This window comes from Sphingobium trunci, assembly GCF_022664535.1.
Lineage (GTDB): Bacteria > Pseudomonadota > Alphaproteobacteria > Sphingomonadales > Sphingomonadaceae > Sphingobium.
This window is the reverse complement of the sequence record NZ_JAKUJY010000016.1, coordinates 53898-107538: the sequence shown is the minus strand read 5'-3', so window position 1 is coordinate 107538 and position 53641 is coordinate 53898. Positions and strand designations below refer to the sequence as shown.

Here is a 53641-nt window from a genome sequence, read left to right as displayed (position 1 = left end):
CTGCGGAGGCGATTCGCTGTCTCATACCGGCCCCGCACTTCCACCTTACGCAGGACCTCCAGCAGTTCTGGCGCTGCAAGATCCGCGATCGGCCGGTTGCCGATCAGCGGGTACGCCAGTTCAAGCAGCCACCGCATCTTCTGGAGGGTCTTGGGTGCCCGGCCTTCAAGCTCCAACCGACCGAACCATTCATCGGCGATGGCCTGAAAGGTCTCCTCCGCCTTGGCCCGCTGCTCGCGGATCTTCTCCTTGCGCACTTCGGTAGGGTCTCGGCCATCGGCCAGCGCCTCCCGAGCCTCCGCTCGCTTCTCCCGCGCCCTTGCGAGAGACACGTCGGGGTAGTTTCCGAAGGAGAGGGTCTTCTGTCGACCAAGGAAGCGATAGTTCATGCGCCACAGCCGGCCGCCAGAGGGAGCAACCAGCAGATACAGCCCCAGACTATCGGCAAGTTTGTAGGCCTTATCCCTTGGTTTTGCAGCATTTATTGCCGTGACGGTGAGCGCCATGATGGTATCTCCGTGATGGTATTTTACCGGATACCATCAAAATACCATCACCGAGGGCTGGCTGCCAGTGTACCCCCGGGGACGTACGGGGACGATGGGCTATTGAAAAACCCACATTTTCCGCCATTTTCTGGACGGCTCTGGATGCTGCTGGATGAAGAAAAAAGAACAAATGGTGCCCGGGGACGGAGTCGAACCGCCGACACTGCGATTTTCAGTCGCATGCTCTACCAACTGAGCTACCCGGGCACGGTTGCGGGTGAGGACCACCGGCGCGTCGTGAGGCGTGCCTATAGGCATCAGTCCGGGGTGCTGTCCACCCCATAATCGTCACTTTTTTTCATCTCCTCCCCGGCCGGGCGGCCGGGCACGCGATAGCCCTCGCCCAGCCATTGCAAAAGGTCGCGGTCGCGGCAGGCCCTTCCGCAAAAGGGACGGGTTTCGGGGTGGGAGGGCTGGCCGCAGATCGGGCAGGAGGAGGAGGCTTTAGGCGACATGGCCCGCCGATATGGCAAGCGCCGCGTCCGCCTTCAAGCCGATCGCGCCGCCCCGGCGGCGGGCAAGCTGTTCGATCCAGTCCGGCGCCTTGTGCAGCCGGTCGATGATCGCGGGCGCAGCCGTGATCGTCGCCGGGCCGCCATGGCCGTGGCGTTCGGCGCGGCGGAGGAGCGCCAGCGCCGCCGTCTCGACCGGGTCGGTACGGAGCAGTTCCATGAGGTTCATGCGTTCGCGGCGGCGGATGATCTGGATGAAGCCGAAGCCGTTGACCGCCGTGCGCTCGAAGGGAAGCGGCAGATATTTGTCGATCTGGGCCGAAGCGACCGCGCGCTCGTCCTTGTTGTTCATCGTCGGCAGGTCGATGCCGATCGATCCGGTCAGGCCCATGCGGCGGATCGCCTGCGCGGCCAGTTTCGCGCCCTTGGGGCCGAGCTTGGCCGGCGGCATCGAGCCGTCCACGTCGATCAGGATCATCGCCGGAGTAGGAAAGATGCGCAGGGCCGCTTCCTCGGTGCCGATGTCGCCGGACATCGCCTCTTCCATGAGTTCGCTCCAGCCATGGGCTTCGAGCCGGTCTTCCTCATGCGCCGGGCAGGGCACGACCGGGATGCCGGTGGCCCGGATGCGCTGGAGCAGGCTGGGGGCCGGATGCGCCTTCGAACCCGGCTGGGCGATGCGCGCCTTGGCCAGCTTGGCGCGGCCTTCCTCCGGAATGGCCTCCCGCAATATTTCGAGCAGCACGGTGGCGCCCTCCGCGATTTTCGGCGGGATGGGTTCGACCAGCACCTCCTCGCCGGAGAGCAGCCGGGCGATGCCGCGCCGCTTCGGGATGACGGTGTGCGTGAGCTTGCCCTGCATGATCGCACCCGCGCGGGCGGCTTCACTCTCGCGCTCGATCTGCGCTTCGACCAGCCGGCCCTTCTCGATCAGCGCCGCGCGGGCCTCGCCAATTCCTTCTTCATAAAGCCATTCGGCCATCTCGATATTCCTGTCGGTCGTGATTGCCGAGCCGGGAAATGTGCCATTTCCCCTCGAAATCACTTTAGTCCAGTGGATAGCCCGCTGCCTTGAGCAGCGCGCGGGTTTCGTAGAGGGGCAGGCCCATGATCGCGCTGTGGCTGCCCTGGATGGCGCGGATCAGGCCCGCGGCACGGCCCTGGATCGCGTAGCCACCCGCCTTGCCGTGCCATTCTCCGCTGGCGATATAGGCGTCGATCTCGGCCCGCTCCAGCCGCTTGAAGGTGACGATGTTGGTCGAGAGGCGATGGCGCGGCTTTCCTTCCGCATCGATCAGCGTGATGGCGCTCAACACGCGGTGGCGGCGGCCGGAGAGGAGCTTCAGGCACGCGCGCGCCTCCGCCTCGCTCTCGGCCTTGGGCAGGATGCGGCGGCCCGCGGCGACCACCGTATCGCCCGACAGCACCAGCGCGCCGGGATGGCGGGCGGCCACCAGCGCGCCCTTGCCGGCGGCGACGCGGGCGGCATAGGCGGCGGGAAGTTCGCCCTTGAGCGGGGTTTCGTCGATATCGGCGGGGTCCACCGCATCGGGACGCACGCCGATCTGGCCCAGAAGGTCACGCCGTCTGGGGGAAGCCGAAGCAAGAATCAGCCGCATCTGGGCTTATTTGAAGCGGTAGGTGATCCGACCCTTGGTCAGGTCGTAGGGGGTCAGCTCGACCAGCACTTCGTCGCCCACCAGCACGCGGATGCGGTTCTTGCGCATCTTGCCAGCGGTGTGGCCGAGGATCTCGTGATCATTTTCAAGCCGCACGCGGAACATGGCGTTGGGGAGAAGCTCCACAACCTGTCCGCGCATTTCCAGTAGTTCTTCTTTTGCCATAATATCCTGGGGAAACCGAAAAATCGCGCCGCCATAGCGCCAAAATGCCGAAAAAGAAAGTCAGGCTGCTGCCCCGAATGTTTCACCGGCTTTTTGAAGCACCGCGAAGACGTGATCGAGCTGATCCGCGTCCAGGCAATAGGGCGGCATCAGATAGATGGTGTTCCCCAGGGGCCGCAGCAAGACGCCATTTTCCTGCGCAAAGGCGCGCAGGCGCGGGGCGAGGCCGGAAAGATAGCCCGCGTCCGGCGCGATCAGGTCGATCGCGGCAATGGCGCCCAATTGGCGCGGGTTGGCGAAGGCGGGGTGCCGGGCCAGTCGCTCGAGTCGTTCCGCCATGCCCCGCGACAGGGCCGCGATGCGGCCCGGCACATCCTCCTCGCGCCAGATGGCGAGATTGGCGACGGCGGCGGCGCAGGCGATGGCGTTCGCGGTGTAGCTGCTCGAATGGTAGAACAGGCGCGCCCGGTCGGTCGATTTGTGCGCGTCGAAGATGCGCGGCGTCGCCAGCGTCGCGGCCAGCGGGATCGCCCCGCCGGTAATGCCCTTGGCCACCGCCATGATGTCGGGCACGACGCCCGCCTGCTCGCAGGCGAAGAGCGTGCCGGTGCGGCCCCAGCCGGTCATCACCTCGTCCGCGATGAACAGCACGTCATACCGTGCGCAGATCGCCGCCATCTCGCGCAGAACCGGCGCGGGATAGATCAGCATCCCGCCTGCCCCCAATATCAGCGGCTCGACGATGAAGGCGGCGGGCCTTTGCGCGCAGGCAGCCCGCAGCGCGTCGAGCGTCGCCTGTTCCTGCCCTTCATAGGGGAAGGGAATGGTGTCCACATCGAACAGCAGCGGCGACCAGGCGGCATTATAGACGCCGCGTTCGCCCACCGACATCGTGCCGATGGTATCGCCATGATAGCTGTGCTGGAGCACCAGGATGCGATGCCGTGCCTCGGCCAGTCCATCCAGCGCCAGATTATGCCAATAGCCGAGCGCCATCTTGAGCGCGACCTCGACCGCCGTGGAGCCGCTGTCGGAGAAGAAGACATGCGCCAGCGGATCGCGGTCCGCCGCCCTGGGCGCGAGATCGACAAGTCCCCGCGCCACGTCCTCCGCCGGTCCATGGGTGTAACCGGCGAAGATGAGCTGGTCGAGCCTGCCCGCCTGGTCCGCGATGGCCGCCGCGATCCGGGGATGGCAATGGCCGTGGGTCGTCACCCACCAGCTCGATATGCCGTCGATCAGCGTGCGGCCGTCCGCCAGATATAGCAAAGCCCCCTCTGCCCGTTCGACATGGGGGATCGGCTCATTCAGGCCGTGCTGGAAAAAGGGGTGCCAGACAGGGGAGGTCATGACGGCTGCTTAGGCCCATGACCTCCCCTTCTGCAATGCCGCTTAGCGCGGCGGGCCCTTCTGCAATGCCGCTGTTATTGGGCAGGCGTTGCCGGGGTTGCCGGTTCGGCCGGAGCAGCGCCCGGTGCCGCAGGCGCGGCCGGGGAAGTCGGCGCGGCGGCCTGGATCTTCTGCTGGAGCGCCGGATCAGCGGCGGCCGCCTGGCCGATCTGGTTGAATTTTTCCGGCGGAATGCCCGACGCCTGGAGCGCCGCCAGCATCTTGGGCTGCTTGTCCGCGGCAGCGATCGTCGTATCCTGCTGGATTTTCGTCACCTCGACCGCGGCGGCGGCGAACTGCTTGATTTCAGCATCGCTGAAATTGCTGGCGCCCGCAGCCGGAGCCGCAGGGGCGGCCGGAGCGGCAGCGCCCTGTGCCAGGGCCGGGCCCGCCACCGCCAGCGCGATCGATGCCATACCGCTTTTCAGAAAGATGGAGTTCATACCCGTCAAAATGCTTCTCCTCGAACGTGACCATGGTTTGAACGCAAAGCTGTGGAAGAGGTTGACCGGAGAAAAGGCCGATCCGACAAACTGTTGCATTTAAGAGACGGTCAACAAATAAATCGCAGTTAATCCCTCCTAGCCCACGATTCATCGTCCGGGGAAATCATTGCGAAGACACAATAAAAGGGCCGGTCTTGTACCGGCCCCTTCCTGATTCTTACCAGATCTTCACCCGATCCTGCGGCGCGAGATAGATTTTGCCGCCCGGCTCCGGCTTGAAGGCCGAATACCATTGGTCGAAATTGCGCACCGTGTCGGTACGATATTGCGAAGGCGAATGCGGATCGGTCACCAACCGCTGGCGCAGATTGGGCTCGCGATAATTGCGCCGCCACACCTGCGCCCAGCCGAGGAAGAAGCGCTCATCGCCCGTGGTGCCGTCGATCACCGGCGCGGGCTTGCCGCCCAGCGAGGCATGATAGGCGTCCAGCGCCACCGCCACGCCGGCCAGATCGCCGATATTCTCGCCCAGGGTGAAGGCGCCCTTCACATGCGCGCCGGGAAAAGGCTCATAGGCATCATATTGCTTGACCAGCCTGTCGGTCAGCGCCTTGAAATTGGCGACGTCCTGGTCGCTCCACCACTGGTTGAGCTTGCCCGTCTCGTCATATTTCGCGCCCTGATCGTCGAAATGATGGCTGAGTTCATGGCCGATCACCGCGCCGATGCCGCCATAATTGACCGCCGGATCGGCATGCGGGTCGAAGAAGGGCGGTTGCAGGATGGCGGCGGGGAAGACGATCTCCACCATGCCAAAATTGGCATAGGCGTTGATCTCCATCGGGGTCATGCCCCATTCCCAGCGATAGATGGGCTTGCCGAGCTTGCCCATCTGATAGTCGAATTCGAACTGGTTGGAGCGCAGCGCATTGCCGAACAGGTCGTCGCGCTTGATGTCGAGACCGGTATAATCCCGCCACTTGTCGGGATAGCCGATCTTCGGCGTGAAGGCGGCCAGCTTCTTGTGGGCGCGGGCCTTGGCGGCGTCGCTCATCCAGGTGAGGCCGTCGATGCGGCGGCCCATGGCGGCGATCACATTCTTGACCAGCTGGTCCATCGCCGCCTTGGTTTCCGGCGGGAAATATTGGGCGACATAGACCTTGCCGACTTCCTCACCCATCGAGCCTTTCAGGAAATCCACCGCCCGTTTCCAGCGCGCCTCGCGTTCCGGGGTACCCGACAGGGTGGTGCCGTAGAAGGCGAAATTGGCGTTGGCGATGCTGTCGGGCAGCTGATCGGCATAGCTGTGCAACGTGCGCAGTAGCAGCGCGTCCTTGAGCACGCCGATCGGGGCCTTGGCGATCAGCGCGGCTTCGCCGGTGACGGCACTGGGCTGCGACACCAGGAGATCCTTGGGCGCGAGCCTGTTGGCGGCGAAATAGGCTGTAAAGTCGAAGCCCGGCGCGGCCTTCTGCAAATCGGCCAGCGTCATTCTGTTATAGGTCTTGTCGGCGTCGCGGCTATCGACCCGGGTCCAATGGATTTTGGCGATTTCCGTCTCGAACGCCATCAACGCGGCGGCGCGGGCCTTGGCATCGGCTTCTCCGGCAAGCGTCAGCATCTTTTCCAGATGCGCGACATAGGCGGTGCGGATCGCCGCCATCTTCGCATCGGGCTCAAGGTAGAAGTCGCGATCGGGCAGGCCCAGCCCATCCTGGTGCAGCACGAGGATGTAGGTTTCGGGGTCCTTGTCGTCCTGATTGACGGAAAAGCCGAAAGGTCCGTCAATGCCTGCGCGCGCGGCTTCGGCGGCAAGCTTCGCATAGCTCGCCTTGTCCTTCACGCCCTTGATCTTCGCGATCCAGGGCTTGACCGGGACCAGGCCCTTTGTCTCGACCAGGACGGCGTCGAGATAGCTGGCATAGGCATTGCCGATCTTGCTGTTCGGATCGGCCTGCGCGGCGTCGAGAATGGCCTTGGTCCGCTCGCGCGACAGGTCGTCCAGCGTGTTGAAGGCACCGTAATTGGACTTGTCTGCCGGGATCGGCGTGTTCTTCGCCCATGTGCCGTTGGCATAGTCATAGAAATCGTCGCCGGGTTTCACCGACTTGTCCATGCCCGCGCTGTCGAAGCCGTAGCTGCCATAAGTGGGTTTGGCGGCCGGATCGGACCCGACCGGGCTTGGGCTTGGGCTTGTCTGGGCGACGGACGCGCCCGCGGCCAGCGCAACGGCCGCTGCGCCGAGGAGGAGATATTTCATCAAAGCTTCCCTTGCTTCTTGGTCAGGGCGCGCTCAAGCGCCCATGATGGCAAGGAGTTGAGCGCCCCGAAGCCACGATGTCCATGTCGTTGGTCGAAAAATCCCGGAAGCCGGCGGCTTTTGAAAGCGGCGGATCATTCCGCCCGTCAAGGCAGGGCGATTGCCGCGGCGAACGCCGTGCGCAGCGTCTGCGCATCCAGCGGATCGAGCTTCGGCAGGCGGCCGAGGCACCGCACCTTTCCCAGAAGCGGGATGATCCGTTCATTCTCCTGATGCGGTTCCCCGATGAACACCATGCCCGCGATCGGGATATTCCGCGCCCGCAGGGCTTCGATACTGAGCAGGCTGTGGTTGATCGTGCCCAGCCCGGTCCGCGCGCACAGGATCACCGCTTCGCCCCAATGCGCGAACAGATCGATCATCAGCAGGCTTTCGCTGACCGGCACCATCAGCCCGCCCGCGCCTTCCACCACCAAAGGCCCGTCGACCGGCGGCAGGGCCAGGCGGCCGAGGTCGATCTCCACGCCGTCGATCCTGGCCGCCAGATGGGGCGAGGCGGGCGTGGTCAGCCGATAGGCTTCGGGCAGGATATGCGAAGCGGGCAGGCCGGAAAGGGCGGCGACCCTTTCCTTGTCGCCCTCCGGATCGACGCCCGCCTGGACCGGCTTCCAATAATGCGCGCCCAAAGCGCCCGCCAGGCCCGCAGCGAAGACGGTCTTGCCGATATCGGTGTCGGTTCCGGTGACGATGAAGATGCTCATGCCACGATCCGCCGCAGTTCCTCGCCCAGCGCGGCAATGTCTGCGCGCCCAACGTTGAGCGTCAGCGAAATGCGCAGGCGGCTGGTGCCCGGCGGCACCGTCGGCGGGCGGATGCCGCGCACGTCGAAGCCCGCCTCCTGCAGGGCGGCAGCGGCCGCCATGGCGCGGCGGTCCTCGCCCAGCACCACGGGCACGATCTGGCTGCGGGGCGCGGGCAGGCCGAGCGGCGCACAGATGACCTCCGCGGCGTCGATCATCAGCGTCTTCAATCGCTCGCGCAGGTCGCCCGCCTGCTCGATCCGGTCGAGCGCGGCCGAGGCCGCCACCGCCATCAGCGGCGAAGGCGCGGTCGAGAAGATGAAGGCACGGGCCCGGTTGATCAGATAGTCGATCAGGATGCGCGGCCCGCAGATCAGCGCGCCCTCCACGCCCATCGCCTTGCCGCAGGTGTGCAGCGTCACGACATTGTGCAGCCCGTCAAGGCCGGACGACAGGCCCCGCCCGGACGGCCCGAACACACCGGTGCCATGGGCTTCGTCCAGGATCAGCATGGCGTCATGCTTCGCCGCCAGCGTGGCGAGGTCGGCCAGCGGCGCCATGTCGCCGTCCATCGAATAGAGCGTCTCGACCGCGATCCACACCCGCCCCTTGCCTCCTTCGGCGCGCCAGGCGGCGATCAGGTCGGCAAAGCTCTGAACCTCATTATGGCGGGCGAAGACGGTCGCCGCCTTCGACATGCGGATGCCGTCATGGACACTGGCATGGATCAGTTCGTCCGCGACGATCAGGTCGCCCCGCTGGGACAGGGTGGAAAACAGCGCGAGATTGGCGGCAAAGCCGTTCGCCAGGAACAGCGCGCCCTGCGTCTTGAAGAAGGCGGCGGCCTTCGCCTCCAGCCCTTCATGTTCGGGCGCATTTCCGCGCAGCAGGCGCGATCCGCCCGATCCCACCGGCACGCCGCGCGCCACGGCATCGGCCACGGCCTGACCGATGATCGGGTCGGATGCGAGGCCGAGATAGTCGTTGGAGGCAAAGTCGCGCCCCGCACGCGGCATCAGGCTGCGCAGGCGGCCGCGCTTTTCAAGCGCCGCCAGTTGCGAGCGGAAGGGTTCGCTGGTCATGGCGCGCGCTATAGGCGCGCATGCCATGGCGGGGCAAGCATGTCCGCCCCACGACCGTCATGCCGACGGATGGATTGGGGAAAGGCGGGCGTGACTTCCCCCCCTCCCGCTTGCGGGAGGGGAATTCCGGAATCGGGTCGAATCCAGCCGCCGGTTCAGAAATTGAAGTTCAGCGAGAAGGACGCGACATTGTCATTGGGATCGTCGGCATGGGGGCGGAAGCCATGCTGGTGGAGATAGCCGATCTCCGCATTGATGTTCTTCGCGACCGGCGTGGTGATGGCGATCAGATTGCGCATCCGCTCCTCGCCCTCGACGCGCTGGAAATTGGTGGTGTTGAGATCGATGAAGCTCTCATGGCTGAGGAGCAGCGCGGTCTTGCCGCCTTCCCTGAAAGGGAGCACATATTTGACAAAGGGCCGCAAGCGCCAGGCGGTGCCGTCAATCCCTTCACGCCAGCGCTCCTCCAGCCGCAGGCGGGCACTGAGCTGGCCGGGGCCGATTTTGACGATGTTGTCGAAGGTCACCTGCTGGCGGCCACGATGCTCCATCACCGCGAAATCGCCGGCATTATAATTGGGATCATGGGTATAGCCCGCCCAGACCGTGACCTTCTTGCTGAGCTTGTAGCCGAGCAGCGAGTTCATCTCGACCTCGTACAGCCCGTCGCGGTCATTGCTGAACCGGGCGATGACCTCTTGCGAGAAACGCCAATGGTCGCTCAACTTCACCATGGCGCTGGCCGTGGTCCAAAGCTGTTCGTCTTCGCTGGCATGGGCCATGGCGGGAAAGGCAAGCGCAACGAGCGCAGGCAATAATCTGGTAGTCAATCGCATCATTCATCTCCCCCGCCCTTGCTGGCGCGATGGGGCCAATATGACCGATAGATGACTCTTTTGTGACTATCGCATTGCCATTTTGTTTCAGACGCGCACTGCCCGCCCCTGATGCGGGGCGGGCAGGCCGCCGGACGCGGCAGGGCGCCCTCGTCAGGCCGGATTATGCTCCTTCAGAAAGGCATCCATGCGCTGGAGGAATTCCAGCCGGTCGGCCTGGCGCGAGAAGAAATGGTCGGCCAGCGGCTGTTCGACATAGATATAGTCGCGACCCACGACCTTGCCCGCGGCCTTCAGCTTCTCCGCCATTTCGCGGGACTGGCCGACCTGGACGCGGCGGTCCTTCTTGCCATGCATCAGCAGGATCGGCGTGGAAAATTGCGCGGCGAAGTTGATCGGAGAGACGGCGAAGAAATCGGGCGCCTGCTCCTTCATCCAGTCCTTGCGCGTGCCATGGTTGAGGAACCGCGAATCATAGCGCATCATCGCCGCCAGGTCGGAAACCCCGGCATAGGAAATGGCGCAGCGATATCTGGAACCATCGCGCTGCGCCGCCCGCATCGCCGCATAGCCGCCATAGGAGGCCCCGGCGATGCAGACCCGCTTCGCGTCGGCAATCCCCTGCTGCACGGCCCAGTCGACCGCGTCGTTCAGGTCGTCCTGCATGGCGAGGCCCCATTGCCCCTCGCCCTTGTTGGCAAAGGCCGTGCCATAGCCCGACGACCCCCGATAATTGGGCTGGAGCACGGCATAGCCGCGATAGGCGAGGAACTGCACCCACCAGTCCCATTGCTCGCTGTCGCGCGCAAAGGGTCCGCCATGGGGCAGCAGGATGAGCGGCAGATTCTTCGCATCCCTGCCCGCGGGCAAGGTCAGGACGGCCGCGATCTCCAGCCCGTCGCGCGCCTTGTAGCGGATCGTCTTGACCGGGGAGAGATGGACGCCGGGGCCGAAGCTGGCGCTGACCTTCGACAGGAGGCTCATCGCCCCGGCCGAAGTGTCGTAATAATAATAGCTGCCCGGCTGGTCCGGGCTGCCGACATGCACGATCATGCGGCTGTGATCGCGGCTGGTGGACATGATGCGCGCGCGGCGACCGGCGCCCACCGCCTTGTCGATATCGGCCTGGATCTGCACCAACCCCGGATCGAACCAGTGCACCCCTGGCCCATCGGCGGTGTAATAGACCCCGGTCAGCCCCGTTCCGGCAACGTCACGCTCTATCCCGTCAATGTCGAAGCCGGGCGCGGCGAAGATCTTCTTCCCCAGTTCCAGCCTGGCGAGGTCATATTCGTACAGGGCGTCCGTGCCCTCATGATCGTCGCTGGCGATCGCCTTGCCCGGCTCGGCGGTGAACAGCATCGGCACCACCATCGATTCGTCGCGGCGGCGATTGGCGCGATCGATCACCCGGAAGCCGGACCGGTCATCGGCCCGGTAGAGCAGTTTCGACGTGCGCGCCGCATCGTCATAGCCCACCCCCATGCGCACCGTCCCGGCGGCGTCGGCATACCAGGACATGACATTCTGGCGCGGCGGCACGAGCTGGCGCATCCTGCCGGTGGAGACATCCACCGAGTCCACCTGCGGCCAGAAACCGGGAAGATTGCTGTAGATCGACGTCTGATAGGCCAGCAGGATGCGCGGGCTGCCGTCGCGGGCGACCCAGATCACATCGTCGGCATTCTGCGCCGCCGCATTCTTGCCCAATATGATGATCTTCGACCCGTCGCTCTTGATGCTGGCGACACGGCCGATCGACCAGGGCATGCCCTCTACGCTGGTCTCGGCGCGAATACCGGCGATCAGCCATTCGTCATTGACCCAGCTCCACCAGTTGAGATCATTTTCGCCCAATTGCAGGGCACGGACGCGATGGGGTCCGTCGGCGATGGAGGCGATCATCAGCATGAGTTCGCCGTCGCGCGCCACCTTGGCGGCCAGGCGCATGCCGTCGGGCGAAAGTTCCGGCCGCTCCATCAACGGCAATTCGGCAAAGGCCTCGATCGGCCACTCCTTGCGCGGAGCAGGCGCCGCCGCGCCGGTCTGAGCAGTGGCGGACACGCACAATTGCGCGAGCAATATGCCCGCGACCACAGAAAACCCCCTCAAGCATTCCCCCGTAAAAAAATGGCCCCACCCCGTTATAGGGCAGGGCCATTTCCCTGTCTTTTCCTTTTTTGCCGGTGGCTTACCCGCCGTGCGCCAGCGCCGCCAGCAGCAGCAGGGCGACGATGTTGGTGATCTTGATCATCGGATTGACCGCCGGCCCCGCCGTGTCCTTATAAGGATCGCCGACCGTATCACCCGTCACCGCGGCCTTGTGGGCTTCGCTGCCCTTGCCGCCATGATGGCCGTCCTCGATGAACTTCTTGGCATTGTCCCATGCGCCGCCGCCCGACGTCATGGAGAGGGCGACGAACAGGCCGGAGACGATCACGCCCAGCAGCAGCGCCCCCAGGGCCGCAAAGCCGTTGGGCGTCCCCGCCACCGCCGAGATCGCGAAATAGACGACGATCGGCGCCAGCACCGGCAGCAGGCTGGGGATGATCATCTCCTTGATCGCGGCGCGAGTGACCAGGTCCACGGTGCGGGCATAGTCGGGCCGCGACGTGCCCTCCATGATCCCCTTGTTGGTGGCGAACTGGTCTCGCACGTCCTTCACCACGTCGCCTGCCGCGCGGCCCACGGCGGTCATGCCCATGGCGCCGAACAGATAGGGCAGCAGCGCGCCCAGCAGCAGGCCGACGATGACATAGGGGTTGGACAGGCTGAAATCGACCGGCTCGGTCAGGCCCAGCGCGCTGTTGTAGAATTTGAGGTCCTCCGTGTACGCGCCGAACAGCACCAGCGCGGCCAGCCCCGCCGAGCCGATGGCATAGCCCTTGGTCACGGCCTTGGTCGTGTTGCCCACGGCGTCGAGCGCGTCGGTCTTCACCCGGACGCTGTCGTCCAGATGCGACATCTCCGCGATGCCGCCCGCATTGTCGGTGACGGGACCATAGGCGTCCAGCGCCACCACCATGCCCGCCAGCGCCAGCATGGCGGTCGCGGCGAAGGCGATGCCGATCAGGCCCGCGAGTTGATGCGCGATGATGATGCCCGCCACGATCACCAGCGTCGGCAGCGCCGTCGCCTCCAGGCTGACGGCCAGCCCCTGGATGACATTGGTTCCATGGCCGGTTTCCGACGCACGGGCGATGCTGCGCACCGGGCGATAGTTGGTGCCGGTATAATATTCGGTGATCCAGACGATCAGGCCGGTCACCGCCAGCCCCACCATCATCGCCCAGAACAGGGCCATGCCGGTATAGCCGCCCGACCCGTCGAGATCGGTGCCGAAACGGGCGTTGAGATCGCCCAGGGTGTACTGCGTCACGGCATAAAGCGCCGGAATCGACAGGATCGCCGTCGTCCAGAAGCCCTTGTAGAGCGCACCCATGATCGACTGGCTCGACCCCAGCCGCACCATATAGGTGCCGATGATCGAGGTGATGATGCACACGCCGCCGACGATCAGCGGCAACGACATGAGCTGCATCAGAAAGGCGTTGTCCACGCCCTTCACCAGCAGCGCCGTCAGCACCATGGTCGCGCCGACCGTCACCACATAGGTTTCGAACAGGTCCGCCGCCATGCCCGCGCAGTCGCCCACATTGTCGCCGACATTGTCCGCGATCACGGCGGGGTTGCGCGGGTCATCCTCGGGAATGCCGGCCTCGACCTTGCCGACCAGGTCGGCGCCGACGTCCGCCGCCTTGGTGAAGATGCCGCCGCCCAGACGCGCGAAGATGGAGATGAGGCTGGCGCCGAAGGCCAGCGCGACGAGGGAATCGATGACGATCCGGTCGTCGGGCGCATGGCCCGCCGGACCGGTCAGATACCAGAAGAAGGTGCTGATCGCGAGCAGCGCCAGCCCCGCCACCAGCATGCCCGTGATCGCGCCCGCGCGGAAGGCCACCGTCAGCCCGCTTTGCAGCGTGTCGCGGGCGGCCTCCGCGGTGCGGACATTGGCGCGCACCGAAATGTTCATGCCGATGAAGCCCGCCGCCCCCGACAGCAGCGCGCCGATCAGGAATCCGATGGCCGATACCCCGCCCAGGAAGAAGAAGACCAGCGCGGCGACGACGACGCCGACCATGGCGATGGTCGTATATTGGCGGCCGAGATAGGCCTTCGCCCCCTCCTGAATCGCGCCCGCAATCTGTTGCATGGTTTCGTTGCCGGCGGATGCCGCCAGCACCTGTCGACTGGTGAACAGGCCGTAGAGCACGGCCAGCAGGCCGCACCCTATGGCAATCGAGACAATCTGCATGGATGTTCCTCTCCCCCTGTTATGCCTGTCATCGGCCGCTCCGCAGGGAATGACGGGCGGGCGAAAAGCGCAGAGGCGGGCCGCCGGATGCATGGCATCCGGCATCGGGCACCGCGTCAATCAGCAACAGGCTCACGCACATCATGCGGTCCTACCGGGCTGAAGAAAGGATGGGCAGAAGCTACAGGGCGAACGGCGCGCGTCAACCCATTACGATCATGCCGCAAATCGCCCGCGTTTAGGGTCAGAGCCCTGAGCCATGCTCCCAGCCGAGCCGTCCGGGCAGCGGAAAGGCGACCCCGTCGATCATCAGCGTCAGTCCCTTGCCCCTGGCGAAGCGGCCCACCGGGATCGCGCGCACCGGCGGCCTGACCGCGGCGGGCAGGGCGAAGAGCAGTTCATAATCGTCCCCTGCCCGCGCGGCGGCGATCTGGACCGCGCTGCTGGCGCCGCGCGCCGCCTCCAGCGCGGGGGAAAGCGGGACATGATCGATGGTGACGGCAAGGCCGCTTGCCTCCGCCATCCGCGCCGCGTCGATCAGCAGGCCGTCGGAAACATCCATCATCGCATGGACATGGCGGGCGAGCAGCGCGCCCTCGGCCAGGCGCGGGCGCGGGCGGCGATAGGCCTCCACCAGCGGCCCCGAAGCGCCGGACATGGTCCTGAGCAGGTCCAGTCCCACCCCGGCATCGCCGACCGGGCCGGTCAGATAGAGCCGGTCGCCCGCCTGCGCGCCGCCGCGAACCGGGACCGGGCCGGTCGCTTCGCCCAGGGCGGTCAGGCTGTAGCTGCGCGGCGCGCGCTTGGGCATCTGCACCGTATCGCCGCCCAGCAAAGGCATGGCATGGCGCGCCAGAGCCTCGCCCAGGCCTTCGAGAAAAGCCGCATCCCAATCACCGTCGCCCGACAGGGCGTAGTTGAGCAGGCAACCGATGGGCTTCGCCCCCTTGGCGGCCAGATCGGACAGATTCACCGCCGCGAGCTTCCATCCGATGTCGGCGGGCGGATCGGCCGGGAGATAATGCACCCCCTCCACCATCGTATCGCTGGTCAGGATCAGGCGACTGCCGCCGATTTCCAGCACCGCGACATCATCCTGCAAACCCTGCGCGGCAGGATCGTTCGCCAGCAGGCGGAGCAGGGTCAGGAAACGGGATTCAGCGGACATGGCTGGAACCTGCCCCTTTCGCCTTAAGAAATCCCTCCGTTACGAACGCACGTCCTTCGCCACCGCGTCGAGCAGGCCGTTGACGAAACCCGCCTCGCGCTTGTCGTAGAAGGCGTGCGCCACATCGACATATTCGCTGATGACGGTGCCGGTCGCCACATCCTTGCGGGCGAGCAGTTCATAGGTACCCGCGCGCAGGATCTGCCGCATCGGCTTGTCGAGCCGCTCAAGGCTCCAGCCCAGGGAGAGGCGCGCGGCGACCAGCCCGTCAATCTCCTCGCGGCGGCGGTCCACGCCCTGCACGATATCGTCGAAGAAGCTCTCCTCCGCCTGCGCATAGGTCACATCCTCGATGGTCGCGCCCAGCCGGTGCTGGTGGAATTCATGCAGCAGCAGATGGAGCGGCGTGCCCTCCATTTCGAGCTGGTAGAGCGCCTGGACCGCGGCAAGGCGCGCGGCGGAGCGGGATTTGGAGCGATCGTTCATCAACAGGTCCATAGCCGTTCGAACCGGAAATGTCGAAACCGGTCCGGATCAGAAAAATGACCCCACATGTTCAGTGGGGCAAACGAATTATTGAAGCCGCAGCGCCACCGAAGCCGCATGTGCCGGAAGCCCCTCCGCCTCCGCCAGCGCGACGGCGGCAGGGCCGATGGCGTCGATGCCGCTCTGATTGAGGCTGAGGAAACTGGTCCGCTTCATGAAGTCCAGTACCGACAGCCCCGAAGAGAAGCGCGCGCGGCGCCCGGTCGGCAGCACATGGTTGGGCCCGGCGACATAATCGCCCACCGCCTCGGGCGTCATGCGGCCCAGGAACACCGATCCGGCATGGCGCACCTGAGCGAACAGCGCATCGGGATCGTCCACGGCGAGTTCCAGATGCTCGGCCGCCAGGCGGTCCACCAGCGGCATCGCCTCTTCGAGATCGCGCACGACGATGATCGCGCCATTGGCGTTCCAGCTCGCCCGCGCCACCTGCTGCGTCGCCAACTGGCCCAAGCGCCCTTCCACGGCCTTTTCCACCTCGGCGGCAAAGGCCGCATCGTCCGTGAAGAGGATCGACTGGCTGGTCGGGTCATGTTCCGACTGGCTGAGGAGATCGGCGGCGATCCAGTCGGGATTGTTCTTCCTGTCGGCCACCACGACGATCTCGGACGGCCCGGCGACCATGTCGATGCCGACCACGCCGTAAAGCTGGCGCTTCGCCTCCGCCACCCAGGCATTGCCGGGCCCGGTGATGACGTCCACCGGCCTGATCCGGTCCGTGCCATAGGCAAGCGCCGCCACCGCCTGCGCGCCGCCGATCCGCCAGATTTCCTCGATCCCCGCGATAGAGGCCGCCGCAAGGACCAGCGGATTGATCTCGCCATGGGGGGTCGGCGTCACCATGGCGATGCGCGACACGCCCGCCACCCTGGCGGGGATCACATTCATCAGCAGCGAACTGGGATAGGCCGCCCGCCCGCCCGGCACATAGAGGCCCGCCGCATCCACGGCGCTCCAGCGCGCGCCCAGGCGCACGCCCGCCGCATCAATGCTGTCGCTGTCCTGCGGCTTCTGCTTTTCATGATAGGCCGCGATCCGCGCCGCCGCGAGTTCCAGCGCGTCGCGCAAGGGCGTCGAAATCGCGTCCAGCGCCGCGCGGCATTCGGCAGGCGCCACCGCCCAGCCGCTGACGTCCAGATCATGCCGGTCGAAGCGCCTGGTATAATCGGCGAGCGCCGCGTCGCCCTCGGCCCGGACGCGCTTCAGGATCGCGGTCACGTCGCGCGACACATCCTCGTCGGCCTCGCGCCGGGCATCGACCAGCGCGGTGAAGGCGGAAGCGAAATCGCCGTCACGGCTGTCGAGCCTAAGCGGCATCCTTCACCCCCACGGCCTTGCGGAAAGCTTCCACCAGCGGCGTCAGTTCCGCCGAGCGCATCTTGTAGGCAGCGCGGTTGACGATCAGCCGCGCCGACACCTGCATGATCACATTGGTCTCGACCAGGCCATTGGCCTTAAGCGTCGCGCCCGACGACACCAGGTCGACGATCCGCCGCGACAGGCCGAGCGATGGCGCCAGTTCCATCGCGCCGTTCAGCTTCACGCATTCGGCCTGGATGCCCCGCGCCTCATAATATTTGCGCGTGAGATAGGGATATTTGGTCGCGACGCGCACATGGCTCATCGCGGCTTCGTCCTCTTGCGACAGGCCCACGGGCTCGGCCACGGACAGGCGACAATGCCCCATGTCGAGATCGACCGGCGCGTAGATTTCCGAATAATCGAACTCTTCCAGCACGTCCGATCCGACGATGCCGATCTGCGCCGCGCCATGCGCCACGAAGGTCGCCACGTCGAAGGCGCGCACGCGGATGATCGAGACGTCGGGCCGGTTGGTGGCGAAGCGCAGCGCGCGGCTCTTCTTGTCATGGAACTCCGCCTCCGGCTCGATACCGGCTTTGGCGAGCAGGGGCAGCGCCTCATCGAGGATGCGCCCCTTGGGAATGGCGAAGGTGAGCGGACGAGTCATGACGCGCGGGCCTTACTTGCGCGGGCGCAAAAGGACAAGTTTCATGCAGCCTCGGCCAACGCCCCCTCGGTCGCCGCGATCCAGCCGCCGCCCAGCACCCGGTCGCCCGCATAGAGCACCGCCGCCTGTCCCGGCGCCACGCCATATTCAGCAGCCCCGAACACCAGCCGATCGCCCTCCAGCCGCGCCGGAACGGGCTTCGCCATGGATCGCACCTTGGCGGTCAGCGGCCCGGCAAAGTCCCCGCCCAGCCAGTTGATGTCGGACAGCCGCGCCGCCGACACCGCCAGCGCCGCCTTCGGCCCGACGATCACGCGCCGCCCTTCGGCATCCAGCCGCACGACATAGAGCGGCTCGGCCTGCCCACCGATCTCCAGCCCCTTGCGCTGGCCGACCGTATAATGGATCATCCCCTTGTGGGTGCCCATCACGCGCCCGTCGATATGGACGATGTCGCCGCCCTCGTCGGCATCGGGGCGCAGCTTGCGCACGATCTTCGCATAATCGCCATCGGGCACGAAGCAGATATCCTGGCTGTCGGGCTTCATCGCCACCGACAGGCCCAGTTCGGCCGCGATCTCGCGCACCTGCGGCTTGGGCAGGCCGCCCAGCGGGAAACGCAGATAGTCGAGCTGCGCCTGAGTCGTGGCGAACAGGAAATAGCTCTGGTCCCGCGCCGGATCGGCCGCGCGGTGCAGCTCGGCGCCCTGCGCCCCCTCCACCCGGCGGACATAATGACCGGTGGCGAGACAGTCCGCCCCCAGGTCGCGCGCGATCTGGAACAGGTCCGTGAACTTCACCCCCATATTGCACTTCACGCAGGGGATGGGGGTGCGCCCGGCCATATATTCATCGGCGAAATCGGCAATCACCGATTCCCGGAACCGGCTTTCATAATCAAACACATAATGCGCGATGCCGATGCGATCCGCGACCGCGCGGGCATCGCGGATATCCTGCCCGGCGCAGCAGCTTCCGGTGCGGCCGACCGCCGCCCCATGATCGTAAAGCTGAAGCGTGACGCCGATGGTTTCCGCCCCGGTGCGCGCGGCGAGCGCGGCGACGACGCTGGAATCCACGCCGCCCGACATGGCAACGACGATACGCCGCGCGTCGAGCGGCTGGGGAAGCTGGAACTCAGGCTGCATGGGCGGGCATATAGTCGTCCGCGCCGATCCGTTCCAGCCGGATTCCGCCGGTCGCAAATCGCATCGAAATCGGGGGCAAGTTTACCGGACCTTATCCTTTAGCCGGTAGAGCCGATCACCATGGATTTGGGATTCCTTCGGACAGGCGGGCTGAAACCCAGCTTCGTCAAGCCTTCGGGCCGGCGGCGCGTGCCGGTCTGGCCGTCACTGCGGGCCGCTTCGGCGGCGGCGCAGGCGGCCAGCCCGACCGCATTGGCGGTGGCGGAGGTCCTGCGGGGGCAGGAAATCGAGGGCGACTGGATCCAGGAACTGGCCGACATCCTCGCGCCACGTTCCGGCGGCAACATCGAGGCCGCAGGGCTCGCGGGAAGCTTTAACCCGTTGATCGCGAACCGTTTAAGGGTGGGGCAAGGATGATGAAGGGGGCGTTTACCGTGGCGCTTTAGGCCCTGTTCAGGGCTTTGGGCGCAAACAGTTTCGCACTGCTGAAATCGGCAATGCCAGTGCCGCTTATTGAGGGTGATAATGATCGAAAACCAGAAAATCAGACCTGCACAGGTCGTCGGGCCGCTCGGAGAACCCCTGACTCTGGAAAGCCTGCCGCCGGTGGACACCACCCGCTGGGTGGTCCGCCGCAAGGCTGAAGTCGTGGCAGCCGTGAACGGCGGCCTGCTGACCGTGGATGAAGCCTGCGCGCGTTATTCCCTGACGCTCGAGGAATTTGCGAGCTGGCAGCGCGCAGTCGACCGGTCGGGCATGCACGGCCTGCGCGTGACGCGGATCCAATATTACAAGTCCCTCTACGAACGTCAGCAGAAATACTGAACTTTCCCCCCAGGGTCGCAATGCGGAAGGCCGCCGGATCGATATCCGGCGGCCTTCCGCTTTTTCGGCCGATCGGTCGTCATGGAACGCAAAGCCGGTTTCCTCGTTGAACAGGTCAGCCTACCCGAAAGGGGCTGTGGTCCAAGGAGAGTGAGAAATGGGCATCATTTTGTGGCTTGTCGTCGGCGGCATCATCGGCTGGCTCGCCAGCATGGTCATGCGCACCGATGCGCAACAGGGCATCCTGCTGAACATCGTCGTCGGCATCGTCGGCGCTTTCATAGGCGGCCTGATTTTCAGCGGCGGTTCGATCAATGACGGCCTGACGCTCTACAGTTTCCTCGTGTCGCTGGTCGGCGCGATCATCCTACTGGCGATCGTCAACCTGGTCCGTCGCGGGTCCGTCCGCTAAACCCGCAACCCCTTCGAAAGGGGCCGCGTCCGATGACGGCGCGGCCCCTTTTTCCGTTTCAGTTCCGGCCGGCGAAAAGGCGGTAGAGGAACAGAACCGCGATCGATCCCAATATGGCGGCGATGAAGCTCGCCCGCTCGCCCGGCGCGTAGATGCCCAGCATCCGCCCGACATAGCCCGCCAGCAACGCCCCGGCGATGCCGAGCAGGATCGTGACGATGCAGCCGCCCGGATCCCGGCCTGGCATGACCAGCCGGGCAATCGTGCCCGCAAAGAGGCCGACGATCAGCCATCCCAGCAATTCCATCTGCGTTCTCCAGCCGCTATAGACGACCCTGGCGGTATATTCCTCTATCTTTGGCAATGCGAAACGATTTTGCGGGCCGCTCGCCAGGAACGAGATTTGAGGGCTTGAGCCGGGTGATGTATTCATATAATACAGCAACCCGCACGGCATCGTGCCGAAAGATGGATTCACGATGAATTATGAAACCCCTGTGGTCGGCGACGTGCCGGTAGACATGGCTGAGGAGCGTGACGAGCGGCCCCTCTGGCGCAGGCGAATCGTCATTGGCGCTGTTATCGCTATCATCCTGATCGCCGTCGCCGCCTGGGTCGGCATGCGCGGCAAGGGCGCCGAAATCCAGTCCAGCGCGACTCAGGCACCGGTCGTCACGGTGATCAGCCCCGGCCAGTCGATGGTGTCGCACACCATCAACGCGACCGGATCGCTCGCCGCGCGGGTGGAAATGCCCGTCGGCGTCGTCGGCGAGGGCGGCGCGGTGAGCCGCGTGCTGGTCCAGCCGGGCGATTGGGTCAGGGCCGGACAGATATTGGCCACGGTCGAACGGTCGGTGCAGAGCGAGCAGATCCGCTCGCTCGCCGCGCAGGTGGAGGTCAACCGCGCCGATGCCAAGCTGGCGCAGGCGCAGCTCGATCGCGCCAAGGCGCTTGTTTCGCGCGGCTTCATCAGTCAGGCCGATATCGACCAGCGCACCGCGACCCGCGATGCCGCCAACGCCCGCGTCAACGTCGCCATCGCCCAGCTCGCCGAACAGCGCGCGCGCACCGGGCGGCTCGACATCCGCGCACCCGCCGCCGGGCTGGTGCTGACGCGCAGCGTCGAACCGGGCCAGATCGTGGGATCTGGCAGCGCCGTGCTGTTCCGCATGGCGCGGGACGGCGCGATGGAGATGCTGGCCCAGGTCAGCGAAGGCGATCTGGCAGCGCTGCGCGTCGGCAACAGCGCGACCGTCACGCCGGTGGGCGGAACGGCGCAATTCGCCGGGCGCATCTGGCAGATATCGCCGGTGGTGGACAATCAGAACCGGCAGGGCATCGCCCGCATCGCCATACCCTATAATGCGGCGATCCGTCCGGGCGGCTTTGCCTCGGCCTCCATCGTCAGCGGCACGGGCGCGGCGCCGATGCTGCCGGAATCGGCGGTGCAGAGCGACGAGAAGGGCAATTATGTCTATGTCGTCAACGGCCGCAACGAAGTGCAGCGGCGCGAGGTCAAGGTCGGCCAGGTGACCGATGCGGGCGTATCGATCCTGAACGGCCTCAATGGCGATGAGCGCATCGTCGCTTCGGCGGGAGCCTTCCTGACGCCGGGGCAGAAGGTGAAGCCGGAAGCCGGCAAGTCGAAATGACAGGGCCGGGCACGCTCCAGCATCCTTCGGAAATGGGAAGACCGGTTTTCCGTATGAAGGGATGCGGCAGGAAAGAGCGCGCCCGAGCGCAGGCGAGGAAGCCGTCATGAATTTCCGCAATATCTCCGCCTGGGCCATTCGCAACCCGGTGTCGCCGCTGGTCCTGTTCGTGGCGCTGCTGCTGGCCGGCCTGGTCAGCTTCAGCCGGATGCACGTCAACCAGAATCCCGACGTCAGCTTCCCCATGGCCAGCGTCGTCGTACGCCAGCCCGGCGCCGCGCCGACGGAACTGGAAACGCAGGTGACGCAGCGCATCGAGGCCGCCGTGCGCGGCATCAGCGGCGTGGACGAGATCACGTCCTGGGTGACGGAGGGCCAGTCCAACACCAATGTGCAGTTCCAGATCGGAACGCCGGTCGACCGCGCCGTCAATGACGTGAAGAATGCCGTCGACCAGATTCGCAGCGACCTGCCCCAGGGCATATTGGAACCGCAGATCAGCCGCGTCGATATCGACGGCGGCCCGATCGCCTATTTCAGCGCCGAAACCACCGACATGACGCTGGAGGAACTGTCCTGGTATGTCGACAATACGGTGGCCAAGCGGCTGCTGGCCGTGCCCGGCATGGCGGCGGTCAAGCGCGGCGGCGGCGTCTCCCGCGAAATCCGCGTCATCCTGAACCCCGCCAAGCTGCAATCGCACGGCATCACCGCGTCCCAGGTCAATCAGCAGCTCCAGCAGGTCAATCTGAACGCGGCGGGCGGCCGCACCGAGATTGCGGGCGCGGAACAGGCGATCCGCGTGCTGGGCAACGCGCGCGACGCCTATGCGCTGGGCCAGACGCAGATCGCCATTTCCGGCGGCCGCACCGTCAAGCTGGCGGACCTGGCCGATGTGCGCGACATGTATGCCGAACAGCGCTCGCTCGCGTTGATGAACGGGCGGCAGGTGACCAGCTTCAGCATGGAAAAGGCGAAGGGATCGTCCGACGTCACCGTGTTCGACGATGCGATGAAGGTGCTGGACCAGCTCAAGAAGGAAAATCCCAAGGTCCGCTACAAGCAGCTCTATACCAGCGTCGAATATACCAAGGGGCAATATCATTCCGCCATGCAGGCGATGATCGAGGGCGCGGTGCTGGCCGTGGTCATCGTCTTCCTGTTCCTGCGCGACTGGCGGGCGACGATGATTTCCGCGCTGGCCATTCCGCTGTCGGCGATTCCCGCCTTCTGGTTCATGGACATGATGGGCTTCACGCTGAACGGCATCTCGCTGCTGGCATTGAGCCTGGTCGCGGGCGTGCTGGTCGACGACGCCATCGTGGAGATCGAGAATATCGTGCGCCACATGCGCATGGGCAAAAGCGCCTATCAGGCGGCGATCGACGCCGCCGACGAAATCGGCCTCGCCGTGCTGGCGACCACCATGGCGATCGTCGCCGTGTTCCTGCCGGTGGCACTGATGCCGGGCATTTCGGGCCAGTTCTTCATCCAGTTCGGCATGACCGTGGTGGTCGCGGTGCTGCTGAGCCTGGCGGTCGCGCGCCTGATCACGCCGATGATCGCCGCCTATTTCCTGAAGGCCCATGGCCAGGAAAGCCATGGCGAAGGCTGGCTGATGGACGCCTATATGGCCGTGCTGCGCTGGTCGCTGGACGAACGCCGGGCCATCGCCCACCGCGCCCGCGGCGGCACGGCGCGCTTCACGGCCTGGCTGCGCGATCATCGCTTCTGGACCCTGGGCATCGGCTTTGCCGCCTTCCTCGCCACCATCTTCGCGTTCGGCACGCTGCCCATGTCGTTCCAGCCCACCATCGACACCGATTTCAGCCAGGTGAAGGTGGAAACCGTGCCGGGCAGCACCCTGCAGCAGACCACCGCCATCACCCGCCGCGTCGCCGACATGCTCGCGGCGGACAAGGACATGGTCGAGGCTGCCTTCGCCGACATCCAGACGACCGGCGCCGACATCTACCTGACCTTGCGGAAGGACCGGCCGATGTCGTCGGTCGCATGGGAACGCAAGGTCGCGCCGCAGTTCCAGCAGGTCGCCGACGCGCGCGTCAATTTCCAGTCGCAGTCGGGCGGCGGCTTCGGCCGCGACATCATCATCATGCTGGGCAGCGACGATCCGGCGAAGCTGGAGCAGACCGCCAACAGGCTGGTCGCCGAGATGACGGGCATCTCCGAACTGCGCGCGCCGCGCGTGCAGGGCGACATGAACCGCCCCGAAATCGTCATCAAGCCGCGCTTCGACCTGGCCGCCAGCATGGGCGTCACCACCGCCGCGCTCAGCCAGACCATCCGCGTCGCGACGATCGGCGACATCGACCAGAACAGCGCCAAATTCTCCCTCTCCGACCGGCAGATCCCGATCCGCGTGTCGATCGCGGAAAACAGCCGCCGCGATATCGGCACGATAGAGAATATGCCGGTGCCGACGGTCAGCGGCGGCTCCGTGCCGCTCAAGGTGGTCGCCGATATCGAGTTCGGCGCCGGCCCGACGCAGATCCGCCGCTACAACCAGATCCGGCGCATCGTCGTCGGCGCCGACCTGGCGCCGGGCATCGTCACCAGCCAGGCCATGACCAAGATCAACGCCCTCCCCACCATGAAGGCGATCAACGAAGGACGGGTCGCGGGCGTGCAGAAGCTGAACACCGGCGACAGCAAATGGCAGGCCGAGATGATCCAGAATTTCGTCATCGCGGTCATTTCCGGCATCCTGCTGGTGCTGGCCGTGCTGACGCTGCTCTACAAGCGGTTGATGCCGCCCTTCGTCAATCTGGCTTCGCTGCTGCTGGCGCCGCTGGGCGGTGCGCTGGCGCTGCACCTCACCGGCAATCCGGTGTCGATGCCGGTGCTGATCGGCCTGCTGATGCTGCTGGGCATCGTCGCCAAGAACTCGATCCTGGTGATCGACTTCGCGCTGGAGGAGATGGAAAAGGGCGTGCCCAAGATGGAGGCGATCATCGATGCCGGGCACAAGCGCGCCCAGCCCATCGTCATGACCACCGTCGCCATGGTGGCGGGCATGGTGCCGACCGCCGCCTCGCTGAGCGGCGACGGCGCCTGGCGCGCGCCGATGGGCATCACCGTGATCGGCGGCCTGATCCTGTCGACCGTGCTGACGCTGGTCATCGTTCCGGCAACCTTCAGCCTGGCGCTGGGGATAGAGGAACGGGTGGGGCCGCACCTGCGCCGCCGCCTGCTGACCTATCGGCCCGGCGATTCCGGGCCGGATGCTGCCCAACCGGCGGAATAGCAAGCCACGGGAAAAGAAGCGCTTGCCTGAACGAAACGGCGGCGTAACCGTTGGGTCGTCATGAAGCTGCTTCCCGTCCATCCGCCCGTTGCCGCCAGCCCGGTCCATCCGGCGCGGCGGATGCGGCTGATGGCGACGGGAATGCTGCTGGCGATGGCGGCGCTGTTCCTCGCGGCGCGGGCGACGGTTCACCTCCACCCGGCCATCGCGTTCGTCCAGGCCTTTGCCGAGGCGGCGATGGTCGGCGGCCTTGCCGACTGGTTCGCCGTGACGGCGCTGTTCCGCCACCCCCTCGGCCTCCCCATCCCGCACACCGCCATCATCCCGCGCAACAAGGACCGCATCGGCGACACGCTCGCCCTGTTCCTGCGCGACAATTTCCTGACCCCCGCCGTGGTCGCCCGCCGGATGCAGCGGCTGGACGTCGCGGGCGCGGCGGGCCGCTTCCTGGCCAGCCCCTCGGGCGGGGACGGACGGCTGCGCGAGGGGGCGTCCCGGCTTGCCGCCGACATATTGGAGGCGCTGGACGAGGAGCGGCTGGGCGGCATGGTGAAGGGCGCCATCGCCCAGCGATTGCGGGCGATGAACCTCGCGCCGCTGATCGGCCAGTCGTTGGAGGCGGCGATGCGCGACGGCCGCCACGCGCCGGTGATGGACGGCATCATCCACTGGGCCGACCGCACGCTGGAGGCCAACGACCATCTGATCCGCCAGATGGTTCACGACCGGTCGGGCAAGATATTGCGCTGGACGGGCCTGGACGAAAATCTCGCCAATGCGATCATCGACGGGCTGCGCAAGCTGCTGACCGACATGGCGCAGGACCCCGGCCACAGCCTGCGCCTGAAGGCCGAGGAGGGCCTGGGCAGGCTCGCCGCCGACCTGCAGCATGATCCCGAAATGCAGGCGCGGGTCGCCGGGATCCGCGACGAGATCGTCGACAATCCGGCGATGCAGCGCTGGATCGAAGGCCTGTGGGAACAGGCCCGCACCGGCCTGTTGCGGGCGGTGCGCGATCCGGGCAAGGCCATGGCGGGGCGGCTGGGCGAGGCGCTGCACCAGCTGGGCAACACGATCCAGGGGGACGCCCGGCTGCGCTTCCTCATCAACCGCTTCATGCGCCGCGCCGCCGTCGGCGCAACCGCGACCTATGGCAGCTCCATCGTCGCCCTGGTCAGCGAAACCGTGCGCGGCTGGGACGCGGGCACCGTCACCAGCCGGCTCGAACATGCGGTCGGGCGCGATCTGCAATATATCCGCATCAACGGCACGCTGGTCGGCGGACTGGTCGGCCTGGCCATCCACGCCATCGACACGCTGCTCTGATTATTCTTCCGGCTCTTCGCCCCGGCGCGGCGGCGGCGAGGGCAGTTCATCGGCGGTCAGCACGCCATCGCCATTGACGTCGAGCTGATCGAACATGGCCATGGCGGGGGCGACGAATTCCTGCAGGTCGATCTTGCCGTCGTCATTATTGTCTTCAGGATAGGGCATCGCCATCCCCGGAGGGCCCGGCGGAGGGCCATCGCCCGTCTTGCTGCCGGAAGGCCGTTTGCCTGGCGGAGGTCCACCCCGCCCGCCGCCCTCTCCGGAACCGCGACGATGACCACCGGCGCCTTCCCTCTCCGGCCCGCGCCGCTCGCCGTCCTGCGCCATGGCGCGATTCCCGTCCCGCCCTTCATGGCCCAGCATCCGCTGCATGGCTTCTACCGGCACCAGACCGTCGCCATCGGGGTCCATCAGCTTGAAGCGCTGCTCCATCCATGCCCGCATTTCCTCGCGGGTGATGCGGCCGTCGCCATTCGCATCGGCCGCCCAAGGCCCGTCCGGGCGCCCGGAAGGCTCCGGCGCGGACTGCGTTAAAGGCGATTGGGCCAAAAGCGGTTGGGCCAAAAACGGCCCGGACACAAGCAACGAACTCAGCAACAGGAGGGACGATAAACGCATCATGGCTCCAGACGTCGGGGATTGGCCCGTTCCGTCGCACCGCGACGTTGCTGCCTTATGTCCGCAGACGGCGCCTATATTGCAGCCTCCGCAAAATTAATGTTGCAACATATCATAAAACTATGATGTAACATTACATGTGATTCCTTGGAGGAATCGCCGAAAACAGGAGGATGCACGATGCAGTGGATGACATTGCGCACGGCGGAGGGGATTTCGGGCTATCGGGGCGGGCGCCGCTCCCCCATCGGCATAGGCGGCGCGGTCGCGGTCCATGCGCTGGTCGCCGGGATTTTCCTGATGATGCCGAAGGAGATGATCCAGCAATTCACGGAAGCGCCGTTCACAACCTATGCGGTCCCCGAAGCCGTGCCGCCCCCACCCGAAAAACCGGCTCCCGAAACCGACCGAAAGCTTCCGTCCCAACCCAGCCCGCAACCCACGGCGACCAAGCCGATCGTCCAGACCCCCGATTCCGGTTTCACGGCGAAGGGCGACCAGACGCCCACCGAACCGGGCACGGGTAGCGGCGCCATCACGCCGCCCTTCACGCCGCCCGCGCCCGATCCGGTGCTGGTCGACGCCACCATAGACCCCCGCGCCCTGGCGATGTTCCAGCCGGACTATCCCGGCGCGATGATACGCCAGAGCATGGAAGGCAGCGTTACCGTCCGCGTCACCATCGGAGCGGACGGGCGCGTCGTCGATATCGAGCGGCTGTCGGCCACCGACGAAGCCTTCTGGCTGGCCACGCAACGCCACGCCCTGCGCAAGTGGCGCTTCCGCCCCGCGACTCGGGACGGCGTGGCGATCAGCAGCATCAAGGTGCTGACCGTCCGCTTCCGCCTCGCAGACGTCTGAAATCAGGGGAAAGGGGCCGGTCATGACCGCATTGGACAACAGCGCTTTTGCATCCGGCCCCGCCTTCCCCTATATCGGCCGCATGGCCATCTTCCCCCGTCCGGTATCCCCCAGAAGCGCACTCAGCGATCTGTGGAGCTATTTTGCCAAGGAACGGCCGCATAAATGGCCGTTGCTGGGCCTGTCGGTCGCGCTCACATGGGTCATCATCTGGGCCTTCATCGTCGACGCCAACACCAACACCATGCCGACCCGCAACAAGATCATCTACGTCCAGAGCTGGGACGCGAACCGGTCCGACGCGGCGATCATCCTCCAGCAGAAGATCGACTTCGCCAAGAGCGAGGCCGCGCTCGCCAGGCAGCAGAAGCGGATGCAGGGTTTCGCCGACGCCTTCGGCATCGAATGGAAGGATGAGGCCGCCCGCAACGGCGCCCGCCGCCAGGAAGCCGTGAAGGCGATCAACGCGCAACTCGACGCCCGACTTGCCAGGGCCGAAGCGGAAGAAAAGGGCGAGCCCGGCAAAGCCGGAACGGGAGCGCGCCAGCCCTGATCGCCCGTCGCAAAACCGTTCTGCCGCCCGCCGATCCAGCGCAGGACCGGCGCTTCATGGCCGCAGCCATCGCCCTGTCGGAACGCGGGCGCGGCCTGTCCACGCCCAATCCCAATGTCGGCTGCCTGATCGTTCGCGACGGCCATGTCGTGGGGCGCGGCTGGACGCAGAAGGGCGGCCGCCCCCATGCCGAGGCGCAGGCGCTGGACCAGGCGATGGACCGCGCGCGCGGCGCCACCGCCTATGTGACGCTGGAGCCCTGTTTCCACCTCTCCCCCCGCGGCCCGCGCTGCGCCGACCTGATGGCGCGCGCAGGCGTGCGCCGCGTCGTCATCGCCCTGCGCGATCCCGACCCGCGCACCGACGGACAGGGCGCCGCCTGGCTGCGCAAACGCGGCATCGCCGTCGAAATGGGCCTGATGGCGCAGGAGGCCGCCGCTGCCATGCATGGCTTCGTGCTGCGCCAGACGCTGGGCCGCCCGGCCGTCACGCTGAAGCTCGGCCTGTCGCTCGACGGGCGGATCGCGCTCCAGGACGGCTCCAGCCGCTGGATCACCGGTCCCGACGCCCGCGCCCACGCCCATGTGGAACGGGCGCGCCATGACGCCATCCTGGTCGGCGGCGGCACGCTGCGCGCCGACGCGCCCAGGCTCGACGTGCGGCTTGCGGGGCTGGAGGAGCGATCCCCCCGCAAATTGCTGTTGAGCCGAAACGACGCCCCGCCGGGTTGGGAACGGATCGCCGCGCCGGAGGATATCGCCACGCTCGCCGGCGTCGATCATCTGCTGGTCGAGGGCGGCGCGCAAACCGCCGCCGCCTTCCTGCGCGCCGATCTGGTCGACCGGCTGCTGCTCTATCGTGCGCCGATCCTCATCGGCGCGGGCCTCGCGGGGATCGGCGATATCGGCCTTGCCGATCTGGCCGACGCCCATGGCCGCTGGCGGCTGCATGACGAAAGGCGGCTGGGCGACGACCGGCTGGAACTTTACCTTCGCACCCGCAGCGCCTAGGACAAGGGGCGAAAGAGGACCCCCATCACCATGTTCACCGGCATCATCACCGACATCGGCACCATCCGCAGCCATGAGCAGCGCGGCGACCTGCGCCTCCTCATCGGCTGCGGCTATGCAATGGAAACGGTCGCGATCGGTGCCTCCATCGCCTGTTCGGGCGCCTGCCTGACCGTGGTGGAAAAGGGGGCCGACTGGTTCGCGGTGGACCTGTCGGCCGAAACCGTCGCGCGCACCGCGCCGGGCCTGTGGGACCAGGGCGGCCGCCTCAATCTCGAACGCGCGCTCAAGGTTGGGGACGAACTGGGCGGCCATATCGTCACCGGCCATGTCGACGGCATCGGCACGCTGGTTTCCGCAACGCCGGAGGGGGATTCGACGCGCCTCGTCATCGCCGCGCCCGCCGCGCTGGCGTCGGCGCTGGCGGCCAAGGGATCGATCACCGTCGATGGCATCTCGCTCACGGTCAACACGGTCGAGGACCAGCCCGACGGCAGCGTGCATTTCGGCCTCAACATCATTCCGCACACCGCTGCCGCGACGACGCTCGACACGCTGGCTGCGGGCCGGGCGTTCAATCTGGAAATCGATGTGCTGGCCCGCTATCTGGACCGGATGCAGAGCCTTCGCGCGCGCTGAATGTGATTTCAACTTGATCTAATCACATTGCGGTGTGATATACGGCGCCCAGCCATCCGGCTCAGGAGTCGTTTCATGTCCGCAGCGCTTATCGATACCGTCCGCAGCCTCGTCACCGATGGCGGCATGTCCCGTTCCGGCCTGGCCCGCGCCGCCGGTCTCCACGCCAATTCGCTGCGCAAGCTGGGCGAGACGGACTGGAACCCCACCGCCGAAACGCTGGGCAAGCTGGAAACCTATCTGCTCAAGCGCGAAGGCGGCACCGCCCTCGCCAGCCCGGAGGAGATCATCAACGAGGCGCGGAACGGCCGCATGTTCATCCTGGTCGATGACGAGGACCGGGAGAATGAGGGCGACCTCGTCATCCCCGCGCAGATGGCGACGCCCGACGCGATCAACTTCATGGCCACCCATGGACGCGGCCTCATCTGCCTGGCCTTGACCAAGGCGCGGGTCGACGAACTGGGCCTGGACCTGATGAGCCGCAACAACGGCACCCGCCATGAAACCGCCTTCACCGTGTCGATCGAGGCGCGGGAGGGCGTGACCACCGGCATCAGCGCCGCCGACCGCGCCCGTACCATCTCCGTCGCGATCGACGGGTCGAAGAGCCGCGAGGACATCGTCACCCCCGGCCATGTCTTCCCGCTGGTAGCCAAGGATGGCGGGGTGCTGGTGCGCACCGGCCATACCGAGGCGGCGGTGGACGTGGCGCGGCTCGCGGGCCTCAACCCGTCCGGCGTCATCTGCGAGGTGATGAAGGATGACGGCACCATGGCCCGCCTCGACGACCTCATCCCCTTCGCCCAGAAGCACAAGATGAAGATCGGCACGATCCGCGACCTGATCGCCTATCGCCGCCGCCACGACCATATGGTCGAACGCCGCGCCGAAACCACCTTCCACAGCCAGTGGGGCGGCGACTGGAAGGCGATCAGCTTCTACAACAAGGCGACCCAGACCGAACAGATGGTGCTGCAGAAGGGTCATGTCGCACCCGACGAGCCGACGCTGGTCCGCATGCACCAGCTTTCGCTGCTCGACGATGTCTATGGCGCCACCGGCGCGCGCAGCGGCCTGCTCGGCAAGTCGATGGAGATCATCGCGCAGCAAGGCGCTGGCATCATCGTCGTCCTCACCAGCCCGTCGCCCGACGGCTCGGTCAGCCGCATCCTGCGCCATCATGCCGGACAGCCCGTCAGCAACATGGACGAACTGCGCGACTATGGCGTGGGCGCGCAGATACTGGCCGAACTCGGCGTCCACGACATGATCCTGCTCACAAACTCGCATCACAGCCTGATCGCGCTTGACGGCTATGACCTGGCCGTGGTTGGGCAGCGGGCGATCAAGCTTTAAGGGGAACCGGCGTGGCAAAATTCCTGATCGTCGAAGCGCGCTTCTACGACCATCTGAACGACCTTCTGATCGAGGGCGCGACCGCCGCGCTGGAGGATGAGGGGCATAAATATGAGGTGGTGACCGTTCCCGGCGCGCTGGAGATCCCCGGTGCGGTGGCGCTGGCGGCGGAAAGCGGCCGCTATGACGGCTTCGTCGCCATCGGCGTGGTGATCCGCGGCGAAACCTATCATTTCGAGGTGGTGTCGAACGAAAGCGCGCGCGGCCTGATGGCCCTCAGCATGGACGGCATCGCCATCGGCAACGGCATATTGACCGTCGAGAATGAGGCGCAGGCCCTGACCCGCGCCCGCAGGACCGAAAAGGACAAGGGCGGCGAAGCGGCCAAGGCCGCCATCGCCATGCTCGCCCTGCGCGAGAAATTCGGCGCCTGACGGCAACCGCATCGAACAAGGGAAAGGGCCGCCCGGACAGGCGGCCCTTTTTCGTTCAGGCCGCCCGTTCCAGCGCCGGATAGTCGATATAGCCCTCGGCGCCCTGGCTATAGAGCGTCGCCTGCCGCAATTCGTTGAGCGGCGCCCCGGAAGAGAGGCGTTCCGGCAAATCGGGATTGGAGATGAACGGCCGGCCGAAGCTGATCGCCTGCGCCAGTCCGCTGTCCAGATCCGCCTGCGCGCGCGCTGCGTCATAATCGCTGTTCAGCACCAGCGGCCCGGTGAAATGCTGGCGGACCAGCGGCGACTGGCGCGGCACGTCGCTGGCGCCGCGCGAGCCGTCCGGCCGCAATTCGCGCAGTTCCAGGAAGGCGATGCCGATCGGCTCCAGCGCCTGCGCCACCGCCAGCGCCAGGCTGGGCGGATCGCTGTCGTTGGTGCCCTGCGTCTCCCCGTTCAGCGACAGGCGCACCGCCGTGCGGTCCGCGCCGATGGCGTCGGCAACCGCCTGCGTGATCTCCCGCAGCAGGCGCACGCGATTTTCCGGCGAACCGCCATAGGCATCGGTGCGCTTGTTGACGCCGTCGCGCAGGAATTCGTCGATCAGATAGCCGTTGGCGCCATGGATCTGCACCCCGTCGAACCCGGCCTCGATCGCGTTGCGCGCGGCGGTGACGAAGGTCTGGACCAGCGCCGGAATCTCCTCGATCCCCAGCGCGCGCGGCTCCTCATAGGGCTTGTTGCCCTGATAGGTGTGCACATGGCCGGGCGCCGCGATCGGGCTGGAGGAGACCGGCTGCTCGCCGATCACGCTCGAATGCACCATCCGCCCCATATGCCAGAGCTGCGCGAAGATCCGGCCGCCCGCTTCATGCACCGCCGCCGTGACCGGCTTCCACGCCTCGACCTGCTCGGCCGACCACAGCCCGGGCGCATAGGGGCATCCCATGCCCTGCTGCGACACGCCCACGCCCTCGCTGATGATCAGGCCCGCCGACGAACGCTGGCGATAATAATCCGCCATGATCGGCGTCGGCACATGATCGCGGGTCGCCCGCGCGCGGGTCAGGGGCGCCATCAGCACGCGGTTGGGCGCGCGGACCGCGCCAAGCTGCACAGGATCGAACAGGCTCGACATAGAGTTTTTCCCTCCTCATGGTTGCAAATTGCAACGGGACTTGGTGACGGAAGCCAGCTAGTGAACCGCCATGGCCAGTTCAACCCATAGCGCGAACCCCAGCCCAAGATTTGCTTTCCCGGCCCTGATCCTGGCTAATATCATCCTGCCGCTGGGTCCGGTACTGATCCGGCTGGCCGATGTCGGGCCCGTCGCCGCGGCCTTCTGGCGGCTGACGCTGGCGCTGCCCTTTCTCCTGCTGCTGGCATGGCCGGGCCTGAAGGCCGCGAAACCGGGCGCGCGCGACTGCGGCGCCATGCTGCTGGCGGGGCTGTTCTTCGCCGCCGATCTGGCCGCCTGGCACCTGGGCATTCCGCTCACCAAGGTGACCAACGCCACCATCTTCGGCAATATGAGCGCGCTGATGCTGCCGCTCTGGGGTTTCCTGGTCCTGCGCCAGAGCCCGCGCCCGATGCAAGCGCTGGCGCTCGCCCTGGCGGCTGCCGGGGCGGCGATCATCATGGGCGGCAGCTATGAACTTGCGCCCCGCTATCTGCGCGGCGACCTGCTCTGCCTGCTCGCAGGCGCGCTCTATACCGCCTATCTGCTGGTGGTGCAGGACGCGCGGCGACGGCTCGACGGCTGGTCGGTGCTGGCCGGCTCCAGCCTGACCGGCGTGCTGCCGCTGCTGCTGCTCGCCCTCTGGCTGGGCGAGCGGGTGCTGCCCGGCGACTGGACCCCGCTGATCGCGCTGGCGCTGTCCAGCCAGATCGTCGGTCAGGGCCTGCTGACCTATGCCATCCCCTGGTTCCCGCCGCTGGTGCTGGGTCTGAGCCTGCTGCTGCAACCGGCGGTGTCCGCGCTGCTGGGCTGGGCGCTGTTCCATGAACTGCTGCCCCCCACCGACCTGATCGGCGCCGGGGCGGTTGCCGCCGCGCTGGTGCTTGTGCGTCTGCCGGGCCGGGCGTAGAACCGCTGCCATGACCCCGACGCATGAAGACATGACGCTGGACGAAGTGCGCGCCGCGCTCGCCCCGATCCTGCCCCGCCACGCCGCCTTCGACGGCTGGCGCGCGGAGGCCGTGACCATGGCCGCCGGACAATGCGGCATCGACGCCGACATCGCCCGGCTCGCCTTTCCGGGCGGCGCCATGGACATGATCGACGCCTGGTTCGCCAGTATCGACCAGCGGATGCTGGCCGCGCTGCCGCCGGAAAAGCTCGCCGCCCTCTCGATTCGCAAGCGCATCACTGCGCTGGTGGAGGCCCGCCTGACCCTGCTGGCGCGCGACCGCGAAGCGCTGCGCCGGGCCCAGGCGATCCTTGCCATGCCGCGCAATGCGACCCGCGCCGCCAGGTTCGGCTGGCGCGCGGGGGACAGCATGTGGCGCGCGGCGGGCGACGAGTCGACCGACCTTGCCCATTACACCAAGCGCATGACGCTCGCGGGTGTCTATGCGGCGACGCTGCTGGTGTTCGTCGATGACGAGAGCGAGGATTGGGCCGACAGCCGCGCCTTCCTGGCCCGGCGGATCGAGGGCGTGATGCGCTTCGAGCGCGCCAAGGCGCAGTGGAGGGGCATAGGCGGCGGCGACCGCCTCAGCCTGGCCCGCTTCATCGGCCGCCTGCGCTATCCCGCAATATAATCTGCCGGGGCGCGGCGCGGATTCCCGCTGGCCTTTTGCAATCGGTATTGATAGTCACTCGCAGAAAGTTACTGACGAGTGCCCTTCCTTGCGCCTGACCGACCTGCCGCTGCGCCAACCCGCCTATGTGGACCTGATCGACTGGAATGCGCTGTCCGCCTCCGATGGACAGCGGCTGCGCGAATTCGGCCTGTGCGAAGGCGCCAGCGTGGAGGCGCTGCACCATGGCGGCCTGCTGGGGCGCGGCCCCATCGCCTGCAAGGTCGGCCGCATGACGATCGCCATGCGCCGCAACCATGCCGCCGCCATCACGGTACGCACCGGCCCGCAGGACGAGGCGGCATGACCGGCCTGCCGCTGATCGCACTGGTCGGCAATCCCAATGCCGGCAAGAGCGCCCTGTTCAACGCGCTCACCGGCGCCCGGCAGAAGCTGGGCAATTATCCCGGCGTCACGGTGGAGCGCAAGGCAGGCCGCCTGTCGCTGTCCGACGGCCGCCCGATCGAGCTGGTCGACCTGCCGGGCACCTACAGCCTCAGCCCCACCAGCCCCGACGAGCAGGTGACGCGCGACGTCATATTGGGCAGGCAGCAGGGCGAACGCCTGCCCGACGCGCTGGTGGTGGTGGTCGACGCCTCCAATCTGGACAATCACCTGCGCTTCGCGCTGGAGCTGATCGGCCTGGGCCTGCCGACCGTGGTCGCGCTCAACATGGTCGATCTGGCGACCCGCGACGGGCTGGAGCTGGACGCGGCCGTCCTGTCGCGCGAACTGGGCGTGCCGGTGATCTCCACCGTGGCGGTGCGCAAGCGCGGCCTCGACCATCTGCGCGCCGAACTGGAATCCCTGCTCGACGGCAGCGGGGGCATGGTGCGCGCTTCCGCCGAACAGCGCGATTTCGACGGCCTGCGGCGGGAGGCGCGCCGCATCGCCCGCGCCGCCATCGTGCGCGAAACCCCGTCCCGCCGCCTGACCGCGGCGGTCGACCGGGTGGCGCTGCATCCCGTGGCCGGGCTGATCCTGCTGCTGGCGCTGCTGTTCGTGATGTTCCAGGCGGTCTACGCCTGGTCCGAAGCGCCGATCGCCATGATCGAGGGGGTTTTCGAAGCCGCCAGCAATGCGGTGGCGGCGGAGCTGCCCGACGGGCTGCTGCGGTCCTTCCTGGTCGACGGCGTGCTGAACGGCGTCGGCTCGGTGGTGGTGTTCCTGCCGCAGATCCTCATTCTCTTCTTCTTCATCCTGATGCTGGAGGCGACCGGCTACATGGTCCGCGCCGCCTTCCTGATGGACGGGCTGATGGCCCGGGTAGGCCTGTCGGGACGGGCCTTCATCCCGCTGCTCTCCTCCTTCGCCTGCGCCGTGCCGGGGATCATGGCGACCCGCACCATCGCCGATCCCAAGGACCGGCTCACCACCATCCTGATCGCCCCGCTGATGACCTGTTCGGCGCGGCTCCCCGTCTATGCGGTGATCATCGGCGCCTTTATCCCCGCCCGCACGGTCGCACTGGGCATCGGCCTGCAGGGGCTGGTCCTCTTCTGCCTCTATATATCCGGCATCGCCGGCGCGATGCTGGCGGCGCTCGTCCTGCGCCGCACCGTCACCAAGGGAGCAAGCGGCGGGTTCCTCATGGAAATGCCCAAATATCAATGGCCACGGCCGCAGGATATCCTGCTGGGCCTGTGGCAGCGCGCGGTGATATTCCTGAAGCGCGCGGGCACGATCATCTTCACCTCGACCGTGATCCTCTGGCTGCTGCTCAGTTTCCCCAAGGCGCCGGACAATGGCGGCATCAGCCAGGTCAACTATTCCGTGGCGGGCCGCATCGCCAACGGCCTCAACCTGGTGCTGGAACCGATCGGCTTCAACCGCGACATCTCGCTGGCCCTGATTCCCGCCATGGCGGCGCGCGAGGTCGCCGTCTCGGCACTCGCCACCGTCTATTCGCTCGACTCGAAGGAGGATGAGGCAAAGCTGGAACGCAGCCTGGGCGAGCGGCTGAAGGATCATTGGCCGCTGCCGACCGCGCTCGCCTTCCTCGCCTGGTTCGTCTTCGCGCCGCAATGCATCTCCACCATCGCCGTCACCCGGCGCGAGACCAATGGCTGGAAATGGCCGCTGTTCATGATCGGCTATCTGTTCGTGCTGGCCTATGCCGCCGCCGGCCTTACCTACTGGACCGCGACCGCATTGGGTTTAGGGTAGCTTTCACCTAGACGGTGAAAGCGGCAGGACTATAAGGGCCAGCTAAAGTATCGGAGGAAACATGGCGGGTTCGGTCAACAAGGTCATTCTGGTGGGCAATCTGGGCGCGGACCCGGAAGTCCGCAGCTTCCAGAATGGCGGCAAGGTGTGCAACATCCGCATCGCGACGTCCGAAAGCTGGAAGGACCGCATGTCGGGCGAGCGCAAGGAACGCACCGAATGGCACAGCGTCGCGATCTTCTCCGAAGGTCTGGCGGGCGTCGCCGAACGCTATCTGCGCAAGGGCAGCAAGGTCTATATCGAGGGCAAGCTCCAGACCCGCAAATGGCAGGACCAGTCGGGCAATGACCGCTACACCACCGAAGTCGTGCTGCAGGGGCCGAGCGCGGTCCTGACCATGCTGGACGGCGCGCCGGGCGGCGGCGGTCAGGGCGGTGGCCGCTCGCAGGGCGGCGGCGACTGGAGCGGCGGGTCCAGCGGCTTTGGCGGCGGCGATTATGACGATTTCGGCGGCGGCGGCTTCGGCGGCGGTTCCGGCCGCTCCTCCGGCGGCGGCCGCGGCAGCGCGGGCGGCCCCAATTTCGATAACGACCTGGACGACGAAGTGCCTTTCTGAAGGACACCCGCCGATGGAATAAGGCAAACGCCCCGGCCGAAAGACCGGGGCGTTTGCTTTTACGGCCATAGGGAATTGTTGGACGTCCTTCCCCCTCCCGTTCAGGGCAAGGGAATATCCGGGATTGGCCCCATCAAGCCGCGGCCGCGATCCCGCTGACGCCGAGTTCGGCCAGCGCGAACTTGCGGATATGCTCGCCCAGATCCTCGCGATCCAGCGCCAGTGCCAGATTGGCCTCGATATAACCCGCCTTCGACCCGCAGTCGAAACGGCGCCCGTCGAAGGTCACGCCATGAAAAGGCTGGCTGCCGATCATCGAGGCCATGGCGTCGGTAAGCTGGATCTCGCCGCCCGCGCCCTTTTCCTGCGTCTCCAATATCTTCATGACCTCCGGCTGCAGGATATAGCGCCCCGGCAGGATCAGGTTCGACGGCGCCGTGCCCGGAGCGGGCTTTTCCACCAGCCCCTTCACCTCGGTCAGCGCGCCGTCGCGCTGGCCCGGATCGATCACGCCATAGCTGGGCGTCTCGGCCATCGGCACTTCCAGCGCGCAGACCAGATTGCCGCCGACCTTCCCATAGGCCTCGACCATCTGCTTGAGGCAGCCATGCCCCGGCCTGCCCTTCATGAACTCGTCCGGCAGCAGGATGGCGAAGGGCTCGTCGCCCACGATGTCGCGGGCGCACCAGATGGCATGGCCCAGCCCCAGCGGCTCCTGCTGGCGCAGGAACACCGCATTGCCGGGCGACAGCCGCGTGCCCTCCAGCGCCGACAGGTCCTTTCCCCGCTCGCGCTGGGTCGCCTCCGCCTCGAAGGCCATGTCGAAATAATCCTCGATCGCGCCCTTGCCGCGGCCGGTGACGAAGATCATCTGCTCGATCCCGGCTTCCCGGGCTTCATCCACCGCATATTGGATCAGCGGACGATCGACCACCGGCAGCAGTTCCTTGGGCACCGACTTGGTCGCCGGAAGAAAGCGCGTGCCAAGTCCCGCGACAGGGAAAACGGCCTTGCGAATGGGTTTGTAGGACATGAGGCTCCTGTTTCTCGCTGGGCGTGCGGAAGGACTTTGCCCTCCGCCGCATAAAGATCAAGCATGGAAGATTGCTTAACCCGATCAGACGGCCAGCAGGCGCTGCGCCACCGTTTCGAGGGAAGCTATCTCCGCTTCCAATTGCTCAAGCGAGACATGCGTCTGGTTGTTCCGCGCATCGCGGCATATGAAGCCGCCGGGCGCGGGCTGCTGAAAGCCGCCGATGATAAGCGACCGGAACCGGTCGATCCTCTGCATGTCGCGCTCGATATCCGATATTTCCGTCAATACGCTCGCGTTGCGACGGTCGCGCATCGACACGATGGTCCTCAGTTCCGTCATCAGTTTCGTCATGCCCGGACGGGTCCGGGCACCCACGGTCCGCACATCCCCCATGGCTTCCCGCATGATCGCGATCTTTGCCTCCAGGCTCTGTTCCAGCATCGTCCAGCCACAGACCAGACGACCCACTGCACACAGAAGCGCCGCATCCTCTGGCGCGTAATCCGAAACCGACCTTACACTGACCTCAGCAACCACGTTCACTCAACTCGTGCCCCGAACTATTTTATTTCTCTCCGCTCCGTCCAAGACCTGCCCGCTTTGGGGCGGCAAAGGCTAGGGGGCGGGGCCACGCCTCTCGCGCCTGCGGCACAGGCCATCGCCAACTGTGCCGAAACAACGACGAACCGATGCGCGCCTGCCGCGCCGCATCAGAAATCGATAGCGATTCCCTTGCGTTCCCAGTCGCCATAGCGAACCGGGCTGAGTTCCTCATCATGGCGGGAGGGCCGGTCGATCGGGTCGGGCTGCGGCACCGGCGGGCTTTTCGAGAGATGGGCGGGCGGCTTCACGTGCGCGGGGCGCTTGCCGTTGAAGGTTCCCATGGATCGATCCTTTCGATTGCGGGCGCGCCTGGCTCACCCCATATTCAATGCAGACCCCTATTCTGGGCAGCAAAGGAGCGATCTGCAAGTGAGCGGGATGAAGACGGTGATGCTGTTGTCGGCGCTGACGGCGCTGTTCATGGCATTGGGCTATACGCTGGGCGGCAGCGGCGGCGCGGTGATCGCGCTGCTGGTGGCGGCGGGCATGAACCTTTTCACCTTCTGGAACGCCGACAGGATCGTCCTCTCCATGCACAATGCGCGGGAGGTGGATGCCGGCAGCGCCCCCGAATTCCACAGCCTCGTCGCGGAACTGGCCCGGCGCGCGAAGCTGCCCATGCCGCGCGTCTATCTGATCGACGAGCCGCATCCCAACGCCTTCGCCACCGGCCGCGATCCGGAGCACGCCGCCGTCGCCGCCACCACCGGGCTTCTCTCCATGTTGAGCCGGGAGGAGATCGCCGGCGTCATGGCGCATGAACTGGGCCATATCCGCAACCGCGACACGCTGATCATGACGATGGTGGCGACGATTGCGGGCGCGATCTCGATGCTCGCCAATTTCGGCCTGTTCTTCCGCGGCGGTCATCATGAGAATGGCAACGGCAATATCGCGGCGACGCTGCTCGCGGTGATCGTCGCCCCCTTCGCCGCGATGATCGTGCAGATGGCGATCAGCCGCACGCGCGAATATGGCGCCGACGCCGCGGGCGCGGAAATCAGCGGCAATCCCCGCGCGCTCGCCTCCGCCCTCGCCAAGATTTCCGGCCGCGTCGAAATGATCCCCAACCCGGTGGCGCAGCGCAATCCCGCCGCCGCCCAGCTCTATATCGTGCCCGTGCATGTGAGCGAGCTCTTCTCCACCCACCCCGCCACCGAAAAGCGCATCGCCGCGCTCGAGGATATCGCGCAGGACATGGGGCCGCCACCGGTCATGGGCGCCCCCCGAACGTCTGCCCTCTCGCCGGTGACGGCACCGCCACGCCGCCGCAGCGCTCTCGATCCGAACCGGCGTTAAGCCATGGTGGTGGAAGTGGGCGAGGTCGTGGTCCATGTGGCCGGTGCGGTGCTGCGGCAGGCTGGCGGCTTGGTCGCGGATCTGGCCCTGGACTATATCTTCTCCCGGCACACACCGCGCCTGTTCCACGGCATCGGCCGCCGCACGATCGCGATCGCGACGCTGGGACGCAAGCGCATCCCGTCCTCGCTGCGGGTCGTGCCCCGGGGCATGAAACCGCGTCCGCGGCGCAATGACTGGCTGGCACTGTGGGTCGGCGTCGGCACCAGCATCATCCTGCTGGCTGCTTTGGGCTATACGGTCGCCTGCTTCGTTTGAAGATGGCGGCAAAAGCGCGTAGGGGCCGCTGATGCCCCGCCGCCCCACTCCCCGTCCCGAAGACGTCCCCGGACTCCCCGCCCGCCGCGCCGCGCTGCGCCTGCTCGACGCGGTACTGCGCAGGGGCGACCCGCTCGAAATCGCGCTGCACGGCGCCGCCCAGGGCCTGCCCCCCGCCGACCGCGCCCTCGTCCACGCCATCGCGGCGGAGACGCTGCGCCACCTGCCCGATCTCGACGCGCTGATCGACAGCGCCACCCGCCAGCCGCTGCCCGACGATGCCAAGGCGCGCATGGTCCTGCGCATCGCCCTCATCCAGGTGCTGGCCCTGGGCACCGCTCCCCATGCCGCCATCGCCACGGCGCTCCCGCTGGTCGACGGCGGCCCGCGCAAGCTGGTCCATGGCGTCTTCGGCACGCTGACCCGCGCCGCGCCTTCACTCCCCTCGCCCCCCACCCTGCCCGCAGATGTCGCGCAACGCTGGGCCGGGCAATGGGGCGACGCCATGCCCCCGGCCGCCGCGCTCGCCTATGCGGTCCGCCCCCCGGTCGACCTCAGCCTGCGCGACCCTGGCGAGACGGCGCTCTGGACCGAGAAGCTCGATGGCCGGAGCCTCGCCCCCGGCCATGTCCGCCTGCCCGAAGGCGTCTCCGTCCCCGACCTTCCCGGCTTTGCCGAAGGCGCCTGGTGGGTGCAGGATCTCGCCGCATCCATCCCCGCCCGCCTCCTCGGCCGGGGTGAGGGCCGCCATGTCCTCGACCTTTGCGCGGCCCCCGGCGGCAAGACCATGCAGCTCGCCGCCAGCGGCTGGCGCGTCACGGCGATCGACCAGTCGAAGAAGCGCCTCGAACGCCTCGGCGATAATCTTGCCCGCACCGGCCTTGCGGCGGAGATCGTCCAGGCCGACCTGCGCCAATGGACTCCGCCTGCCCCGGCCGACGCGATCCTGCTCGACGCCCCCTGCACCGCCACCGGCATCTACCGCCGCCATCCCGACGTGCTGCACCGCATCGGCCCGCGCCAGATCGCGGAACTGGCCGAGCTTCAGGCCGAACTGCTGACCCGCGCGGCGCAATGGCTGAAACCGGGCGGGACTCTGATCTACGCCACCTGCTCTCTCGAAGCGGCGGAGGGAGAGGAACAGATCGCGCAATTGCTGGGACGGCACCCGGATTTCACGCCCCAACCGGCGAAGGCCGCCGAACTGCCCGGCGGCATCATGCCCACGGCGCAAGGCTGGGTCCGCACCTTGCCGGACACGCTCGCCGGGCAAGGCGGCACCGACGGCTTTTTCGTTGCGCGGCTGGTTCGATCCATTAAAGCTTAACTCTCGATCCATTATGGTGCGATCAGCCCCTTGAGAAAGACCGCGCTTGCGTCCGACCGAGCCTCTTCCGCTGAACCATAGCTGGCCGCTCTACGCGCTGCGGGAGCATCTGGCGCCGGTGATGCTGGACGACCGGCTGGCGAATGACGAGGACGCACTGGCGGAACGGGGCCTTGGCCTGTGGCATTGCGATCTCGCGGACGACAGCCTCAACTGGACCGGCGGCGTCTATGACATATTCGGGCTGGAACGCGGCAGCATCGTCCCCCGCGCGCGCGCCGTGGCGCTCTACACGCCCGAAAGCCGTGCCGCGATGGAGCAGCTCCGCGCCTATGCCATCCGTCACCGGCGCGGCTTCACCCTGGACGTGGACATTCGCCCGGCGGACGGCGGCGAATGTACCATGCGCCTGATCGCCGCCCCCATCATCCAGCGAAATCACGTGGTTGCACTGCACGGCGTCAAGCAGTTCCTGCCCAGGGGCGCCGGGCCGTCGCGGGGGCTGGACCCCACCCTGTTCGTCCTTTCCTGACGCCGGCTTTCCCCCCGCGCAAAAGGCCTGTGGATAACGCGAATCATGCGTTGCCCTGACCTTAACGCGCCGCTAAGGCCAAGGTCAAATGACCAGTCCGATCCTTATCTCGCCCTCCATTCTCTCCGCCGATTTCGCCCGCCTGGGCGAAGAGGTCCGCGCCATCGACGAAGCCGGCGCGGACTGGATTCACATCGACGTGATGGACGGCCATTTCGTGCCCAACATCACCATCGGCCCCGGCGTGGTGAAGGCGCTGCGCCCGCACACGAAAAAGCCCTTCGACGTCCATCTGATGATCTCGCCGGTGGACCTCTATCTCAACGCCTTTGCCGAGGCGGGGGCCGATATCATCACCGTCCATCCGGAGGCCGGACCCCATATCCACCGCTCGATCCAGCACATCAAGTCGCTGGGCGTGCAGGCGGGCGTGGTGCTGAACCCCGGAACCCCCGCCAAGATGCTCGATTATCTGATCGACGATGTCGACCTGGTCCTGGTGATGAGCGTCAATCCCGGCTTCGGCGGACAGAGCTTCATTGCCAGCCAGTTGCGCAAGATCGAGGCGATCCGCAGGATGATCGAAAAGTCGGGCCGCGACATCCGGCTTCAGGTCGATGGCGGCATCGATTTCACCACCGCGCCGCAGGCGATCGAGGCGGGCGCAGACGTGCTGGTGGCGGGCACCGCCACCTTCCGCGGCGGCGCGTCCGCCTATGCGGACAATATCCGGACCCTGCGCGGCGGGTGAGCGAGCGGCGCCGCCTTTCCCCCCAGTCCGTCCCGGACGAGGCCGAGAGCGAGCGGCCCGACGAAGGGATCGAACAGGGCAAGCGGCTCATCCGCATCGCGGATGACAAGGGGCTTTCGCTGGCCCAGCGCATCGCCAACCGCTTCTATCTGCTCAGCTGGAAGACGCCGATCCACGGCCGCCGCCTCAAGGGCAAATATCCGCTGAAACTGCTGGCCGTGCCGGATGACGAAATCCCCGGCAGCGCCCATGCCGGACAGGCGGTCCGCGCGGGCTATTTCCTGTTCCGGGGCCTCAAGCAGCCGCTCAAGACGCTGGATTTCGAACAGCTCGACGTCCTGCCTCCCTTCGCCGACTATCTGCACGGCTTCCACTGGCTGCGCGACCTTGCCACCGTCGCGACGCGCGAACAGGCGGCGCCGATCGCTGAAGCCATCATGCGAAAATGGCTGGATGCCCATGCCGACACGCCCAGCGAACCGGCCTGGCGCGCCGACAATGCGGGCTGGCGCCTGCTCTTCTGGTCCGCCCATGCGCCGCTGATCCTCTCGTCCAGCGACCTCGTCTACCGTTCGCTGGTGCTGAACTGCATCGCCCGCACCGCCCGCCACCTGGATCGCGGCGCGGACAAGGCCCCCATCGGCCTGCCCCGGCTGGTCGCCTGGGGCGCCATCGTCGCGGCCTCCATGCTGCTGCCCGGCGGCGCGGCGCGCAAGCTGTTCGGCGAGGCGGGCCTGAAGCGCGCGATCGACAGCGGCCTGCACGGCGACGGCGGCATCATCTCGCGATCGCCGATCGACCAGCTCGACGCGATCATGCTGCTCACCATGGTGCTGGCGGTCTATGACGTGCGGCGGGAACAGGCGCCGCCATTCCTGAAGGACGCGCTGGGCAAGGCGGTTCCCGCGCTGCTGGGCCTCACCCATGGCGATGGCGGCCTTGGCAACTGGCAGGGGGCGGGCGCGATCGATCCCGCCGCCATCGAAGCGGTGATCCGCGCCAGCCGCGTGCGCGCCCGCCCGCTGCGGCAGGCGAACCATTGGGGCTATCAACGGCTCGCCGCCGCCGGAACGATCGTGCAGGTGGATGCCGCCCCGCCCCCGGTCGCGCAGCTTGCCGACGCGGGCTGCGCGTCGACCGGCGCGATCGAGATCAGCGACGGGCCGCAGCGGCTGATCGTCAATTGCGGCGGCGCAGCGCTGGAGGGCGCCTTCATGCCGCGCGATCTGGCGCAGGGCCTGCGCACCACCGCCGCGCACAGCACGCTGGTTCTGAACGACAGCAATTCGACCGCCCTGCTGCCCGACGGCACGCTGGGCAAGGGCGTGACGGAGGTCGAGCTCAACCGGCAGGAAACGGACAATGGCAGCCGCCTGGACCTCAGCCATGACGGCTATGTCCGCCGCATGGGCTATGTCCACCGCCGCCTGCTGCTGATGAGCGGCGACGGCAAGGAAATCAGGGGCGAGGATATGCTGACCCCCGCCGCCCGCCGGAAAAGGCCGGTGAAGCTGCCCGTCCAGCTCCGCTTCCACCTTGCCCCCGGCGTCGAGCCGACACCCACGGCGGACGGCATGGGTGCGCTGCTGCGTATCGACCATGGCGCCACCTGGCAATTCCGCGCCAATGCCGGAAAGCTTGCCATAGAGGAAAGCCTCTGGACCGACGCCCAGGGCCGCCCCCATGGCACCCGCCAGCTCGTCGTCACGACCGAGGCCCTGCCCGGCGGCTCCACCATCGGCTGGCTGTTCAAGAAGGTCGGATAGGCCGCAGGGCGACCCCCGCCTCCAGAAGGGGGGAAAGGCAAAATAATTCCCTGTCCTACAGGCCGGCGCCCGGTCTATAGACCGGCCTTCCCCGCCGCCAAAAAGGCCCAGGAGGAAAGCGCCCGAAAACAACGTCTTCGCACACCCTCATCGTGTCACCTATGTCACCCCAATCCTACAAGCTTGCCGCAACGGCCAAGCGGGACTAGAGGGCTGCGGCAAGCCAGGAAAGCGGCCCCCGAACAGCAGGAAGCATCATGACCCCCCACCCGTCTGACGTCACCATCAAACGCGCCCTCCTTTCCGTGTCGGACAAGTCCGGCCTGATCGAACTGGGGCAGGCGCTCGCGCGTCATGGCGTCGAACTGGTGTCGACCGGCGGCACCGCCAGGGCATTGCGCGAGGCGGGCCTGGAGGTGAAGGATATTTCCGACCTCACCGGCTTCCCGGAAATGATGGACGGCCGCGTCAAGACGCTGCACCCCAAGGTGCATGGAGGCCTGCTCGCGGTGCGGAACAATCCCGACCATGTCGCCTCGATGCAGAGCCATGAAATCGGCGCGATCGACCTGGTCGTCGTCAACCTCTACCCCTTCGCCGCCACGGTTGCCAAGGGCGCGGAGCGCGAGGAGATCATCGAGAATATCGATATTGGCGGCCCCTCCATGGTCCGTTCCGCCGCGAAGAATCATGAAAGCGTCGCCATTGTCACCGACCCGGCCGACTATGCCCGCCTGATCGCGGAAATGGCGGAAAAGGGCGGCGCGACCAGCTATGATTTCCGCCGGATGCTGGCTGCCAAGGCCTATGCCGCCACCGCGGCCTACGACTCGATGATCGCCAGCTGGTTCGCCTTCGCCGATCAGGGCGTCGCCTTTCCCGAAACGCTCAACCTGTCGGGCAAGCTCGGTTCGACCCTGCGCTACGGCGAAAATCCGCACCAGTCGGCCGCGCTCTACCTGCCCGTCGGCCCGTCCGCCAACGGCATCGCGCAGGCGCAGCAGATCCAGGGCAAGGAACTCAGCTACAATAATTATAACGACGCCGACGCCGCGCTGGAACTGGTCAGCGAATTTCGCGACGGCCCGCCGACCGTGGTGATCGTCAAGCACGCCAATCCCTGCGGCGTCGCCACCGGCGATACGCTGATCGAGGCCTATGAGGCCGCGCTCGCCTGCGACAGCGTCTCGGCATTTGGCGGCATCATTGCCGTCAACCGCCCGCTCGACGGCCCGACCGCCGAAGCGATCAGCGGCATCTTCACCGAAGTCGTCGCCGCCCCCGGCGCCGATGAGGAAGCCAGGGCGATCTTCGCGAAGAAGAAGAATCTGCGCCTGCTGCTGACCGGCGAACTGCCCGATCCGGCCCGCCCCGGCCTCCAGATCAAGAGCATTGCAGGCGGCATGCTGGTGCAAAGCCGCGACAATGGCCGCATCAGCCGCGATCAGCTCAAGGTCGTGACCCAACGCGCGCCCAGCGAACAGGAACTGACCGACTGCCTCTTCGCCTGGACCGTCGCCAAGCATGTGAAGTCCAACGCCATCGTCTATGCCAAGGACAATAGTACCGCGGGCATCGGCGCGGGTCAGATGAACCGCCTGGAATCCGCGCGCATTGCAGCATGGAAGGCCAGGGACGCCGCCGAAAAGGCCGGTTGGAGCGAGACCCGCACCATCGGTTCGGCGGTCGCCTCCGACGCTTTCTTCCCCTTTGCCGACGGTCTGCTGGCGGCGGTAGAGGCGGGCGCGACGGCGGTGATCCAGCCGGGCGGCTCGATCCGCGACGAGGAAGTGATCGCCGCCGCCGACGAAGCGGGCCTCGCCATGGTCTTCACCGGCATGCGCCACTTCCGCCACTGATTGGAATGATGCGGATGCGAAAGGCCGATTGACCCTTTCGCATCCGCAAAAATAACGGTTTTCAGCCACTTTCTGCCAAGTGGCCCCTTTTCATCGGCCGCTATGAGGCCTATTTTCCGGGCTGACCCCACTCCCATGTCAGGCGTTGGGCAGACCATGAAGTTCGACAGGAGAAACAGGATGACCAGAAAGATGCTGGTGGCACTGGCCGCCACCATAAGCTTCGCAACGCCCGCCGCCACCGCCTTCGCGGGCGTGACCGACATGGACGTGGTGGTCGACGGCCATACCGGCGCGGAAACCCGCAGCATCGCGGTGTCGGTGGCCGATCTCAACCTCGCCAGCAACCATGGTGCCCGCATGGCCGATTCGCGTATCACCCGCGCCGCCAAGCAGGTCTGCGGCTGGATGAACGGATCGATCCTGCCCGCCACCCCCGAATATCGCGCCTGCTTCGGCGAAGCTCTGGGCGACGCACGCAACGATCTCAACACGCTGATCCAGGCACAGCGTCAGGGCTGATCCGTCCTTCGGAGCGAAACGGGCCGGCGGGTGACATATCCCCCGGCCCGCCCTTATCTTGCATTGTTACCGGCTATTAACTACTCCTTAGAAGATTTCCTTCACCTCGTTGGGCGAAGGATTTCATCGGGGGGGCCTTAGATGCCGCTTGACGACCACAATGTGGATGTCGCCATTATCGGCGCTGGCCCGGCCGGGCTGACTGCCGCTTATCTGTTGACGAAAAAGGGTTATTCGGTCCGGGTCATCGAAAAGGACCCCGTCTATGTCGGCGGGATCAGCCGGACAGTCGAACTGAACGGCTTTCGCTTCGATATCGGCGGTCATCGCTTCTTTTCCAAATCGAAGGAAGTGGTGGACCTCTGGAACGAGATTCTGCCTGACGATTTCATCCAGCGCCCGCGGATGAGCCGCATCTATTATGAAGGCAAATTCTACAGCTACCCGCTGCGCGCCTTCGAGGCGCTCGGCAATCTCGGCATCTGGCGCTCGACGCTCTGCATGGCAAGCTTTGCCAAGGCGAAGCTGTTTCCCAATCGCAACGTCCGCTCCTTCCAGGACTGGACGGTCAACGCCTTCGGCCACAAGCTGTTCTCGATCTTCTTCAAGACCTACACGGAAAAGGTGTGGGGCATGCCCTGCGACGAGATGTCCGCCGATTGGGCGGCGCAGCGCATCAAGGGCCTGTCGCTCTGGGGCGCGGTGGTCGATGGGCTCAAGCGATCGCTGGGCCTCAATAAGCGCCCGAATGACGGCATGGCGACCAAGACGCTGCTGGAAAGCTTCCGCTATCCGCGCCTTGGCCCCGGCATGATGTGGGAAGCGGCGCGCGACTTCGTGGTCGCTGGCGGCAACCAGGTGCTGATGGCGCATAGCCTCGACCAGCTTTCGCAGGATCAGGGCACGGGTCGCTGGCGCATGATCGCCCAGGGCCCGGACGGCGAGGTCACGATCGACGCCGCTCACGTCATCAGTTCCGCACCGATGCGCGAACTGGCCGGTCGCATCCATCCCCTGCCCGCGACGCTGGGCCATGCGATGGAACTGAAATATCGCGACTTCTTGACCGTGGCGCTGATGGTGAAGGGCGAGGATATCTTCCCGGACAACTGGATCTACATCCATGATTCGAAGGTGAAGGTCGGCCGCATCCAGAATTTCCGCAGCTGGTCGCCTGAAATGGTACCCGATCCGGACCTTGCCTGTGTCGGCCTGGAATATTTCTGTTTCGAGGGCGATGGCCTCTGGTCTTCGGACGACGCCGATCTGATCGAACTCGCCAAGAAGGAAATGGCGATCCTCGGCCTGTGCCGGCCTGAAGACGTCGTCGGCGGCGCGGTCGTGCGGCAGGAAAAGGCCTATCCGGTCTATGATGACAGCTATGCCGACAATGTCCTGGCCATGCGAACCGAGTTGCAGCAGCTTTATCCCACGCTGCATCTGGTCGGCCGCAACGGCATGCACCGCTATAACAATCAGGACCATGCGATGATGACGGCGATGCTGACCGTCCGCAATATCGAGGCGGGCGCGCAGCTTTACGATATCTGGGCGGTCAATGAAGACGCCGAATATCATGAGGCGGGCGAGGAGGGCCAGGACACCTCCGGGCAGCAGGCCGCGCTGGCGAGCGAACGGCTGGTGCCCAACCGGCTGAAAGCAGCCTGATCCAATGGCCACATGGGTACGCAGCATGGCCGGACCGCTGAACGCCATCATCGGCCGCTTCACCTTCACCCGCTACCTGATGGCCAGCGTCTGCGCCCTGTCGGCCGATTTCGCGCTGTTCCTGGCCCTGGCCCATATCGGCCTGCCGCCCGCCATCGCAGCCTTTGGCGGCTATTCCGGCGGTCTTGTCGTGCATTGGCTGATCAGCGTGCATTTCGTGTTCGAGGTTCGTGAGCCGCCCAGCCACGCCCAGCGTATCGCCTTCCTCCTCAGCGCGCTGATCGGAATGGCGATCACCATGGGTCTGGTCGGCGGCCTGAGCAGCCTGGGCCTCGCCCCCGCGGCCGCCAAGCTGATGGCGGTTCTGGTCAGTTTCCTGGCCGTCTATGCGATCCGGAAATATGGCATCTTCGCCCGCGCCTGAGCCGAGCTTCACTCCCGCGAAACCATCCATCGCTCCCTGGCATGTGTCGGCGGCGGCCCTGTTCGCATGGCTGCTATGCTGTGCGGTCATGCTCTGGCTGTTCCGGGACGGCCTGACGACGCTCAGCTTTCGGGATCCCGATGATGCGATGCGGCTGCAACAGGTGCGCGACTGGTTGCACGGACAGCCCTTCTGGGACGTCAGCCAGCACCGGGTCAATCCGCCGGCAGGCGGTCCCATGCACTGGTCGCGCATTGTGGATATGCCGATTGCGGCCCTGATCCTCCTTTTGCGCCCGCTGATCGGCGCCGTGATGGCCGATCGGATCGCTTGCGCCCTGGTGCCGCTGTTGCTGTTGGGCGGTCTGACGGCCACGATATTTGTGACGGCCCGACGAGCCTGCGGCCCATTTGTGGCACTGCTCGCGGTCGCGCTCCTGCTAACGTCGCCCACCATATTGGTGCAATTCACGCCGTTCAGAATCGACCATCATGGATGGCAGATCTGGATGGCCGCCATCGCCCTGTGCGGAACACTGGACAGGAAACCCTTGCGCGGCGGGATGATGGCGGGCCTCGCACTGGCCGTCTGGTTGCAGATTTCCAGCGAGGGCTTGCCCTATGCGGCGCTCTTTGCCGGGGTCTTCGCGCTGCGGCACTGCCGCGACGGGAAGGAAACACCCCGCTTCTGCGCCTTTGCCGTCGCGTTCGGCGGCGGCGCGTTCGCCCTGCTGCTCCTGCTGCGGGGTCCCGGAGCGACCTTGATCCGTCAGTGCGACAGCCTTTCGGCGGCCTATATCTGGCCCATCATAGCCTTTGCGCTGGCAACGCCCCTTGCCTTGCGCCTGCTTGGCACGGCTTCGATCCAGCGGCGGTTGCTGGCGGCGGCAAGCGGCGGCGGCATCGCTGTCGGCGTGTTTCTCATGACCGGCGGTTCCTGTCTTTCAGGCGACCCGTTCAAGGCGCTCGGCCCCGTCGCCTACCGCCTCTGGTATCTGCAAGTGAAGGAAGGCCGCCCGGTCTGGGAACAGGGGCTTGCGGTGGCGGGCATGATATTGCTGCCCTCTCTCCTCGGCCTGTCCAGCACCATTCTGGCTGCCGTGAAAGCCAGCGATCGGGAGGCACGCGAGCGCTGGGTCACCATCGTCCTTCTGCTCGGCGGCGCGACGGCGGTTTCGATCATGGTGCTGCGCGCCATGTCGGTGGCCCATGTCATCGCGCTGCCCGGCATCGCCTGGCTGTTGCTGGCGCTGTTCCGCCATATCCAGACATGGAAGCACGCCGTAGCGCGCATATTGACGTCGGCGTCGGTCGCGATATTGCTGACCCCGGCCGGGCTGTGCGGCGCCTGGGTGCTGATCGCGACCAGCGCGGCAAAGGCGAAGGAACAGCCCGAAGGCGTCAATTGCCGGTCATCGGCTGCGTTGGAGCCGCTGCATGCCCTTCCCAGGGCCATCCTGTTCGCTCCGCTTGATATCGGCCCCGACATCCTCGTGCGAACCCGCCACAGCGTCATCGGCACGGCCCATCATCGCAATGCGGCAGGCATTACCGCCGTCATCGAAGGTTTCACCGCTCCGCCGGACAAGGCCCGGGCAATCATCATGCACCTGAATGCAGGCAGAGGGCCGGACTATGTCGTGACCTGCAATGAAGCGAACGAGGTCAGGCATTATCGCTCGGAATTTCCGAAGGGCCTGGCAGCGGTCCTGGCGAGAGGCACGCCGCCTCGCTGGCTTCAGCCACTGCCATCTCCGCCCAAACAGGCTCTGCGCATCTACAAGCTGGTCGATCAATCCGGGGCGAAAGCCAATGCGACGCCGTTCATGCAATAGCGTTTGCCGGTAGGCCTGGGGCCATCGTCGAAAACATGGCCCAGATGCCCGCCGCAGCGGGCGCAATGGACTTCCGTGCGGGGATAGCCCAGTTCGAGATCGCGTGACGTACCGACCATCCCTGGCAAAGGCGCCCAGAAGCTTGGCCAGCCGGTGCCGCTGTCGAACTTGGTCCTCGAACTGAAAAGCCGCTGCCCGCATCCGGCGCAGGAGAAGATGCCGGAACGATGTTCCTTGTTGAGCGGACTGGTAAACGGATATTCGGTCGCCCGGTGGCGCAGCACATTATAGGCGAGCGGACTGAGACGCTTGCGCCATTCGGCGTCGCTCAAAATATAGGGATAGGCCGCCTCGGCCTCTCCCGGAGCGAACTGCCAGAGGATCAGCGTCGCCGCGCCCATGCCTAGAAATTGCCGGCGGTTCATGGGAGCGGCCATAGCAGGGTCAGCCTGTCGCGCTTCTGAACAACTGTTTCCACCAGCCTCCGCCTGATTTCAGCACATGGCGACGGAACAGCAGCACTCCGATCCGGATGATCAGGGCCACCCAGATCATCTGCCAGCCGATCGCCAGCAGATGGGGCCACAGCGCATCCACCTGCGCCGCCCGCGCGATCATGGCGAAAGGCGAGGAGAAGGGAACGATGGTGGCCGCGATTTCCGGCGGCGATCCCATTTTGTCAACGGCATAGGTGGCGAAGAAGAAGATCAGCATCTGCGCCATGGTGACCGGCATGTTGAGCGTCTGCACCTCCCGCACGGTCGCGGCCTGCGCCCCGATGCCGAGGAAGAGCGAGCCGAGCAACGTATAGGCCATGCCGAAATAGATGACGGCCAGCATCAGGAAGAGCGGCCAGCCGATCGCGGGTTCAGGCAGGCTGATGCCCGGCGCTTTGAGTGCAAGGAATACGGCGAAGGCCGTGCTGCCCCAGAAAAATATACCGACGAAGCTCATCGCCAGCATCGCCATCAGCTTGCCGAGGAAGATCGCATCGACCGGCACGGCCGCGGCCAGAATCTCGATGATCTTGTTGGTCTTTTCCTCGACCAGGTTGGACAGGATCATGCCGGCGAGCAGGATGGTGAGGAAGAAGATCACGATCTGCGCGATCCGGCCGATGATCAGGCGGCCCTGGGTCTGCGCACCGACGCTGGTCGAAACCTGCTGCGGTTCGATATGCACCATATGGAGCGATCGTTCGGCCAATGCGGCGCTCGCGATCAGGCTGATGTCCCCTTCCAGGCGCTTGATGTCGTCGGGCTGGCCCGTGACCACCGGCCGGGCCACGGAACCGGAGACGATCACGACGACTGCGGCATTGGGCCGGGCAAGCTGGACGCGTGGTGCCGGGGTGAGCGGAACGCGGCGCAGGGTAGGCAGGGCCTCCGCCCCCATGCGCGCGGTCAGACGGTCATGCGCCCTTTCCATCCGGTCCGCATCCTGTGCCGGCAGGGCGAGACCGACGACCGGCCGCAGGTCGGTCTTGGAAATCTTGTCGCCCAACCCGCCAAAGGCCATGCCGATGATGATCGGGAATAACGGTCCCAGCAGGAAGAAGATGAAGGTGCGGGACAGCACCACCGCGGTAAAGTCGCGGCGGGCGATGACGAAGGCGGCGCGCATCAATTCCCTCATGCCGCTTGCTCCCGCACCTGATCGTCCTGCATCTGCCGCGCCGCCGCTTCCCCGGCGATGGCGACAAAGGCGTCGTGCAGGCCGGGGCGCTCGATCGACAGGCTTTCGATCCCGGCATTGCCGTCGAGCAGCGCCCGGAGCAGCGGCTCGATCCCTTCCTGCGGCATGGCGAAGTGCCAGGCACCGTCCTCCGCCACCGTTTCGGGCGGAAGCGCGCGCCGCCAGCTGCCGTCACTCAGCCGCGTGCGCAGGCGGACCTGCGGGCGCAGGCGGTCGCGGGCTTGGGCAACCGTGCCGTCGAAGCGGACACGCCCCCCGGCCACGATCGCGATCCGCTCGCACAGCCGCTCTGCATGGGCGATGACATGGGTCGAGAAAAGAACGGTGACGCCCCGCTTCGCCTGTTCGCGGATCAAGCTCTCCAGCTTGCCCTGATTGAAAGCATCGAGACCGGAAAAGGGCTCGTCGAGCACAATCAGCTGCGGTTCGTGGACGATGGTGCCGAACAGCTGGACGGTCTGGGCCATGCCCTTCGACAGTTGGCGGATCGGCTTTTCGGCCGAGGCGCCCATGCCATAATCCTCCAGCATGGCGCGGGCGCGCTGGCGGCCGATCGCGAGCGGCAGACCGCGCAGGGCGCCCATGAAGGCCACCGCTTCGAAGGCCTTCATCGAGGGATAGAGGCCGCGCTCCTCCGGCAGATAGCCGACATTGCGCGCCTGG

At 66.2% G+C, this 53641-nt stretch carries 55 protein-coding genes, 1 tRNA gene and 1 pseudogene (1 of these 57 running past the window's edge); 28 read left to right on the top strand and 29 right to left on the bottom strand.

The window, feature by feature from the left end; all coding sequences use genetic code 11:
• From MJ601_RS14715 to mnmA, 19 genes are all read right to left on the bottom strand, one after another.
• A partial coding sequence (locus MJ601_RS14715) for a tyrosine-type recombinase/integrase (RefSeq protein WP_242127705.1) occupies positions 1–506 on the bottom strand: 506 nt, incomplete at its 3' end.
• A 173-nt stretch (positions 507–679) separates the two neighbouring features.
• Positions 680–755, bottom strand: a tRNA-Phe gene (locus tag MJ601_RS14710).
• 50 nt (positions 756–805) lie between these two features.
• The gene (locus MJ601_RS14705; RefSeq protein ID WP_242127703.1) at positions 806–1003 is read right to left on the bottom strand and encodes a DNA gyrase inhibitor YacG; all 198 of its coding nucleotides are present in this window, start codon (positions 1001–1003) and stop codon (positions 806–808) included.
• Complete coding sequence (locus MJ601_RS14700) at positions 993–1982, bottom strand: ribonuclease (RefSeq protein ID WP_242127701.1); 990 nt, start codon at positions 1980–1982, stop codon at positions 993–995. The genes MJ601_RS14705 and MJ601_RS14700 overlap by 11 nt, the downstream gene beginning before the upstream one ends.
• Before the next feature lie 64 nt (positions 1983–2046).
• Positions 2047–2619, bottom strand: coding sequence for a Maf family protein (locus tag MJ601_RS14695; RefSeq protein ID WP_242127698.1), 573 nt, complete (start codon positions 2617–2619; stop codon positions 2047–2049).
• Between the two features lie 6 nt (positions 2620–2625).
• Positions 2626–2844 (bottom strand): translation initiation factor IF-1, encoded by a 219-nt coding sequence (gene infA, locus MJ601_RS14690; RefSeq protein WP_003049127.1) that lies wholly within the window; start codon positions 2842–2844, stop codon positions 2626–2628.
• Between the two features lie 60 nt (positions 2845–2904).
• Positions 2905–4194 carry an adenosylmethionine--8-amino-7-oxononanoate transaminase gene (locus MJ601_RS14685; RefSeq protein ID WP_242127696.1) on the bottom strand — a complete coding sequence of 430 codons (1290 nt, stop codon included), beginning with the start codon at positions 4192–4194 and terminating at the stop codon, positions 2905–2907.
• A 74-nt stretch (positions 4195–4268) separates the two neighbouring features.
• Complete coding sequence (locus tag MJ601_RS14680; protein ID WP_242127693.1) at positions 4269–4685, bottom strand: DUF4168 domain-containing protein; 417 nt, start codon at positions 4683–4685, stop codon at positions 4269–4271.
• A gap of 211 nt (positions 4686–4896) precedes the next feature.
• Positions 4897–6939 carry a M13 family metallopeptidase gene (locus tag MJ601_RS14675; RefSeq protein ID WP_242127692.1) on the bottom strand — a complete coding sequence of 681 codons (2043 nt, stop codon included), beginning with the start codon at positions 6937–6939 and terminating at the stop codon, positions 4897–4899.
• 146 nt (positions 6940–7085) lie between these two features.
• The gene (gene bioD / locus MJ601_RS14670) at positions 7086–7700 is read right to left on the bottom strand and encodes a dethiobiotin synthase (protein ID WP_242127690.1); all 615 of its coding nucleotides are present in this window, start codon (positions 7698–7700) and stop codon (positions 7086–7088) included.
• Positions 7697–8821: an 8-amino-7-oxononanoate synthase gene (locus MJ601_RS14665; protein ID WP_242127688.1), complete on the bottom strand. Its 1125-nt coding sequence runs from the start codon at positions 8819–8821 to the stop codon at positions 7697–7699. Before MJ601_RS14665 ends, bioD begins: the two co-directional genes overlap by 4 nt.
• A 155-nt stretch (positions 8822–8976) precedes the next feature.
• Positions 8977–9657 carry a DUF2490 domain-containing protein gene (locus MJ601_RS14660; protein WP_242127715.1) on the bottom strand — a complete coding sequence of 227 codons (681 nt, stop codon included), beginning with the start codon at positions 9655–9657 and terminating at the stop codon, positions 8977–8979.
• Between the two features lie 153 nt (positions 9658–9810).
• Positions 9811–11769 (bottom strand): alpha/beta hydrolase family protein, encoded by a 1959-nt coding sequence (locus MJ601_RS14655; protein ID WP_242127686.1) that lies wholly within the window; start codon positions 11767–11769, stop codon positions 9811–9813.
• 79 nt (positions 11770–11848) lie between these two features.
• Entirely contained in the window at positions 11849–13972 is a 2124-nt protein-coding gene (locus MJ601_RS14650) for a sodium-translocating pyrophosphatase (protein WP_242127684.1), read from the bottom strand.
• A 244-nt stretch (positions 13973–14216) separates the two neighbouring features.
• Positions 14217–15140 carry a thiamine-phosphate kinase gene (gene thiL, locus MJ601_RS14645; RefSeq protein WP_242127682.1) on the bottom strand — a complete coding sequence of 308 codons (924 nt, stop codon included), beginning with the start codon at positions 15138–15140 and terminating at the stop codon, positions 14217–14219.
• A 39-nt stretch (positions 15141–15179) separates the two neighbouring features.
• A complete protein-coding gene (nusB, locus tag MJ601_RS14640; protein ID WP_242127680.1) occupies positions 15180–15626 on the bottom strand; it encodes a transcription antitermination factor NusB in 447 nt (148 codons plus the stop codon).
• A gap of 87 nt (positions 15627–15713) precedes the next feature.
• Positions 15714–17003: a histidinol dehydrogenase gene (gene hisD, locus MJ601_RS14635; RefSeq protein WP_242127678.1), complete on the bottom strand. Its 1290-nt coding sequence runs from the start codon at positions 17001–17003 to the stop codon at positions 15714–15716.
• Positions 16993–17655, bottom strand: coding sequence for an ATP phosphoribosyltransferase (gene hisG, locus MJ601_RS14630; RefSeq protein WP_242127675.1), 663 nt, complete (start codon positions 17653–17655; stop codon positions 16993–16995). The genes hisD and hisG overlap by 11 nt, the downstream gene beginning before the upstream one ends.
• 41 nt (positions 17656–17696) lie before the next feature.
• Positions 17697–18803, bottom strand: a complete 1107-nt coding sequence (gene mnmA, locus MJ601_RS14625) for a tRNA 2-thiouridine(34) synthase MnmA (RefSeq protein WP_242127673.1) — start codon at positions 18801–18803, stop codon at positions 17697–17699.
• Positions 18804–18923: 120 nt separating this feature from the next.
• Between mnmA and MJ601_RS14620 the strand changes: the two genes are divergently transcribed.
• The 3 genes from MJ601_RS14620 to MJ601_RS14610 all read left to right on the top strand — a co-directional run bounded on the left by MJ601_RS14620 (position 18924) and on the right by MJ601_RS14610 (position 20040).
• Positions 18924–19220: a hypothetical protein gene (locus MJ601_RS14620; RefSeq protein ID WP_242127671.1), complete on the top strand. Its 297-nt coding sequence runs from the start codon at positions 18924–18926 to the stop codon at positions 19218–19220.
• Positions 19221–19328: 108 nt separating this feature from the next.
• Positions 19329–19628 (top strand): CtrA inhibitor SciP, encoded by a 300-nt coding sequence (gene sciP, locus MJ601_RS14615; RefSeq protein WP_007687284.1) that lies wholly within the window; start codon positions 19329–19331, stop codon positions 19626–19628.
• 157 nt (positions 19629–19785) lie between these two features.
• Positions 19786–20040 carry a GlsB/YeaQ/YmgE family stress response membrane protein gene (locus tag MJ601_RS14610; RefSeq protein WP_025549750.1) on the top strand — a complete coding sequence of 85 codons (255 nt, stop codon included), beginning with the start codon at positions 19786–19788 and terminating at the stop codon, positions 20038–20040.
• A gap of 58 nt (positions 20041–20098) precedes the next feature.
• On the opposite strand, the gene MJ601_RS14605 is transcribed toward MJ601_RS14610, so the two are convergent.
• Complete coding sequence (locus tag MJ601_RS14605; RefSeq protein ID WP_242127670.1) at positions 20099–20347, bottom strand: GlsB/YeaQ/YmgE family stress response membrane protein; 249 nt, start codon at positions 20345–20347, stop codon at positions 20099–20101.
• 172 nt (positions 20348–20519) lie between these two features.
• Between MJ601_RS14605 and MJ601_RS14600 the strand changes: the two genes are divergently transcribed.
• The 3 genes from MJ601_RS14600 to MJ601_RS14590 all read left to right on the top strand — a co-directional run bounded on the left by MJ601_RS14600 (position 20520) and on the right by MJ601_RS14590 (position 26283).
• A complete protein-coding gene (locus tag MJ601_RS14600; RefSeq protein ID WP_242127668.1) occupies positions 20520–21692 on the top strand; it encodes an efflux RND transporter periplasmic adaptor subunit in 1173 nt (390 codons plus the stop codon).
• A gap of 106 nt (positions 21693–21798) precedes the next feature.
• Complete coding sequence (locus MJ601_RS14595; RefSeq protein ID WP_242127666.1) at positions 21799–24957, top strand: efflux RND transporter permease subunit; 3159 nt, start codon at positions 21799–21801, stop codon at positions 24955–24957.
• A 60-nt stretch (positions 24958–25017) separates the two neighbouring features.
• Positions 25018–26283, top strand: a complete 1266-nt coding sequence (locus tag MJ601_RS14590) for a DUF445 domain-containing protein (RefSeq protein WP_242127664.1) — start codon at positions 25018–25020, stop codon at positions 26281–26283.
• Here the strand turns inward: MJ601_RS14590 and MJ601_RS14585 are convergent, their stop codons facing one another.
• Both MJ601_RS14585 and MJ601_RS14580 read right to left on the bottom strand, forming a co-directional pair.
• Complete coding sequence (locus MJ601_RS14585; protein ID WP_242127713.1) at positions 26284–26718, bottom strand: hypothetical protein; 435 nt, start codon at positions 26716–26718, stop codon at positions 26284–26286. It abuts the gene before it with no gap.
• A gap of 3 nt (positions 26719–26721) precedes the next feature.
• A pseudogene (locus MJ601_RS14580) lies at positions 26722–26904 on the bottom strand (EF-hand domain-containing protein); the annotation flags it as partial.
• A gap of 180 nt (positions 26905–27084) precedes the next feature.
• On the opposite strand from MJ601_RS14580, the gene MJ601_RS14575 reads away from it, so the two are divergent.
• The 6 genes from MJ601_RS14575 to ribH all read left to right on the top strand — a co-directional run bounded on the left by MJ601_RS14575 (position 27085) and on the right by ribH (position 31760).
• Positions 27085–27765 (top strand): energy transducer TonB, encoded by a 681-nt coding sequence (locus MJ601_RS14575; RefSeq protein WP_242127662.1) that lies wholly within the window; start codon positions 27085–27087, stop codon positions 27763–27765.
• 22 nt (positions 27766–27787) lie between these two features.
• Entirely contained in the window at positions 27788–28318 is a 531-nt protein-coding gene (locus MJ601_RS14570) for a hypothetical protein (RefSeq protein ID WP_242127659.1), read from the top strand.
• Positions 28319–28338: 20 nt separating this feature from the next.
• Positions 28339–29328 carry a bifunctional diaminohydroxyphosphoribosylaminopyrimidine deaminase/5-amino-6-(5-phosphoribosylamino)uracil reductase RibD gene (gene ribD, locus MJ601_RS14565; protein ID WP_281061339.1) on the top strand — a complete coding sequence of 330 codons (990 nt, stop codon included), beginning with the start codon at positions 28339–28341 and terminating at the stop codon, positions 29326–29328.
• A gap of 30 nt (positions 29329–29358) precedes the next feature.
• Positions 29359–29967, top strand: coding sequence for a riboflavin synthase (locus MJ601_RS14560; RefSeq protein ID WP_242127655.1), 609 nt, complete (start codon positions 29359–29361; stop codon positions 29965–29967).
• Positions 29968–30042: 75 nt separating this feature from the next.
• A complete protein-coding gene (ribB, locus tag MJ601_RS14555) occupies positions 30043–31326 on the top strand; it encodes a 3,4-dihydroxy-2-butanone-4-phosphate synthase (protein ID WP_242127653.1) in 1284 nt (427 codons plus the stop codon).
• A gap of 11 nt (positions 31327–31337) precedes the next feature.
• Positions 31338–31760, top strand: a complete 423-nt coding sequence (gene ribH, locus MJ601_RS14550; protein WP_242127651.1) for a 6,7-dimethyl-8-ribityllumazine synthase — start codon at positions 31338–31340, stop codon at positions 31758–31760.
• Positions 31761–31815: 55 nt separating this feature from the next.
• Here the strand turns inward: ribH and MJ601_RS14545 are convergent, their stop codons facing one another.
• Positions 31816–32898 (bottom strand): alkene reductase, encoded by a 1083-nt coding sequence (locus tag MJ601_RS14545; protein ID WP_242127649.1) that lies wholly within the window; start codon positions 32896–32898, stop codon positions 31816–31818.
• A 70-nt stretch (positions 32899–32968) separates the two neighbouring features.
• Here MJ601_RS14545 and MJ601_RS14540 point away from each other — a divergent pair, with 70 nt between their 5' ends.
• From MJ601_RS14540 to ssb, 5 genes are all read left to right on the top strand, one after another.
• Complete coding sequence (locus MJ601_RS14540; RefSeq protein ID WP_242127647.1) at positions 32969–33847, top strand: DMT family transporter; 879 nt, start codon at positions 32969–32971, stop codon at positions 33845–33847.
• 10 nt (positions 33848–33857) lie between these two features.
• Positions 33858–34523 (top strand): COQ9 family protein, encoded by a 666-nt coding sequence (locus MJ601_RS14535; protein ID WP_242127645.1) that lies wholly within the window; start codon positions 33858–33860, stop codon positions 34521–34523.
• Positions 34524–34611: 88 nt separating this feature from the next.
• Positions 34612–34869 carry a FeoA family protein gene (locus MJ601_RS14530; RefSeq protein WP_242127643.1) on the top strand — a complete coding sequence of 86 codons (258 nt, stop codon included), beginning with the start codon at positions 34612–34614 and terminating at the stop codon, positions 34867–34869.
• Complete coding sequence (feoB, locus tag MJ601_RS14525) at positions 34866–36728, top strand: ferrous iron transporter B (RefSeq protein ID WP_242127641.1); 1863 nt, start codon at positions 34866–34868, stop codon at positions 36726–36728. The genes MJ601_RS14530 and feoB overlap by 4 nt, the downstream gene beginning before the upstream one ends.
• Before the next feature lie 61 nt (positions 36729–36789).
• On the top strand, positions 36790–37344 hold the full coding sequence (gene ssb / locus MJ601_RS14520; RefSeq protein ID WP_242127639.1) for a single-stranded DNA-binding protein: 555 nt from the start codon (positions 36790–36792) through the stop codon (positions 37342–37344).
• 133 nt (positions 37345–37477) lie between these two features.
• Here the strand turns inward: ssb and MJ601_RS14515 are convergent, their stop codons facing one another.
• The 3 genes from MJ601_RS14515 to MJ601_RS14505 all read right to left on the bottom strand — a co-directional run bounded on the left by MJ601_RS14515 (position 37478) and on the right by MJ601_RS14505 (position 39264).
• On the bottom strand, positions 37478–38377 hold the full coding sequence (locus MJ601_RS14515; protein WP_242127637.1) for a UTP--glucose-1-phosphate uridylyltransferase: 900 nt from the start codon (positions 38375–38377) through the stop codon (positions 37478–37480).
• Positions 38378–38461: 84 nt separating this feature from the next.
• Positions 38462–38917 carry a hypothetical protein gene (locus tag MJ601_RS14510; protein WP_242127711.1) on the bottom strand — a complete coding sequence of 152 codons (456 nt, stop codon included), beginning with the start codon at positions 38915–38917 and terminating at the stop codon, positions 38462–38464.
• A 173-nt stretch (positions 38918–39090) separates the two neighbouring features.
• Positions 39091–39264: a DUF1674 domain-containing protein gene (locus MJ601_RS14505; RefSeq protein ID WP_242127635.1), complete on the bottom strand. Its 174-nt coding sequence runs from the start codon at positions 39262–39264 to the stop codon at positions 39091–39093.
• 88 nt (positions 39265–39352) lie between these two features.
• Between MJ601_RS14505 and htpX the strand changes: the two genes are divergently transcribed.
• The 11 genes from htpX to MJ601_RS14450 all read left to right on the top strand — a co-directional run bounded on the left by htpX (position 39353) and on the right by MJ601_RS14450 (position 51283).
• Complete coding sequence (gene htpX, locus MJ601_RS14500) at positions 39353–40282, top strand: zinc metalloprotease HtpX (protein WP_242127634.1); 930 nt, start codon at positions 39353–39355, stop codon at positions 40280–40282.
• 3 nt (positions 40283–40285) lie between these two features.
• A complete protein-coding gene (locus tag MJ601_RS14495; RefSeq protein WP_242127632.1) occupies positions 40286–40600 on the top strand; it encodes a hypothetical protein in 315 nt (104 codons plus the stop codon).
• Positions 40601–40631: 31 nt separating this feature from the next.
• Positions 40632–41927, top strand: a complete 1296-nt coding sequence (locus MJ601_RS14490; protein ID WP_242127630.1) for an RsmB/NOP family class I SAM-dependent RNA methyltransferase — start codon at positions 40632–40634, stop codon at positions 41925–41927.
• A 46-nt stretch (positions 41928–41973) separates the two neighbouring features.
• The gene (locus MJ601_RS14485; RefSeq protein WP_242127628.1) at positions 41974–42459 is read left to right on the top strand and encodes a diguanylate cyclase; all 486 of its coding nucleotides are present in this window, start codon (positions 41974–41976) and stop codon (positions 42457–42459) included.
• Positions 42460–42547: 88 nt separating this feature from the next.
• Positions 42548–43210 (top strand): ribulose-phosphate 3-epimerase, encoded by a 663-nt coding sequence (rpe, locus tag MJ601_RS14480; protein ID WP_242127626.1) that lies wholly within the window; start codon positions 42548–42550, stop codon positions 43208–43210.
• A complete protein-coding gene (locus MJ601_RS14475; protein ID WP_242127624.1) occupies positions 43207–44976 on the top strand; it encodes a heparinase II/III family protein in 1770 nt (589 codons plus the stop codon). The genes rpe and MJ601_RS14475 overlap by 4 nt, the downstream gene beginning before the upstream one ends.
• A gap of 257 nt (positions 44977–45233) precedes the next feature.
• Entirely contained in the window at positions 45234–46835 is a 1602-nt protein-coding gene (gene purH, locus MJ601_RS14470; protein WP_242127622.1) for a bifunctional phosphoribosylaminoimidazolecarboxamide formyltransferase/IMP cyclohydrolase, read from the top strand.
• Positions 46836–47015: 180 nt separating this feature from the next.
• Positions 47016–47357: a UrcA family protein gene (locus tag MJ601_RS14465; protein WP_242127620.1), complete on the top strand. Its 342-nt coding sequence runs from the start codon at positions 47016–47018 to the stop codon at positions 47355–47357.
• A gap of 141 nt (positions 47358–47498) precedes the next feature.
• Positions 47499–49025 (top strand): NAD(P)/FAD-dependent oxidoreductase, encoded by a 1527-nt coding sequence (locus tag MJ601_RS14460; protein ID WP_242127618.1) that lies wholly within the window; start codon positions 47499–47501, stop codon positions 49023–49025.
• 4 nt (positions 49026–49029) lie between these two features.
• A complete protein-coding gene (locus MJ601_RS14455) occupies positions 49030–49449 on the top strand; it encodes a GtrA family protein (protein ID WP_242127616.1) in 420 nt (139 codons plus the stop codon).
• Entirely contained in the window at positions 49427–51283 is a 1857-nt protein-coding gene (locus tag MJ601_RS14450; protein WP_242127614.1) for a hypothetical protein, read from the top strand. The genes MJ601_RS14455 and MJ601_RS14450 overlap by 23 nt, the downstream gene beginning before the upstream one ends.
• Here the strand turns inward: MJ601_RS14450 and msrB are convergent.
• The 3 genes in view from msrB to MJ601_RS14435 are tightly spaced (at most 19 nt apart) and all read right to left on the bottom strand, a layout consistent with a single transcriptional unit that may run on beyond the window.
• Positions 51241–51708 carry a peptide-methionine (R)-S-oxide reductase MsrB gene (gene msrB, locus MJ601_RS14445; RefSeq protein WP_242127612.1) on the bottom strand — a complete coding sequence of 156 codons (468 nt, stop codon included), beginning with the start codon at positions 51706–51708 and terminating at the stop codon, positions 51241–51243. The genes MJ601_RS14450 and msrB overlap by 43 nt on opposite strands.
• Positions 51709–51727: 19 nt before the next feature.
• Entirely contained in the window at positions 51728–52918 is a 1191-nt protein-coding gene (locus tag MJ601_RS14440) for an ABC transporter permease (protein WP_242127610.1), read from the bottom strand.
• Positions 52915–53641, bottom strand: the 3' portion of a protein-coding gene (locus tag MJ601_RS14435; protein WP_242127608.1) for an ABC transporter ATP-binding protein. The gene runs 230 nt beyond the window's last position; 727 of the gene's 957 nt are visible here — the last part of the coding sequence; its start codon lies off the right edge, out of view; its stop codon occupies positions 52915–52917. The genes MJ601_RS14440 and MJ601_RS14435 overlap by 4 nt, the downstream gene beginning before the upstream one ends.

Coding starts and splice junctions, on each gene's coding strand:
- ssb (WP_242127639.1), top strand. CDS start 36,790: ATGGCGGGTTCGGTCAACAAGGTCATTCTGGTGGGCAATCTGGGCGCG.
- mnmA (WP_242127673.1), bottom strand. CDS start 18,803: ATGCAGCCTGAGTTCCAGCTTCCCCAGCCGCTCGACGCGCGGCGTATC.
- MJ601_RS14570 (WP_242127659.1), top strand. CDS start 27,788: ATGACCGCATTGGACAACAGCGCTTTTGCATCCGGCCCCGCCTTCCCC.
- MJ601_RS14605 (WP_242127670.1), bottom strand. CDS start 20,347: ATGGAATTGCTGGGATGGCTGATCGTCGGCCTCTTTGCGGGCACGATT.
- MJ601_RS14545 (WP_242127649.1), bottom strand. CDS start 32,898: ATGTCGAGCCTGTTCGATCCTGTGCAGCTTGGCGCGGTCCGCGCGCCC.
- MJ601_RS14620 (WP_242127671.1), top strand. CDS start 18,924: ATGGATTTGGGATTCCTTCGGACAGGCGGGCTGAAACCCAGCTTCGTC.
- MJ601_RS14610 (WP_025549750.1), top strand. CDS start 19,786: ATGGGCATCATTTTGTGGCTTGTCGTCGGCGGCATCATCGGCTGGCTC.
- MJ601_RS14600 (WP_242127668.1), top strand. CDS start 20,520: ATGAATTATGAAACCCCTGTGGTCGGCGACGTGCCGGTAGACATGGCT.
- msrB (WP_242127612.1), bottom strand. CDS start 51,708: ATGAACCGCCGGCAATTTCTAGGCATGGGCGCGGCGACGCTGATCCTC.
- MJ601_RS14695 (WP_242127698.1), bottom strand. CDS start 2,619: ATGCGGCTGATTCTTGCTTCGGCTTCCCCCAGACGGCGTGACCTTCTG.
- MJ601_RS14675 (WP_242127692.1), bottom strand. CDS start 6,939: ATGAAATATCTCCTCCTCGGCGCAGCGGCCGTTGCGCTGGCCGCGGGC.
- MJ601_RS14705 (WP_242127703.1), bottom strand. CDS start 1,003: ATGTCGCCTAAAGCCTCCTCCTCCTGCCCGATCTGCGGCCAGCCCTCC.
- MJ601_RS14685 (WP_242127696.1), bottom strand. CDS start 4,194: ATGACCTCCCCTGTCTGGCACCCCTTTTTCCAGCACGGCCTGAATGAG.
- MJ601_RS14595 (WP_242127666.1), top strand. CDS start 21,799: ATGAATTTCCGCAATATCTCCGCCTGGGCCATTCGCAACCCGGTGTCG.
- hisG (WP_242127675.1), bottom strand. CDS start 17,655: ATGACTCGTCCGCTCACCTTCGCCATTCCCAAGGGGCGCATCCTCGAT.
- MJ601_RS14455 (WP_242127616.1), top strand. CDS start 49,030: ATGGCCACATGGGTACGCAGCATGGCCGGACCGCTGAACGCCATCATC.
- hisD (WP_242127678.1), bottom strand. CDS start 17,003: ATGCCGCTTAGGCTCGACAGCCGTGACGGCGATTTCGCTTCCGCCTTC.
- MJ601_RS14465 (WP_242127620.1), top strand. CDS start 47,016: ATGACCAGAAAGATGCTGGTGGCACTGGCCGCCACCATAAGCTTCGCA.
- sciP (WP_007687284.1), top strand. CDS start 19,329: ATGATCGAAAACCAGAAAATCAGACCTGCACAGGTCGTCGGGCCGCTC.
- ribB (WP_242127653.1), top strand. CDS start 30,043: ATGTCCGCAGCGCTTATCGATACCGTCCGCAGCCTCGTCACCGATGGC.
- nusB (WP_242127680.1), bottom strand. CDS start 15,626: ATGAACGATCGCTCCAAATCCCGCTCCGCCGCGCGCCTTGCCGCGGTC.
- bioD (WP_242127690.1), bottom strand. CDS start 7,700: ATGAGCATCTTCATCGTCACCGGAACCGACACCGATATCGGCAAGACC.
- MJ601_RS14540 (WP_242127647.1), top strand. CDS start 32,969: ATGGCCAGTTCAACCCATAGCGCGAACCCCAGCCCAAGATTTGCTTTC.
- MJ601_RS14575 (WP_242127662.1), top strand. CDS start 27,085: ATGCAGTGGATGACATTGCGCACGGCGGAGGGGATTTCGGGCTATCGG.
- MJ601_RS14460 (WP_242127618.1), top strand. CDS start 47,499: ATGCCGCTTGACGACCACAATGTGGATGTCGCCATTATCGGCGCTGGC.
- MJ601_RS14650 (WP_242127684.1), bottom strand. CDS start 13,972: ATGCAGATTGTCTCGATTGCCATAGGGTGCGGCCTGCTGGCCGTGCTC.
- MJ601_RS14515 (WP_242127637.1), bottom strand. CDS start 38,377: ATGTCCTACAAACCCATTCGCAAGGCCGTTTTCCCTGTCGCGGGACTT.
- MJ601_RS14560 (WP_242127655.1), top strand. CDS start 29,359: ATGTTCACCGGCATCATCACCGACATCGGCACCATCCGCAGCCATGAG.
- infA (WP_003049127.1), bottom strand. CDS start 2,844: ATGGCAAAAGAAGAACTACTGGAAATGCGCGGACAGGTTGTGGAGCTT.
- MJ601_RS14660 (WP_242127715.1), bottom strand. CDS start 9,657: ATGCGATTGACTACCAGATTATTGCCTGCGCTCGTTGCGCTTGCCTTT.
- MJ601_RS14590 (WP_242127664.1), top strand. CDS start 25,018: ATGAAGCTGCTTCCCGTCCATCCGCCCGTTGCCGCCAGCCCGGTCCAT.
- MJ601_RS14490 (WP_242127630.1), top strand. CDS start 40,632: ATGCCCCGCCGCCCCACTCCCCGTCCCGAAGACGTCCCCGGACTCCCC.
- purH (WP_242127622.1), top strand. CDS start 45,234: ATGACCCCCCACCCGTCTGACGTCACCATCAAACGCGCCCTCCTTTCC.
- MJ601_RS14495 (WP_242127632.1), top strand. CDS start 40,286: ATGGTGGTGGAAGTGGGCGAGGTCGTGGTCCATGTGGCCGGTGCGGTG.
- feoB (WP_242127641.1), top strand. CDS start 34,866: ATGACCGGCCTGCCGCTGATCGCACTGGTCGGCAATCCCAATGCCGGC.
- MJ601_RS14505 (WP_242127635.1), bottom strand. CDS start 39,264: ATGGGAACCTTCAACGGCAAGCGCCCCGCGCACGTGAAGCCGCCCGCC.
- MJ601_RS14585 (WP_242127713.1), bottom strand. CDS start 26,718: ATGGAGCAGCGCTTCAAGCTGATGGACCCCGATGGCGACGGTCTGGTG.
- thiL (WP_242127682.1), bottom strand. CDS start 15,140: ATGTCCGCTGAATCCCGTTTCCTGACCCTGCTCCGCCTGCTGGCGAAC.
- MJ601_RS14440 (WP_242127610.1), bottom strand. CDS start 52,918: ATGAGGGAATTGATGCGCGCCGCCTTCGTCATCGCCCGCCGCGACTTT.
- MJ601_RS14665 (WP_242127688.1), bottom strand. CDS start 8,821: ATGACCAGCGAACCCTTCCGCTCGCAACTGGCGGCGCTTGAAAAGCGC.
- MJ601_RS14700 (WP_242127701.1), bottom strand. CDS start 1,982: ATGGCCGAATGGCTTTATGAAGAAGGAATTGGCGAGGCCCGCGCGGCG.
- MJ601_RS14450 (WP_242127614.1), top strand. CDS start 49,427: ATGGCATCTTCGCCCGCGCCTGAGCCGAGCTTCACTCCCGCGAAACCA.
- MJ601_RS14535 (WP_242127645.1), top strand. CDS start 33,858: ATGACCCCGACGCATGAAGACATGACGCTGGACGAAGTGCGCGCCGCG.
- rpe (WP_242127626.1), top strand. CDS start 42,548: ATGACCAGTCCGATCCTTATCTCGCCCTCCATTCTCTCCGCCGATTTC.